Origin of the sequence: Serratia sp. BNK-23 (assembly GCF_047456145.1) — a bacterium.
Lineage (GTDB): Bacteria > Pseudomonadota > Gammaproteobacteria > Enterobacterales > Enterobacteriaceae > Serratia > Serratia nematodiphila.
The window spans coordinates 1-57,671 of sequence record NZ_CP179900.1; the positions used below are offsets into that span (position 1 = coordinate 1).

General features: G+C 60.3%; 43 protein-coding genes, 4 tRNA genes and 3 rRNA genes (1 of these 50 running past the window's edge). 34 read left to right on the forward strand and 16 right to left on the reverse strand.

The window, feature by feature from the left end:
* Positions 1-308 precede the first annotated feature (308 nt).
* The 7 genes from ACMGF9_RS00005 (at position 309) to ACMGF9_RS00035 (ending at position 5,743) form a co-directional block, all read left to right on the forward strand.
* A 16S ribosomal RNA gene (locus ACMGF9_RS00005) occupies positions 309-1,850 on the forward strand.
* A gap of 74 nt (positions 1,851-1,924) precedes the next feature.
* A tRNA-Ile gene (locus tag ACMGF9_RS00010) sits at positions 1,925-2,001 on the forward strand.
* 39 nt (positions 2,002-2,040) lie between these two features.
* Positions 2,041-2,116 (forward strand) — tRNA-Ala (locus ACMGF9_RS00015).
* Positions 2,117-2,323: 207 nt separating this feature from the next.
* A 23S ribosomal RNA gene (locus ACMGF9_RS00020) occupies positions 2,324-5,231 on the forward strand.
* Positions 5,232-5,329: 98 nt separating this feature from the next.
* Positions 5,330-5,445 (forward strand): 5S ribosomal RNA (gene rrf / locus ACMGF9_RS00025).
* The 16S, 23S and 5S rRNA genes sit together here with 4 tRNA genes alongside, the layout of an rRNA operon.
* Positions 5,446-5,539: 94 nt before the next feature.
* A tRNA-Asp gene (locus ACMGF9_RS00030) sits at positions 5,540-5,616 on the forward strand.
* A gap of 51 nt (positions 5,617-5,667) precedes the next feature.
* Positions 5,668-5,743 (forward strand) — tRNA-Trp (locus ACMGF9_RS00035).
* Positions 5,744-6,013: 270 nt separating this feature from the next.
* Here ACMGF9_RS00035 and hdfR read toward each other — a convergent pair.
* The gene (gene hdfR / locus ACMGF9_RS00040) at positions 6,014-6,841 is read right to left on the reverse strand and encodes an HTH-type transcriptional regulator HdfR (RefSeq protein ID WP_414160468.1); all 828 of its coding nucleotides are present in this window, start codon (positions 6,839-6,841) and stop codon (positions 6,014-6,016) included.
* A 119-nt stretch (positions 6,842-6,960) separates the two neighbouring features.
* Here hdfR and ACMGF9_RS00045 point away from each other — a divergent pair, with 119 nt between their 5' ends.
* A complete protein-coding gene (locus ACMGF9_RS00045; protein WP_004929946.1) occupies positions 6,961-7,299 on the forward strand; it encodes a DUF413 domain-containing protein in 339 nt (112 codons plus the stop codon).
* 27 nt (positions 7,300-7,326) lie between these two features.
* On the opposite strand, the gene ACMGF9_RS00050 is transcribed toward ACMGF9_RS00045, so the two are convergent.
* Entirely contained in the window at positions 7,327-8,850 is a 1,524-nt protein-coding gene (locus ACMGF9_RS00050) for a YifB family Mg chelatase-like AAA ATPase (RefSeq protein WP_021505230.1), read from the reverse strand.
* 341 nt (positions 8,851-9,191) lie between these two features.
* Here ACMGF9_RS00050 and ACMGF9_RS00055 point away from each other — a divergent pair, with 341 nt between their 5' ends.
* The 10 genes from ACMGF9_RS00055 to ACMGF9_RS00100 all read left to right on the forward strand — a co-directional run bounded on the left by ACMGF9_RS00055 (position 9,192) and on the right by ACMGF9_RS00100 (position 19,566).
* Positions 9,192-10,424: an MFS transporter gene (locus ACMGF9_RS00055; RefSeq protein WP_004929950.1), complete on the forward strand. Its 1,233-nt coding sequence runs from the start codon at positions 9,192-9,194 to the stop codon at positions 10,422-10,424.
* Between the two features lie 133 nt (positions 10,425-10,557).
* Positions 10,558-10,656, forward strand: a complete 99-nt coding sequence (gene ilvL / locus ACMGF9_RS00060) for an ilv operon leader peptide (protein WP_013814970.1) — start codon at positions 10,558-10,560, stop codon at positions 10,654-10,656.
* Between the two features lie 142 nt (positions 10,657-10,798).
* The gene (gene ilvG, locus ACMGF9_RS00065; protein WP_075685519.1) at positions 10,799-12,445 is read left to right on the forward strand and encodes an acetolactate synthase 2 catalytic subunit; all 1,647 of its coding nucleotides are present in this window, start codon (positions 10,799-10,801) and stop codon (positions 12,443-12,445) included.
* Entirely contained in the window at positions 12,442-12,699 is a 258-nt protein-coding gene (gene ilvM, locus ACMGF9_RS00070; protein WP_004929955.1) for an acetolactate synthase 2 small subunit, read from the forward strand. Before ilvG ends, ilvM begins: the two co-directional genes overlap by 4 nt.
* A gap of 23 nt (positions 12,700-12,722) precedes the next feature.
* Positions 12,723-13,649, forward strand: coding sequence for a branched-chain amino acid transaminase (locus ACMGF9_RS00075; protein WP_004929958.1), 927 nt, complete (start codon positions 12,723-12,725; stop codon positions 13,647-13,649).
* 107 nt (positions 13,650-13,756) lie between these two features.
* Positions 13,757-15,607, forward strand: a complete 1,851-nt coding sequence (gene ilvD, locus ACMGF9_RS00080; RefSeq protein ID WP_015379395.1) for a dihydroxy-acid dehydratase — start codon at positions 13,757-13,759, stop codon at positions 15,605-15,607.
* Between the two features lie 5 nt (positions 15,608-15,612).
* The gene (gene ilvA / locus ACMGF9_RS00085) at positions 15,613-17,157 is read left to right on the forward strand and encodes a threonine ammonia-lyase, biosynthetic (RefSeq protein ID WP_004929963.1); all 1,545 of its coding nucleotides are present in this window, start codon (positions 15,613-15,615) and stop codon (positions 17,155-17,157) included.
* 112 nt (positions 17,158-17,269) lie between these two features.
* Positions 17,270-18,265: a hypothetical protein gene (locus tag ACMGF9_RS00090; protein WP_004929965.1), complete on the forward strand. Its 996-nt coding sequence runs from the start codon at positions 17,270-17,272 to the stop codon at positions 18,263-18,265.
* Complete coding sequence (locus ACMGF9_RS00095) at positions 18,265-18,843, forward strand: hypothetical protein (protein ID WP_118892640.1); 579 nt, start codon at positions 18,265-18,267, stop codon at positions 18,841-18,843. The genes ACMGF9_RS00090 and ACMGF9_RS00095 overlap by 1 nt, the downstream gene beginning before the upstream one ends.
* A 21-nt stretch (positions 18,844-18,864) precedes the next feature.
* Positions 18,865-19,566 (forward strand): DUF2461 domain-containing protein, encoded by a 702-nt coding sequence (locus ACMGF9_RS00100; RefSeq protein ID WP_015379392.1) that lies wholly within the window; start codon positions 18,865-18,867, stop codon positions 19,564-19,566.
* Positions 19,567-19,574: 8 nt separating this feature from the next.
* On the opposite strand, the gene ilvY is transcribed toward ACMGF9_RS00100, so the two are convergent.
* Positions 19,575-20,465 carry an HTH-type transcriptional activator IlvY gene (gene ilvY / locus ACMGF9_RS00105; RefSeq protein WP_004929971.1) on the reverse strand — a complete coding sequence of 297 codons (891 nt, stop codon included), beginning with the start codon at positions 20,463-20,465 and terminating at the stop codon, positions 19,575-19,577.
* A 168-nt stretch (positions 20,466-20,633) separates the two neighbouring features.
* Between ilvY and ilvC the strand changes: the two genes are divergently transcribed.
* A complete protein-coding gene (gene ilvC / locus ACMGF9_RS00110; RefSeq protein WP_004929973.1) occupies positions 20,634-22,109 on the forward strand; it encodes a ketol-acid reductoisomerase in 1,476 nt (491 codons plus the stop codon).
* 46 nt (positions 22,110-22,155) lie between these two features.
* On the opposite strand, the gene ACMGF9_RS00115 is transcribed toward ilvC, so the two are convergent.
* Positions 22,156-22,857: a LuxR family transcriptional regulator gene (locus tag ACMGF9_RS00115; RefSeq protein WP_075685515.1), complete on the reverse strand. Its 702-nt coding sequence runs from the start codon at positions 22,855-22,857 to the stop codon at positions 22,156-22,158.
* Positions 22,858-23,101: 244 nt separating this feature from the next.
* Entirely contained in the window at positions 23,102-24,034 is a 933-nt protein-coding gene (locus tag ACMGF9_RS00120; RefSeq protein ID WP_414160469.1) for a sugar kinase, read from the reverse strand.
* Positions 24,035-24,272: 238 nt separating this feature from the next.
* On the opposite strand from ACMGF9_RS00120, the gene pdeH reads away from it, so the two are divergent.
* Complete coding sequence (gene pdeH / locus ACMGF9_RS00125; RefSeq protein WP_021505226.1) at positions 24,273-25,064, forward strand: cyclic-guanylate-specific phosphodiesterase; 792 nt, start codon at positions 24,273-24,275, stop codon at positions 25,062-25,064.
* 91 nt (positions 25,065-25,155) lie between these two features.
* The gene (locus ACMGF9_RS00130) at positions 25,156-27,195 is read left to right on the forward strand and encodes an AsmA family protein (RefSeq protein WP_414160470.1); all 2,040 of its coding nucleotides are present in this window, start codon (positions 25,156-25,158) and stop codon (positions 27,193-27,195) included.
* Here ACMGF9_RS00130 and ACMGF9_RS00135 read toward each other — a convergent pair whose 3' ends face one another.
* The 3 genes from ACMGF9_RS00135 to yhjD form a co-directional block, all read right to left on the reverse strand.
* Complete coding sequence (locus ACMGF9_RS00135; protein WP_015379387.1) at positions 27,196-27,963, reverse strand: CDP-diacylglycerol diphosphatase; 768 nt, start codon at positions 27,961-27,963, stop codon at positions 27,196-27,198. It abuts the gene before it with no gap.
* A 101-nt stretch (positions 27,964-28,064) separates the two neighbouring features.
* Entirely contained in the window at positions 28,065-29,387 is a 1,323-nt protein-coding gene (locus ACMGF9_RS00140) for an MFS transporter (RefSeq protein ID WP_004929985.1), read from the reverse strand.
* Positions 29,388-29,716: 329 nt separating this feature from the next.
* Positions 29,717-30,736, reverse strand: coding sequence for an inner membrane protein YhjD (yhjD, locus tag ACMGF9_RS00145; RefSeq protein ID WP_015379386.1), 1,020 nt, complete (start codon positions 30,734-30,736; stop codon positions 29,717-29,719).
* A 341-nt stretch (positions 30,737-31,077) separates the two neighbouring features.
* Between yhjD and ACMGF9_RS00150 the strand changes: the two genes are divergently transcribed.
* Positions 31,078-31,944 carry a crotonase/enoyl-CoA hydratase family protein gene (locus ACMGF9_RS00150; protein WP_004929989.1) on the forward strand — a complete coding sequence of 289 codons (867 nt, stop codon included), beginning with the start codon at positions 31,078-31,080 and terminating at the stop codon, positions 31,942-31,944.
* A gap of 16 nt (positions 31,945-31,960) precedes the next feature.
* On the opposite strand, the gene pdeR is transcribed toward ACMGF9_RS00150, so the two are convergent.
* A complete protein-coding gene (gene pdeR / locus ACMGF9_RS00155) occupies positions 31,961-33,955 on the reverse strand; it encodes a cyclic di-GMP phosphodiesterase (RefSeq protein ID WP_021505223.1) in 1,995 nt (664 codons plus the stop codon).
* A 532-nt stretch (positions 33,956-34,487) separates the two neighbouring features.
* Between pdeR and spy the strand changes: the two genes are divergently transcribed.
* Positions 34,488-34,979: an ATP-independent periplasmic protein-refolding chaperone Spy gene (gene spy, locus ACMGF9_RS00160; protein ID WP_044031925.1), complete on the forward strand. Its 492-nt coding sequence runs from the start codon at positions 34,488-34,490 to the stop codon at positions 34,977-34,979.
* 92 nt (positions 34,980-35,071) lie between these two features.
* On the opposite strand, the gene ACMGF9_RS00165 is transcribed toward spy, so the two are convergent.
* Positions 35,072-36,289 carry a Tm-1-like ATP-binding domain-containing protein gene (locus ACMGF9_RS00165; RefSeq protein ID WP_044030077.1) on the reverse strand — a complete coding sequence of 406 codons (1,218 nt, stop codon included), beginning with the start codon at positions 36,287-36,289 and terminating at the stop codon, positions 35,072-35,074.
* Between the two features lie 249 nt (positions 36,290-36,538).
* Between ACMGF9_RS00165 and ACMGF9_RS00170 the strand changes: the two genes are divergently transcribed.
* From ACMGF9_RS00170 to ACMGF9_RS00185, 4 genes are all read left to right on the forward strand, one after another.
* On the forward strand, positions 36,539-37,192 hold the full coding sequence (locus ACMGF9_RS00170) for a TetR/AcrR family transcriptional regulator (protein WP_099982187.1): 654 nt from the start codon (positions 36,539-36,541) through the stop codon (positions 37,190-37,192).
* Between the two features lie 478 nt (positions 37,193-37,670).
* Positions 37,671-40,694, forward strand: a complete 3,024-nt coding sequence (locus tag ACMGF9_RS00175) for an autotransporter outer membrane beta-barrel domain-containing protein (protein WP_414160471.1) — start codon at positions 37,671-37,673, stop codon at positions 40,692-40,694.
* A 196-nt stretch (positions 40,695-40,890) separates the two neighbouring features.
* Positions 40,891-43,917, forward strand: a complete 3,027-nt coding sequence (locus ACMGF9_RS00180) for an autotransporter outer membrane beta-barrel domain-containing protein (protein WP_414160628.1) — start codon at positions 40,891-40,893, stop codon at positions 43,915-43,917.
* Positions 43,918-44,371: 454 nt separating this feature from the next.
* Complete coding sequence (locus tag ACMGF9_RS00185; RefSeq protein ID WP_021505218.1) at positions 44,372-45,223, forward strand: helix-turn-helix domain-containing protein; 852 nt, start codon at positions 44,372-44,374, stop codon at positions 45,221-45,223.
* Here the strand turns inward: ACMGF9_RS00185 and ACMGF9_RS00190 are convergent.
* The 3 genes from ACMGF9_RS00190 to ACMGF9_RS00200 all read right to left on the reverse strand — a co-directional run bounded on the left by ACMGF9_RS00190 (position 45,213) and on the right by ACMGF9_RS00200 (position 49,000).
* A complete protein-coding gene (locus ACMGF9_RS00190; RefSeq protein ID WP_015379378.1) occupies positions 45,213-46,997 on the reverse strand; it encodes a hybrid sensor histidine kinase/response regulator in 1,785 nt (594 codons plus the stop codon). The genes ACMGF9_RS00185 and ACMGF9_RS00190 overlap by 11 nt on opposite strands.
* Positions 46,994-47,488: a molybdopterin-dependent oxidoreductase gene (locus tag ACMGF9_RS00195; RefSeq protein ID WP_004931017.1), complete on the reverse strand. Its 495-nt coding sequence runs from the start codon at positions 47,486-47,488 to the stop codon at positions 46,994-46,996. The genes ACMGF9_RS00190 and ACMGF9_RS00195 overlap by 4 nt, the downstream gene beginning before the upstream one ends.
* A 162-nt stretch (positions 47,489-47,650) precedes the next feature.
* Positions 47,651-49,000 (reverse strand): PLP-dependent aminotransferase family protein, encoded by a 1,350-nt coding sequence (locus ACMGF9_RS00200; RefSeq protein ID WP_099982773.1) that lies wholly within the window; start codon positions 48,998-49,000, stop codon positions 47,651-47,653.
* Between the two features lie 139 nt (positions 49,001-49,139).
* On the opposite strand from ACMGF9_RS00200, the gene ACMGF9_RS00205 reads away from it, so the two are divergent.
* From ACMGF9_RS00205 to ACMGF9_RS00215, 3 genes are all read left to right on the forward strand, one after another.
* Positions 49,140-49,769: a LysE family translocator gene (locus ACMGF9_RS00205; protein ID WP_044030069.1), complete on the forward strand. Its 630-nt coding sequence runs from the start codon at positions 49,140-49,142 to the stop codon at positions 49,767-49,769.
* A gap of 51 nt (positions 49,770-49,820) precedes the next feature.
* Complete coding sequence (locus tag ACMGF9_RS00210) at positions 49,821-50,654, forward strand: PhzF family phenazine biosynthesis protein (RefSeq protein WP_242517254.1); 834 nt, start codon at positions 49,821-49,823, stop codon at positions 50,652-50,654.
* A gap of 67 nt (positions 50,655-50,721) precedes the next feature.
* Positions 50,722-51,240 carry a DinB family protein gene (locus ACMGF9_RS00215; protein ID WP_074469419.1) on the forward strand — a complete coding sequence of 173 codons (519 nt, stop codon included), beginning with the start codon at positions 50,722-50,724 and terminating at the stop codon, positions 51,238-51,240.
* 77 nt (positions 51,241-51,317) lie between these two features.
* Here the strand turns inward: ACMGF9_RS00215 and gorA are convergent, their stop codons facing one another.
* Both gorA and ACMGF9_RS00225 read right to left on the reverse strand, forming a co-directional pair.
* Complete coding sequence (gene gorA, locus ACMGF9_RS00220) at positions 51,318-52,670, reverse strand: glutathione-disulfide reductase (protein ID WP_021505213.1); 1,353 nt, start codon at positions 52,668-52,670, stop codon at positions 51,318-51,320.
* A gap of 130 nt (positions 52,671-52,800) precedes the next feature.
* A complete protein-coding gene (locus ACMGF9_RS00225; RefSeq protein ID WP_004931012.1) occupies positions 52,801-53,643 on the reverse strand; it encodes a 23S rRNA (adenine(2030)-N(6))-methyltransferase RlmJ in 843 nt (280 codons plus the stop codon).
* Positions 53,644-53,778: 135 nt separating this feature from the next.
* Between ACMGF9_RS00225 and ACMGF9_RS00230 the strand changes: the two genes are divergently transcribed.
* The 4 genes from ACMGF9_RS00230 (at position 53,779) to rsmJ (ending at position 57,576) form a co-directional block, all read left to right on the forward strand.
* Positions 53,779-54,183, forward strand: a complete 405-nt coding sequence (locus tag ACMGF9_RS00230; protein ID WP_015379373.1) for an ASCH domain-containing protein — start codon at positions 53,779-53,781, stop codon at positions 54,181-54,183.
* A 16-nt stretch (positions 54,184-54,199) separates the two neighbouring features.
* A complete protein-coding gene (locus ACMGF9_RS00235) occupies positions 54,200-54,661 on the forward strand; it encodes an HIT family protein (RefSeq protein ID WP_015379372.1) in 462 nt (153 codons plus the stop codon).
* A gap of 117 nt (positions 54,662-54,778) precedes the next feature.
* Entirely contained in the window at positions 54,779-56,821 is a 2,043-nt protein-coding gene (gene prlC, locus ACMGF9_RS00240; RefSeq protein WP_076741285.1) for an oligopeptidase A, read from the forward strand.
* An 8-nt stretch (positions 56,822-56,829) separates the two neighbouring features.
* Positions 56,830-57,576: a 16S rRNA (guanine(1516)-N(2))-methyltransferase RsmJ gene (gene rsmJ, locus ACMGF9_RS00245; protein WP_015379370.1), complete on the forward strand. Its 747-nt coding sequence runs from the start codon at positions 56,830-56,832 to the stop codon at positions 57,574-57,576.
* A 28-nt stretch (positions 57,577-57,604) separates the two neighbouring features.
* Here rsmJ and ACMGF9_RS00250 read toward each other — a convergent pair whose 3' ends face one another.
* Positions 57,605-57,671 carry the final stretch of a KpsF/GutQ family sugar-phosphate isomerase gene (locus ACMGF9_RS00250; RefSeq protein ID WP_004931004.1) on the reverse strand. Its footprint extends 533 nt past the window's final position, so the window shows 67 of its 600 coding nt (coding positions 534-600); its start codon lies off the right edge, out of view — the gene reads right to left on this strand; its stop codon occupies positions 57,605-57,607.

The window sequence follows — 57,671 nt, forward strand, 5'->3', positions numbered from 1 at the left end:
GAACTCCCTATAATGCGCCTCCACTGACCGGGAACAACGACTGACAAGCCGCCGGGTCAGCGAGAAGAAGGCGAAATAAACGCTTGACTCTCCGGGCGAAAAGCGTAGTATACGCAGCCCGCGCCGATGAGTTTCTCGGCACTGCTCTTTAACAATTTATCAGACAATCTGTGTGGGCACTCCACAAGACGATATCCAGCATCTTCGGATGCAAAAAAATATCAAGTCTTGAAGAGTGACTAACTGAAGTAAAATTCATGCAGTAAATCTTTGAGCATCGCTTCTCGAGTGGAAGCAAATCAAGCTTTTAATTGAAGAGTTTGATCATGGCTCAGATTGAACGCTGGCGGCAGGCTTAACACATGCAAGTCGAGCGGTAGCACAAGGGAGCTTGCTCCCTGGGTGACGAGCGGCGGACGGGTGAGTAATGTCTGGGAAACTGCCTGATGGAGGGGGATAACTACTGGAAACGGTAGCTAATACCGCATAACGTCGCAAGACCAAAGAGGGGGACCTTCGGGCCTCTTGCCATCAGATGTGCCCAGATGGGATTAGCTAGTAGGTGGGGTAATGGCTCACCTAGGCGACGATCCCTAGCTGGTCTGAGAGGATGACCAGCCACACTGGAACTGAGACACGGTCCAGACTCCTACGGGAGGCAGCAGTGGGGAATATTGCACAATGGGCGCAAGCCTGATGCAGCCATGCCGCGTGTGTGAAGAAGGCCTTCGGGTTGTAAAGCACTTTCAGCGAGGAGGAAGGTGGTGAGCTTAATACGCTCATCAATTGACGTTACTCGCAGAAGAAGCACCGGCTAACTCCGTGCCAGCAGCCGCGGTAATACGGAGGGTGCAAGCGTTAATCGGAATTACTGGGCGTAAAGCGCACGCAGGCGGTTTGTTAAGTCAGATGTGAAATCCCCGGGCTCAACCTGGGAACTGCATTTGAAACTGGCAAGCTAGAGTCTCGTAGAGGGGGGTAGAATTCCAGGTGTAGCGGTGAAATGCGTAGAGATCTGGAGGAATACCGGTGGCGAAGGCGGCCCCCTGGACGAAGACTGACGCTCAGGTGCGAAAGCGTGGGGAGCAAACAGGATTAGATACCCTGGTAGTCCACGCTGTAAACGATGTCGATTTGGAGGTTGTGCCCTTGAGGCGTGGCTTCCGGAGCTAACGCGTTAAATCGACCGCCTGGGGAGTACGGCCGCAAGGTTAAAACTCAAATGAATTGACGGGGGCCCGCACAAGCGGTGGAGCATGTGGTTTAATTCGATGCAACGCGAAGAACCTTACCTACTCTTGACATCCAGAGAACTTTCCAGAGATGGATTGGTGCCTTCGGGAACTCTGAGACAGGTGCTGCATGGCTGTCGTCAGCTCGTGTTGTGAAATGTTGGGTTAAGTCCCGCAACGAGCGCAACCCTTATCCTTTGTTGCCAGCGGTTCGGCCGGGAACTCAAAGGAGACTGCCAGTGATAAACTGGAGGAAGGTGGGGATGACGTCAAGTCATCATGGCCCTTACGAGTAGGGCTACACACGTGCTACAATGGCGTATACAAAGAGAAGCGACCTCGCGAGAGCAAGCGGACCTCATAAAGTACGTCGTAGTCCGGATTGGAGTCTGCAACTCGACTCCATGAAGTCGGAATCGCTAGTAATCGTAGATCAGAATGCTACGGTGAATACGTTCCCGGGCCTTGTACACACCGCCCGTCACACCATGGGAGTGGGTTGCAAAAGAAGTAGGTAGCTTAACCTTCGGGAGGGCGCTTACCACTTTGTGATTCATGACTGGGGTGAAGTCGTAACAAGGTAACCGTAGGGGAACCTGCGGTTGGATCACCTCCTTACCTAAAGATATTAGTTCGAGTGGCGTGCTCACACAGATTGTCTGATAGAAAGTAACGAGCAGAAATACCTTTATAGGCTTGTAGCTCAGGTGGTTAGAGCGCACCCCTGATAAGGGTGAGGTCGGTGGTTCAAGTCCACTCAGGCCTACCACTTCTCATGAAGTGGAAAAGGTACTGCGCGTGACTGTATGGGGCTATAGCTCAGCTGGGAGAGCGCCTGCCTTGCACGCAGGAGGTCAGCGGTTCGATCCCGCTTAGCTCCACCATATAGTCCGGTATTTCAATACTTCAGAGTATATTGGCGACAGTATGCTGCGAAGTATTTTGCTCTTTAACAATCTGGAACAAGCTGAAAATTGAAACATGACGGCTGAAATTTATCCCTCCGTAGAAGTATTGGGATAAAGAGTAACCTGTCATAGAGTCTCTCAAATGTTTGCAGCGCGAACGATGGAAACATCTTCGGGTTGTGAGGTTAAGTGACTAAGCGTACACGGTGGATGCCTAGGCAGTCAGAGGCGATGAAGGGCGTGCTAATCTGCGAAAAGCGCCGGTAAGGTGATATGAACCGTTATAACCGGCGATACCCGAATGGGGAAACCCAGTGTGTTTCGACACACTATCATGTCATGAATACATAGTGGCATGAGGCGAACCGGGGGAACTGAAACATCTAAGTACCCCGAGGAAAAGAAATCAACCGAGATTCCCCCAGTAGCGGCGAGCGAACGGGGAGGAGCCCAGAACCTGAATCGGCTTGTGTGTTAGTGGAAGCGTCTGGAAAGTCGCGCAGCAAAGGGTGATAGCCCCGTACACTAAAATGCACAGGTCGTGAGTTCGATGAGTAGGGCGGGACACGTGACATCCTGTCTGAATATGGGGGGACCATCCTCCAAGGCTAAATACTCCTGACTGACCGATAGTGAACCAGTACCGTGAGGGAAAGGCGAAAAGAACCCCGGCGAGGGGAGTGAAATAGAACCTGAAACCGTGTACGTACAAGCAGTGGGAGCACCTTCGTGGTGTGACTGCGTACCTTTTGTATAATGGGTCAGCGACTTATATTTTGTAGCAAGGTTAACCGTATAGGGGAGCCGTAGGGAAACCGAGTCTTAACTGGGCGATTAGTTGCAAGGTATAGACCCGAAACCCGGTGATCTAGCCATGGGCAGGTTGAAGGTTGGGTAACACTAACTGGAGGACCGAACCGACTAATGTTGAAAAATTAGCGGATGACTTGTGGCTGGGGGTGAAAGGCCAATCAAACCGGGAGATAGCTGGTTCTCCCCGAAAGCTATTTAGGTAGCGCCTCGTGAACTCATCTTCGGGGGTAGAGCACTGTTTCGGCTAGGGGGCCATCCCGGCTTACCAAACCGATGCAAACTCCGAATACCGAAGAATGTTATCACGGGAGACACACGGCGGGTGCTAACGTCCGTCGTGAAGAGGGAAACAACCCAGACCGCCAGCTAAGGTCCCAAAGTCATGGTTAAGTGGGAAACGATGTGGGAAGGCATAGACAGCCAGGATGTTGGCTTAGAAGCAGCCATCATTTAAAGAAAGCGTAATAGCTCACTGGTCGAGTCGGCCTGCGCGGAAGATGTAACGGGGCTAAACCATGCACCGAAGCTGCGGCAGCGACGCTTAGGCGTTGTTGGGTAGGGGAGCGTTCTGTAAGCCGTTGAAGGTGGCCTGTGAGGGTTGCTGGAGGTATCAGAAGTGCGAATGCTGACATAAGTAACGATAAAGCGGGTGAAAAGCCCGCTCGCCGGAAGACCAAGGGTTCCTGTCCAACGTTAATCGGGGCAGGGTGAGTCGACCCCTAAGGCGAGGCTGAAAAGCGTAGTCGATGGGAAACAGGTTAATATTCCTGTACTTGGTGTTACTGCGAAGGGGGGACGGAGAAGGCTAGGCTAGCCGGGCGACGGTTGTCCCGGTTTAAGCGTGTAGGGGGTGTGACCTGGTAAATCCGGTTGCATACTAACCCTGAGGCGTGATGACGATGCACTACGGTGCAGAAGTAGTTGATGCCCTGCTTCCAGGAAAATCCTCTAAGCTCCAGGTAACATTAAATCGTACCCCAAACCGACACAGGTGGTCAGGTAGAGAATACCAAGGCGCTTGAGAGAACTCGGGTGAAGGAACTAGGCAAAATGGTGCCGTAACTTCGGGAGAAGGCACGCTGGCATGTAGGTGAAGTCCCTCGCGGATGGAGCTGAAGCCAGTCGAAGATACCAGCTGGCTGCAACTGTTTAATAAAAACACAGCACTGTGCAAACACGAAAGTGGACGTATACGGTGTGACGCCTGCCCGGTGCTGGAAGGTTAATTGATGGGGTCAGCCGCAAGGCGAAGCTCTTGATCGAAGCCCCAGTAAACGGCGGCCGTAACTATAACGGTCCTAAGGTAGCGAAATTCCTTGTCGGGTAAGTTCCGACCTGCACGAATGGCGTAATGATGGCCAGGCTGTCTCCACCCGAGACTCAGTGAAATTGAACTCGCTGTGAAGATGCAGTGTACCCGCGGCAAGACGGAAAGACCCCGTGAACCTTTACTATAGCTTGACACTGAACATTGAGCCTTGATGTGTAGGATAGGTGGGAGGCTTTGAAGCGTGGACGCCAGTCTGCGTGGAGCCATCCTTGAAATACCACCCTTTAATGTTTGATGTTCTAACTCGGCCCCGTGATCCGGGGTGAGGACAGTGTCTGGTGGGTAGTTTGACTGGGGCGGTCTCCTCCCAAAGAGTAACGGAGGAGCACGAAGGTTAGCTAATCACGGTCGGACATCGTGAGGTTAGTGCAAAGGCATAAGCTAGCTTGACTGCGAGAGTGACGGCTCGAGCAGGTACGAAAGTAGGTCTTAGTGATCCGGTGGTTCTGAATGGAAGGGCCATCGCTCAACGGATAAAAGGTACTCCGGGGATAACAGGCTGATACCGCCCAAGAGTTCATATCGACGGCGGTGTTTGGCACCTCGATGTCGGCTCATCACATCCTGGGGCTGAAGTAGGTCCCAAGGGTATGGCTGTTCGCCATTTAAAGTGGTACGCGAGCTGGGTTTAGAACGTCGTGAGACAGTTCGGTCCCTATCTGCCGTGGGCGTTGGAAGATTGAGAGGGGTTGCTCCTAGTACGAGAGGACCGGAGTGAACGCACCACTGGTGTTCGGGTTGTCATGCCAATGGCATTGCCCGGTAGCTAAGTGCGGAAAAGATAAGCGCTGAAAGCATCTAAGCGCGAAACTTGCCTCAAGATGAGTCTTCCCTGGGCCTTCAAGGCCCCTGAAGGAACGTTTAAGACTAAGACGTTGATAGGCTGGGTGTGTAAGTGCAGCGATGCATTGAGCTAACCAGTACTAATGATCCGTGAGGCTTAACCTTACAACACCGAAGGTGTTTTTAGAGAGATTTTCAGCGAAGTTCCGAGATTGGTTCTGATGGCGACACGAGAGTGAAGCGGTTGGAATAAAACGAATTTGCCTGGCGGCAATAGCGCGGTGGTCCCACCTGACCCCATGCCGAACTCAGAAGTGAAACGCCGTAGCGCCGATGGTAGTGTGGGGTCTCCCCATGCGAGAGTAGGACACTGCCAGGCATCAAATAAACGTTATCAGTGTGACGACTGGTAATGCGCAAGTCGCAGAGCGCGATATTGCCGGTATCGAAAGATACAACGTAAAAGAATCGGTGGAGCGGTAGTTCAGTTGGTTAGAATACCTGCCTGTCACGCAGGGGGTCGCGGGTTCGAGCCCCGTCCGTTCCGCCACTTATTTAATTATGCCTGCTTTATTAGCAGGCATAATGTTAAGCGAGATTTAGGGGCGTAGCTCAGTTGGTAGAGCACCGGTCTCCAAAACCGGGTGTCGCGAGTTCGAGTCTCTCCGCCCCTGCCATATTAAGAACCCTTTGCGAAAGCAAAGGGTTTTTTTTTTACCTATTATCCCTTTCCTTAGCGCGTTATCGTTTTGGAAAAGAGCGCATCGGCTGTTCTATGCTGATGTTTATCTGATCCGAGTTGCTCCATAACCTTTCGATCTTTACCTCCGCAGAGCTCCTGATTCTCCCGCTATTTTGCATTTTCTTCTCTCAGAAGGCGATGGGCGGCTTTTGGCATGATAGACAGCCAAGACCACGGTGGCGGCTTTTAAGGCCGCCATAGCGCTTTAGGCTGCGATATTTAAAGGTATTTTAAGTAATTGTCGAATCAAAGGCTGTTGATCGCTGTTTTGCAACCAGACGGCATACAGTGGGCGGATAATCGGCGGGATCTCGCTGGCGGCCACCAGCTGTGGGTACTCTTTTTCCCAATGGCTGGGCAGGAAAGCGCATCCGCCCGTGGTTTCCAACAGCTGACGCGTCAGGTGAGCGGAGGTGGTGGTAAGCACCGGTACGTTATCACCTTCCAACATGCGGTTTTCCTGTTGGTGGAAGTCGGCTCCCCATTCCAGCTTGATGTAGGGCATTGGGGCCTGTTTGTCACGATAAGCGGATGAGAACAGGCGTAATGAGAAATTGCTCAGCTGCTGGCTGGCCAATTCATCCATCTTCGGCGGTTCAGTGGTGATCAGTAAATCGAGCTGCCTTTCATGCAGTTGTTTTACCAAAGAGTGCCTTAATGCCACCCTGGCTTCTAGCTGCAGCGCCTCGCGTTGTTGATAGAGTGCTTGCAACCAGGGAGTCAGATAGGCCTCCCACAACGAAGCGGTAGCGCCGATCGATAACTCGGTGTGTTGCAGCGAACGCACGACTTCCTTCTTCGCCAACTGCCAGGTGTTCATCAGGCTCTCGGCATAGGGCAGAAGCCGCTCGCCGGCAGGCGTCAGGCGGATGTTATTGCGATGACGGGTAAATAAATTTGCGCCCAACTGGTTTTCTAACTGACGGATGCGGAAACTGACCGCGGACTGCGTTAAGTACAAAGATTCTGCGGCTCTGCCAAAGTGACGCGTTCTACTGACCTCCAAAAAGGTTTTCAGTAATTCGGTATCCACACCTATCTCCAAAAAAATTTGTCGTTAAGATTTAAATGTTTTGTTTTACACGCTGTCAAGCCTATCTAATACTCCGCGCCATAAACAGCACGGCCATAAGAGAATTAGGAGCGTGTCAGATGGCGGATAGCTTCACCACGACCAATCGTTTTTTTGATAATAAACATTACCCTCGCGGGTTCTCCCGTCACGGCGATTTCACCATTAAAGAGGCGCAATTGCTAGAGCGCTTCGGCTACGCGTTTAACGAGTTGGACTCGGGTAAACGCCAGCCGGCCACTGAAGAAGAACAGCTGTTCGTCGCAGTGTGCCGCGGTGAGCGCGAAGCGGCTACCGAGCAGGAAAAAGTATGGGCTAAATATCTGGCGCGCACACGTCGCCCGAAGAAATTCCATACTCTGTCCGGCGGTAAACCGCAGGCTGACGCAGTAGAAGATTACAGCGACAGCGAAGACTAAAGACGATGGGGCCTGCGGGCCCCATTTTCATTCCAGACTGCGATGCAGTTGTAACAGCAGACGGTCCATACTGCGATAGCTCAGCGCTTCGCTGAGGTGGTGCCTGTCGAGTTCAGCATCTCCCGCCAAATCCGCCAGCGTGCGCGCCACTTTCAAGATGCGCTGCCAGGCGCGAACCGATAATCCCAGCGTGTTTAATGTTGCTTCCAAAAACTCGGCGTCAGCCGCCTGCAAAACGCAATCTCGTTCCACTTCGCGGTTGCTCAACAGCGCGTTGACTTTACCGGCGCGTTCGAGCTGCCGGGCGCGTGCCTGCTGCACCCTTTTCCGTACTTGTTCGCTGCTTTCTCCCTGGGGTTTCCGATGACTGAGCGTACCCGGCGGCAACAGCGGTACTTCGATAGACAGATCGAAACGGTCGAGAAAAGGCCCTGACAGCCGGGCCAGATAGCGCAACACCTGCTGCGGTGAGGCGCGATTGTGCAATCCCTGATAATGCCCTGTCGGGCTGGGGTTCATTGCCGCGATCAGTTGCACCCTGGCGGGGAAACAGACCTTGGCGTTGGCACGTGAAATCACGATCTCGCCGGATTCCAACGGCTCACGCAGCGCATCCAGTACCTTACGCTCGAATTCCGGCAGTTCATCCAGAAACAGCACGCCGTTATGCGCCATCGAGATCTCGCCCGGTCGCGGCAGTGAGCCGCCGCCGACCAATGCCGCCATCGAGGCGCTGTGGTGCGGTGCGCGGAACGGCCTCTGACGCCATGGTAGAGCGGCGGGAATATGATGCTGCAAGCTGGCGACCGCCAGGCTTTCCAGCGCCTCAGTCTCCGTCAGCGGCGGCAGTAAGCCCGTGAGACGGCTGGCCAGCATGGTTTTACCGGTGCCCGGTGGCCCAATCAACAGTAGGTTATGCCCGCCGGCGGCGGCGATCTCTAATGCCCGCTTGGCCTGTTCCTGGCCGATGATGTCGCGCAGGTCGGCGTTTTCGCACGCGTTGTCTGCATCGGGGGGCGCGGCCGCCACCGGCAGTTCGCCTTGGCCGAGCAGAAAAGCGCAGACTTCCAGCAGGTGTTGGGCAGTATGGGAGTGCGACTGCGCGATCAGGCCGACTTCGGCGGCGTTGTCCGTCGAGAGGATCAGTTGCCGCCCGGCATCAGCCGCCGCCAGCGCCGCCGGGATCGCTCCCCTGACCGCGCGCAGTGAGCCGGACAGCGCGAGCTCGCCAAGAAACTCGTAGCGTGCCAACGGTGCGAGGGGTAACTGCTCGGAGGCGGCGAGGATCGCCAGCGCTATCGGCAGATCGTAACGCCCGCCTTCTTTCGGCAGATCGGCGGGGGCCAAATTGACGGTGATGCGCCGGGCGGGAAAGGTGAAACCGTTGTTGATCAGGGCGCTGCGCACCCGATCGCGCGCCTCTTTTACCGTGGTTTCCGGCAGGCCGACCAGCGTCAGGCCGGGCAGGCCATTGCTGATATGCACCTCCACCGTCACGGAAGGGGCCTGAACGCCGATGATGGCGCGGCTATAGATTAACGCCAGTGACATATCGCTCTCCTTGCTGAGGACGACATGATGCGTGATTCATCCTGGCATTGCGCGGCGTTATTGGGGGTTTTTCTAGGGGTTTCGCAGCGTAATTGCTCATTTTCATCGAAGTAAATGAGATTGTGCGAGCCGCCTCGCATCCTGCGGCAATACCCATTAACAATTCGCTGAAGGCTGCAACACATTAGCGGCCCATACACATTGCAATCATAGGGTTAACGGGTGTATTTAACAATTGATTAAAAGAAAAATCACTTCTTTAACAAGCCCCGACCGCCGCCGCATTCTGCCCGGCAGCCGCTAAACCTCCTGACTTCGTACTCTACGGTAGGGATAACACTATGTTTGGTTGGACCCCGCTGCAACGCAACGCGGCAATCGCCAGCTTTTCAAGCTGGACGCTCGACGCTTTCGATTTTTTCGTGCTGGTATTCTTACTCAGCGACATCGCGCAGTCCTTTCACGTCGGTCTGGAACAGGTCACGTTGGCGATTCTGCTCACGCTGGCGGTGCGCCCGATTGGCGCGCTGATCTTCGGGCGTGCGGCGGAAAAATATGGCCGCAAGCCGATCCTGATGTTGAATATCGTCTTTTTCTCGGTGTTTGAGCTGCTCTCTGCCGCCGCGCCCTCGCTGACGGTCTTCTTGCTGTTGCGGGTGTTGTACGGTGTTGCGATGGGCGGCATTTGGGGCGTGGCGTCATCGTTGGCGATGGAAACCATACCGGACCGCTCACGCGGCCTGATGTCGGGTATTTTCCAGGCCGGCTATCCGTTTGGTTATCTGCTGGCGGCGGTGGTGTACGGCCTGCTGTTCGAAACGGTCGGCTGGCGCGGCATGTTCGTCATCGGCGCGGCGCCGATCCTGCTGCTGCCGTTTATTTATTATTGCGTGCAGGAGTCGCCGGTATGGCTGGCGGCGCGTGAACGCAAAGAGAGCACCGCCTTGCTGCCGGTGTTGAAGAGCCACTGGAAGCTGTGCTGCTATCTGGTGCTGCTGATGGCGGCGTTCAATTTCTTCTCCCACGGTACGCAGGATCTGTATCCGGTGTTTCTGAAAGTTCAGCACGGTTTCGACCCTAAAACCGTCAGTATCATCGCCATTAGCTACAATATCGCGTCAATTATCGGCGGTGTTTTCTTCGGTTCGTTGTCAGAAAAGATCGGCCGCAAAAAAGCGATCATCATTGCCGCGCTGTTGGCGCTGCCGGTGATCCCGCTGTGGGCGTTTTCCAGCGGTTCGCTGATGTTGGGGATCGGCGCTTTCCTGATGCAGTTCATGGTGCAGGGCGCCTGGGGCGTGGTGCCGACCTATCTGACCGAGCTGGTGCCGGCCAACACCCGAGCGGTGCTGCCGGGGTTCGTGTACCAGCTGGGTAACCTGATCGCCTCGGTCAACGCCACGCTGCAAGCCACCATCGCCGAGCATCATGGGCATAATTACGGTCTGGCGATGGCGATCGTCGCCGGTACGGTGGCGGTGGCGATCGCCCTGTTGGTGTTCTTCGGCAAGGATACGCGCGGCAAGGCGATCACCGACGCGGTAGAAAATCCGGGTATGCGCGCCAACGTGTGAAAGAGGGGCGATTCGCGTGAGGTATGACCAGATTGCGCCGAATAATAACGCAAAAAAAGTGTTGTCATGTCGCGCGCGGCTGTGGTACCTCTGTAAGCATTAGTTCTGAATGAGCACAGTGAACAAACCCATTATGAAAGCCTTTGCCCAAGTGATTAGCCTAGTCGTGATTAGCGTGGTGGTGATTATTATCCCACCGTGCGGGGCTGCACTTGGACGAAGAAAGGCTTAGCAAACAAGCCGGAATCGCAAGAGAACCCCCGCACCGTCAGGTCCGGGGGTTTTTTATTGGCAAGAGAAAAGTGGAGCAAGGGGCAGAGCATGAAAAACAGAACAAAATCCTGCAGTTGTCGAAGAAAGGCGGGGAAATAACCATGAATGGCGCTCAGTGGGTAGTTCAAGCGTTGCGTGCGCAGGGTGTGGATACCGTATTCGGCTATCCGGGCGGGGCAATCATGCCGGTGTACGATGCGTTGTATGACGGCGGCGTGGAACACCTGCTGTGCCGCCATGAACAGGGCGCCGCCATGGCCGCCATCGGCTACGCCCGCGCCACCGGCAAGGTCGGCGTTTGCATCGCCACTTCCGGCCCCGGCGCCACCAACCTGATCACTGGCCTGGCTGATGCGCTGCTCGATTCTGTTCCCGTTGTTGCCATCACCGGCCAGGTGGGTTCCGCGCTGATCGGCACCGATGCCTTTCAGGAGATCGATGTTCTCGGCCTGTCTCTGGCCTGCACCAAGCACAGCTTCCTGGTGGAGTCGCTGGACGCCTTGCCGGGCATCATGGCGGAAGCGTTCGCCATCGCCGCAGGCGGCCGCCCCGGCCCGGTGCTGATCGATATCCCGAAAGACATCCAGCTGGCGCAGGGGGACCTGCACCCGCATCTGATGCCGGTTGACGAAGCGCCGGCGTTCCCGGCGGCGGCGTTGGCAGAGGCGGCCGCGCTGCTGGCGCAGGCGCACAAACCGATGTTGTACGTCGGCGGCGGCGTGGGCATGGCGCAGGCGGTGCCGGCGCTGCGTGAATTTATCGCGGTGACCCGCATGCCGAACGTCGCCACCCTGAAGGGGCTGGGCGCGCCGGACGCGCAAGACCCGCTGTATCTCGGCATGTTGGGCATGCATGGCGCCAAGGCTGCCAACCTGGCGGTGCAGGAGTGCGATCTGCTCATCGCCGTCGGCGCGCGTTTCGATGATCGCGTGACCGGCAAGCTGAACGCCTTCGCGCCGCACGCCAAAGTGATCCACATGGATATCGACCCGGCGGAAATGAGCAAGCTGCGCCAGGCGCATGTGGCCCTGCAGGGTGATTTGAAAACGTTGCTGCCGGCGTTGCAGCGCCCGCTGGACATCGCCGCCTGGCAGCAGCAGGTGACGGCGCTGAAAGCCGAGCACGCCTGCCGCTATGATCACCCTGGCCAGCCGATCTACGCGCCGCTGTTCTTGCGCCAGCTGTCTGACCGCAAGCCTGCCAACAGCGTGGTGACCACCGACGTCGGTCAGCACCAGATGTGGAGCGCGCAGCACATGACGTTCGAGCGTCCGGAGAATTTCATCACCTCCAGCGGCCTCGGCACCATGGGATTCGGCGTGCCGGCCGCGGTAGGCGCTCAGATTGCCCGCCCGCAAGATACGGTGATCTGCGTCTCGGGCGATGGCTCCTTCATGATGAACGTGCAGGAACTGGGCACCATCAAGCGCAAGCAGCTGCCGCTCAAAATCGTGCTGCTGGACAACCAGCGCCTTGGGATGGTGCGTCAATGGCAGCAGCTGTTCTTCGACGGCCGCTACAGCGAAACCAACCTGTCCGATAACCCCGACTTCCTGATGTTGGCCGCCGCCTTCGGCATTCCCGGCCAACGCATCAGCCGCAAGGATCAGGTGGAGGGCGCCCTCGAGGCGCTGTTCAACACCGAAGGCCCGTATCTGCTGCAGGTCTCTATCGACGAACTCGAAAACGTCTGGCCGCTGGTGCCGCCGGGCGCCGGCAACGAAACCATGTTGGAGGAAATATCATGATGCAGCATCAACTCTCGATCCAGGCGCGTTTTCGCCCCGAAATGTTAGAGCGCGTATTGCGGGTCGTGCGTCATCGCGGCTTTCAGGTTTGTGCTATGAATATGGTTTCCCCGGCCAACGCCGACAGCATCAATATCGAATTGACCGTTGCCAGCCCGCGCCCGGTTGCCCTGTTGTCATCTCAATTAAGTAAACTGATGGACGTCTCCTGCGTCGAGATCCAGCAGCCAACATCACAACAAATACGCGCCTGAGGCGCCGAGAAGGATAAATAACAATGACAAAGAAAGCCGATTACATTTGGTTCAATGGTGAGATGGTTCCTTGGGCCGAGGCCAAAGTGCACGTGATGTCGCACGCGCTGCATTACGGTACGTCGGTATTTGAAGGCGTGCGCTGCTACGACTCGCACTTGGGGCCGGTGGTGTTCCGCCATCGCGAGCATATGCAGCGCCTGCATGACTCGGCGAAAATCTACCGCATGCCGGTTTCGCAAAGCGTCGACGAACTGATGGAAGCCTGCCGCGCCACGCTGCGCAAGAACAATCTGGTCAGCGCCTACATTCGCCCGCTGGTGTTCGTCGGTGATGTCGGCATGGGCGTCAACCCGCCGGCCGGTTATAAAACGGACGTGATTATCGCGGCGTTTCCTTGGGGCGCTTACCTGGGTGAAGAGGCGCTGGAGCAAGGCATCGATGCGATGGTCTCCTCCTGGCACCGCGCCGCGCCGAACACCATCCCGACCGCGGCCAAAGCCGGCGGCAACTATCTTTCCTCTCTGCTGGTGGGCAGCGAAGCGCGCCGCCACGGCTATCAGGAAGGCATCGCGCTCGACGTGCACGGCTACATTTCCGAAGGGGCGGGCGAGAACCTGTTCCAGGTGAAAGACGGCGTGATTTACACCCCGCCGTTCACCTCTTCGGCACTGCCGGGCATCACCCGCGACGCGATCATCAAGCTGGCGAAAGACATGGGCTTCGAGGTGCGCGAGCAGGTGCTGTCGCGCGAATCGCTGTACCTGGCCGACGAAGTGTTCATGTCCGGCACCGCGGCGGAGATCACGCCGGTGCGCAGCGTGGACGGCATTCAGGTCGGTATCGGTAAACGTGGCCCGGTGACCAAACAGATCCAACAGGCGTTCTTCGGCCTGTTCACCGGCAAGACCGAAGACAAGTACGGTTGGCTGGATCCGGTAAACCCGTAACGACAAGGCTCGCCGCGCAGCGTGGCGGACGACAAGACAGACAAGATAAGAAATATCCAGGCGGTTCGTTCGCCGCCTGCCATAAATACATTTGGAGTGAAAAGAGCATGCCTAAGTACCGTTCCGCCACCACCACCCACGGCCGCAATATGGCGGGTGCCCGCGCATTGTGGCGCGCGACCGGGATGACCGACGCCGATTTCGGCAAGCCGATCATCGCCGTGGTCAACTCCTTTACCCAGTTCGTGCCTGGTCATGTGCATCTGCGCGATCTGGGCAAACTGGTCGCCGAACAGATCGAAGCCTCCGGCGGCGTGGCCAAAGAGTTCAACACCATCGCGGTGGATGACGGCATCGCCATGGGCCACGGCGGCATGCTCTATTCCCTGCCGTCGCGCGAGCTGATCGCCGACTCGGTCGAATACATGGTGAACGCCCACTGCGCCGACGCGATGGTGTGCATCTCCAACTGCGACAAGATCACCCCGGGCATGCTGATGGCGGCGTTGCGCCTGAACATTCCGGTGATCTTCGTCTCCGGCGGCCCGATGGAAGCCGGCAAGACCAAACTCTCCAACCAGATCATCAAGCTGGATCTGGTGGACGCGATGATCCAGGGCGCGAACCCGAACGTCAGCGACGCCGACAGCGAGCAGATCGAGCGTTCCGCCTGCCCGACCTGCGGCTCTTGCTCCGGCATGTTCACCGCCAACTCGATGAACTGCCTGACCGAAGCGCTGGGCCTGTCGCAGCCGGGCAACGGTTCGCTGCTGGCCACCCACGCCGATCGTAAGGAACTGTTCCTCAACGCCGGCAAGCGCATCGTCGAGCTGACCAAACGCTATTACGAGCAGGACGACGAGAGCGCGCTGCCGCGCAATATCGCCAACAAGGCGGCATTTGAAAATGCCATGACGCTGGACATCGCCATGGGCGGCTCGACCAACACCGTGCTGCACCTGCTGGCTTCGGCGCAGGAAGGCGAGGTGGACTTCACCATGGAGGACATCGATCGCCTGTCGCGCAAAGTGCCGCACCTGTGCAAGGTGGCGCCGAGCACGCAGAAATATCACATGGAAGACGTGCACCGCGCCGGTGGCGTGATCGGCATCCTCGGCGAGCTGGATCGCGCCGGCTTGCTGAACCGCGAGGTGAACAACGTATTGGGGCTGACCCTGCCGCAGACGCTGGAGGCCTACGACGTGATGCTGACCCGCGACGAAAGCGTCAAGAAAATGTACTCCGCCGGGCCGGCCGGTATCCGCACCACGCAGGCATTCTCTCAGGACTGCCGCTGGGATTCGCTGGACACCGACCGCAAGGAAGGCTGCATCCGCACCCGTGAGCACGCCTACAGTCAGGACGGCGGGTTGGCGGTGCTGTACGGCAACCTGGCGGAAAACGGCTGCATCGTCAAAACCGCCGGCGTCGACAAGGAAATCCTCACCTTCCGCGGCCCGGCCAAAGTGTATGAAAGCCAGGACGACGCGGTAGAAGCGATCCTCGGCGGCAAAGTGGTGGCGGGCGACGTAGTGGTGATTCGCTACGAAGGGCCGAAAGGCGGCCCGGGCATGCAGGAAATGCTTTACCCAACCACCTACCTGAAATCGATGGGGCTGGGCAAGGCGTGCGCGCTGATCACCGACGGGCGTTTCTCCGGCGGCACCTCCGGGTTGTCCATCGGCCACGCTTCGCCGGAAGCGGCCAACGGCGGCCTGATCGCCCTGGTGCAGGACGGCGACATGATCGCGATCGACATTCCTCATCGCGGCATCCAGCTGGATGTCAGCGAGCAGGAGCTGGCGGCGCGGCATGAGGCGGAACTGGCGCGCGGCGACGCGGCCTGGACGCCGAAAAATCGTGAGCGTCAGGTGTCCTTCGCGCTGCGCGCCTACGCCTCGTTGGCCACCAGCGCCGACAAAGGCGCGGTGCGCGACAAGAGCAAACTGGGGGGATAAGCAGCATGGCGGTCTCTCAACCCCTACCCAGCGCCCCCTGCGGCGCGGAATATCTGCGAGCGGTACTGCGCTCGCCGGTTTACGAGGTGGCGCAAGTCACCCCGTTGCAGGCCATGAGCAAAATCTCTTCGCGCCTCGGCAACACCATTTTGGTGAAGCGCGAAGATCGCCAGCCGGTGCACAGCTTCAAGCTGCGCGGGGCCTATGCGATGATCGCCGGGCTGGACGAAGAGCAGAAGGCGCGCGGCGTCGTGACGGCTTCGGCCGGCAACCACGCGCAGGGCGTCGCCTTCTCCGGTAAACGGCTGGGCATCAAAACGCTGATCGTGATGCCGGTGTCCACCGCGGACATCAAGGTGGATGCGGTGCGCGGCTTTGGCGGCGAAGTGTTGCTGCACGGCGCCAATTTCGACGAGGCCAAGGCGAAGGCGATTGAACTTTCCCAACAGCAGGGCATGACCTTCGTGCCGCCGTTCGATCACCCGACGGTGATCGCCGGGCAGGGCACGCTGGCGATGGAGCTGCTGCAGCAAGACGCGCATCTGGATCGGGTTTTCGTGCCGGTCGGCGGCGGCGGCCTGGCCGCCGGGGTGGCGGTGCTGATCAAACAGCTGATGCCGCAGATCAAAGTGATCGGCGTCGAAGCGGAAGACTCCGCCTGTCTGCGCGCGGCGCTGGATGCCGGCCATCCGGTGGATCTGGCGCGCGTCGGGCTGTTCGCCGAAGGCGTGGCGGTGAAACGCATCGGCGACGAAACGTTCCGCCTGTGCCGTGAGTATCTGGACGACGTGATCACCGTGGACAGCGACGCCATCTGCGCGGCGGTCAAAGATCTGTTCGAGGACGTGCGTGCCATCGCCGAACCTTCCGGCGCGCTGGCGCTGGCGGGGCTGAAAAAGTACGTCCAGCAGCACAACATTCAGGGCGAGCGTCTGGCGCACGTGCTGTCCGGCGCCAACCTCAACTTCCACGGGCTGCGTTACGTTTCCGAGCGCTGCGAACTGGGCGAACAGCGCGAAGCGCTGCTGGCGGTGACCATTCCGGAACAGCAGGGCAGCTTCCTCAAGTTCTGCCAGCTGCTGGGCGGCCGCTCGGTGACCGAATTCAACTACCGCTACGCCGATGCCGACAACGCCTGCATTTTCGTCGGCGTGCGGCTGACGCGCGGTCACGCCGAACGGCGGGAGATCATCGACGAACTCAACGCCGGCGGTTATCAGGTGGTGGATCTGTCGGACGACGAGATGGCCAAGCTGCACGTGCGCTACATGGTGGGCGGGCGTCCGTCGAAGCCGCTGCGCGAACGGCTGTTCAGCTTTGAGTTTCCGGAATCGCCGGGCGCGCTGCTGAAGTTCCTGCAGACGCTGGGCACGCACTGGAACATCTCGCTGTTCCACTATCGCAGCCACGGCACCGACTTCGGCCGGGTGCTGGCGGCCTTCGAGCTGGCGCAAAGCGAGCCGGAATTCGAGCGGCACCTGCAGGCGCTGGGCTACGATTGCCACGACGAAACCGACAACCCGGCGTTCCGCTTCTTTTTGCAGGGATGAGCCGGATTGATAAGCAACCGTGACGCGTTAGTCAGTTTATGGGTTGCATGGTTGTGATTTTGTCGTGCATTTTTATACTGCCAAGACTTCTGACGTATAGGGATGCACGACAATGAAAACCGCTTTTTCTACGCCGTTCGGTTCTCCCGAAGACGATTTGACCAACGCCGAATTTGCCCGCCTGTTGGGCAATGCCGGGGTACAAGAATTCTATCGCGATATTAATCTGCAAGCCTTGCAGGACTCGCTGGACTGCAGCCTCGCGTTTCATGGCGTGGGAATTATTTTTTCCGACGGGCAAAACTCATTTTTAGTCCGCCCGACGCAGCACACCGGTTATTCGAACGCTTCGCAGGTCACCCACGTGGTCATCAGCAAAACGGTGGCTCATACCTCGCGCGTTGCCGCGACCAATACGCTGTCGGAAGCGTTGAGCAAACCCAGCGTCAGCAAAGAGTTGGCCTCGGCCGCGCTGTCGTGCGGAACGCTGCTGGTATCGGTATTTTTACTGGCGTCGGGCAGCGTCGCCGTGCCGTTCACCGGCGGCACCAGCTCTGCGGTGGCTTATCTGGGCTATGCCGGCATGGCCGCCAGCGCGCTGCAGTGCGGCAATGGGCTATACCGCGTCAACAAGCTTTATGACGGGAAAGGCGATGAATTGGCGCAGCTCGACTCTGAGCAGTGGTATATCGCCACCAGCACCGTACTCGATGTGATCTCGCTGGCCAGCGCGGGGGCCGCCCTGAAGGAAGCGACGATGACCTACCGCGCCATGCGCCGCATTTCGGCGCGCAAGGCGACGGAATGGCTGAAAAGCATGCCCCGCAGCGAAAGGAAACGGCTGACCGAAAACATCATTCGGGCGGAAAATCCGGGGATTTCCAATAACGTCTTGAAAGAAATGGTGAAGAACGGCTTATACCCGAAGCGTTACCCGACGGAAGCGATCCAAAACGGGCTGCGTCAGCAATTGCATTCGGCGCTCAATAACGCGTTGACGTTCGTGGGCAGCGGCATCAGCGGCACCCTGTCTGCGCCGGTCAATGTGAAAACCACCGGGCAGTATTTTGTGGGCATTATGCAGAAATTGCCGCAGATGGTGAGGTAATGGCGGACTGGATGATTAAACGCCTGATCGCGCAGGGCCGGGAGATGGAAAGCCAAATCGCGGCGCGCGATCGCGCGCTTTTCGCCGGCGTGGATGCGCAGCTTGAGCAGCATTTCCTGACGCCGGGTCAGCGGCTGTCACCGCCGGGCGTCGGCAATGTCATGTTGCTGATGGTATGCCTGACGCTGGGGCTGGCGGGCGTGATGGGCCTGGCCACGGACGTGGCGGCCGCCTGGAGCGGCAGGACTTCCGCCGCCGTTCTCATGGGCAGCGGCGCGATCGTGGCGGTGTGGATGACGCTGATCCTGTTCCAACTGGTGCAGGGGAAAAACAGCGGGGTGGTATTGCTGCAATACTATCTTGGCATGCTCGGTCTGTGTTGCCTTGGCGCTGCAGTAGCGTGGGCGACGGGCGTGACCGGCATCGCCACCGTTGCCATGTTGCTGGGGGGCGCGGTGGGTGGTGCGCTATTCAGCAATCGGGCGGCGTTCTACCTCTATGTCGCTTATTTTCGCACGCGTCGGCGCGTGTTTATCAAACGCCGTTGGCAGAGGGAAGATCTGCGCAACACCCGATAAATCGTCAGAACGGAAAAGCTTATGACGCAACCTTTCTCCGGCTTTAGTCAGCAGGGCCTGAATTTCCTGCAGCAGGTGCGGATCGAGAATGATAAGGCGTGGTTCGACGGCAACCGCGACATCTACGATCGCGAGCTGCTGGCGCCGTTTCGCGCGCTGGTGGAGCAGCTGGCTCCCGGCATGCTGGCGATCGATCCGCAGTTCGAGACTCGCCCGGCGATCGGCAAAACGCTGTCGCGCATTCATCGCGATACGCGCTTTTCTCATGATAAATCGCGCTACCGCAGCCGCATGTGGCTGACGTTCAAGCGCCCGAGCAAAGACTGGAAAGATGCGCCGGTGTATTTTTTTGAACTAGGGCCGGACATGTTGCGCTATGGGCTCGGCTACTACAGCGCCAACAAGCCGACCATGGATCTGTTCCGCCATACGCTGAGGCAGCGGCCGCAGCCTTTCCTTGAGGTGGCCGCCTGCTGCCGGCCGCCGTTCGAGCTGGTGGGCGAAAGCTACAAGCGCCCGCTGGTGAAGGAGCAGGCGGCGGAGATCGCCACCTGGTATAACCGCAAGTCGTTTGCGGTGATGGTGACCGACAGCGAAGTGGAAAAGCTGTTCAGCGCCGATCTGGCGCCGCAGCTGGCCGGGGCATTTTTGCAGCTTGAGCCGCTCTACCACTGGCTGATGCAGGTAGAGACGATGAAGCAGATCGATCCGGCGGATCTGTAAACCTCGCGTCAGCGGGGATGCAGCAACCGCCAAAAGGCGTCGATCAGCGGATCGCTGAGGCGCTTTTTCTGGACGCAGACCCCCAGCTCGAAGGGTTCGACCATCGAGATGTTATCCAGCTGCGAGATGCGGTTGCGCACCGGCTCCGGGCTGTTATCCACCACCACGCTCGGGATCAGCGCGATGCCGCAGCCCAAAGCGACCATCGACACGATCGCTTCGTGGCCGCCGACGGTGGCGTAAATCAGCGGATTGCTGATGCGGTGGCGGCGGAACCACAGCTCGATGCGTTTTCGCGAAGGGCCGTGTTCCGGCAGGATGAACGGGATCTCGGCCCAGTCGGGCTTGTCGGCAAACGCCTGGCTGCGTACCGCGCAGGGCAGCGCCGGTGCGATCAGCACCAGCGGGATTTCACCGATTTTGGTGAACGCCACGCTGGCGGGCAGCGTTTCCGGCCGGCCGGCGATGCCGAGATCGGCCTCGTTGGACTGCACCTTGTCGACCGCGTCGGCGGCGTCGCCGGTGGTCAGCTTAATTTCTACCAGCGGGTGCTGCGCGCGGAAGCGATCGAGGATCGGCGGCAGGTGGCTGTACGCCGCGGTCACCGAGCAGAACAGCCGCAGTTCGCCGCTCAGCGAAGGGCCGTGCTGGCCGAGCGAGTGCTTCAGCTGCTGATATTGCAGCAGCGTTTGCTGGGCGAATTCTTTCAGCTGTTCGCCGGCGTCGGTGAGCTGCACGGTGCGGTTATCGCGCAGGAACAGCGGCTGCCCGAGGATCTCTTCCAGCCGCTGGATCTGGCGGGAGAGCGTCGACGGGCTGACGTGCATCGCCTTGGCGGTGCGCCCGAAGTGATGGCTTTCGGCCAGATGCAGGAACAGCTTTAAATCACGTAAATCCATATCGATACGCTCGCAGTGAGAGTGTTGCAAAAATTGCAATATCACGTTCTCAATATATCAATTTAAGCAACGCATTTCCTGTTATACATTGAGTTTAACGAATCTCCGCACAGACAGGGCGGGGAATGAAAATAACAATGCAAGACAACATCAAACCGGAGTACCACCATGGCTAACTATTTCAACACATTGAACCTGCGTCAGCAGCTGGCGCAATTGGGTAAATGCCGCTTTATGGCGCGCGACGAATTTGCTGACGAAGCCGGCTACCTGAAAGGTAAAAAAGTGGTGATTGTCGGCTGTGGCGCCCAGGGCCTGAACCAGGGGCTGAACATGCGTGACTCCGGCCTGGATGTCGCCTATGCCCTGCGCAAAGAAGCGATCGACGAAAAGCGCGCTTCCTGGCGCAAGGCGACCGAAAACGGCTTTAAGGTCGGCACCTACGAAGATTTGATCCCGCAGGCGGATCTGGTGGTTAACCTGACCCCGGACAAGCAGCACTCTTCCGTGGTGCGTGCGGTGCAGCCGCTGATGAAAGACGGCGCGGCGCTGGGGTATTCCCACGGCTTCAACATCGTTGAAGTGGGCGAGCAGGTGCGCAAAGACATCACCGTGGTGATGGTCGCGCCGAAGTGCCCGGGTACCGAAGTGCGCGAAGAGTACAAGCGCGGCTTCGGCGTGCCGACCCTGATTGCGGTTCACCCGGAAAACGATCCGAAAGGCGAAGGCATGGCGATCGCCAAAGCCTGGGCGGCGGCGACCGGCGGCCACCGCGCCGGCGTGCTGGAATCCTCCTTCGTCGCTGAAGTGAAATCTGACCTGATGGGTGAGCAGACCATTCTGTGCGGCATGCTGCAGGCGGGGTCTCTGCTGTGCTTCGACAAGCTGGTTGCTGAAGGCGCCGATCCGGCTTACGCCGAGAAACTGATTCAGTTCGGCTGGGAAACCATCACCGAAGCGCTGAAGCAGGGTGGCATCACCCTGATGATGGATCGCCTGTCCAACCCGGCCAAGCTGCGTGCCTATGCGCTGTCCGAACAGCTGAAAACCATCATGGCGCCGCTGTTCCAGAAGCACATGGACGACATCATTTCCGGCGCCTTCTCCAGCGGCATGATGGCCGACTGGGCGGAAGACGACGTGAAACTGCTGACCTGGCGCGAAGAGACCGGCAAAACCGCGTTCGAGAATGCGCCGCAGTTTGAAGGCAAGATCAGCGAGCAAGAGTACTTCGATCATGGCGTGCTGATGGTGGCGATGGTGAAAGCGGGCGTTGAGCTGGCGTTCGAAACCATGGTCGATGCCGGCATCATTGAAGAGTCGGCTTACTACGAGTCGCTGCACGAGCTGCCGTTGATCGCCAACACCATTGCGCGTAAGCGTCTGTATGAAATGAACGTGGTCATCTCCGATACCGCGGAGTACGGCAACTACCTGTTCGCCAACGCAGCGGTGCCGTTGCTGAAGGACTTCATGACCACCCTGCAGGCGGGCGATTTGGGCAAAGCCGTGGCGGGTACGGCGGTGGACAACGCGCAGCTGCGCGACGTGAACGAAGCGGTGCGCAGCCACCCAATCGAAACCGTCGGCCGCAAACTGCGTGGCTACATGACCGACATGAAACGTATCGCCGTTGCGGGCTGATTTTCCGTAAGATAAAAAACAAAAGCCGGCTGCAATGCCGGCTTTTTTATGCCTGCGGCGGCGCGATCAGTTGCCGTTCAAGGCCGCGCCGGATCGCGTGTTTGGCGTTGGCGACCCCCAGCTTACGCACCGCATTGCCGATGTGAAACTTCACCGTGCCGGTTTTGATCCCCAGGATCAGCGCGATCTCGTTATAGGTTTTGCCCTGGCTGGCCCAATAGAGGATTTCCCCTTCGCGTGGCGAGAGCCGATCCTTTCGGCCAGCCTCGGCGCTGGCCAACGCAAACGCGTGCTGGTGGGTATCGACCAAGACCATCTGCAGGCTGGCCCTTTCTTCCTCCATTAGCTGCCGCAGTTCGGCGTCATCGGCCGCCGTCGCGCTGATCGACAAGATCGCCAGGTTGTTGTCGTGATCGTGCAAAACAAAGCTGCAACCGTGCACGATGTCGTACTCCCGCGCCTGGCTGAAGATCTTCCGGTAATGCCGATCCTCGGTGGTGAGGGCGGTGTCGTGCCACATAAAGGGCGCACAGCGGCTATGGGCGGCGCGCACGACGGGATCGATGCGCTGATAGCGATTGGCACTGTAGATGTCCAGCCATTCTTGCGGGTAGTTCGATACCAGCAGATGGCGATCGGGATGGTGTTTGTTGAAGGTCAGGTAAGCGTATTTGAATTGGCTGAAGGCCTGTAGCCGGCCGTCAAGATGCAGTCTTGCGGCGACGGCGTTGGCGAATGTGGCGGCCATCGGTAACCTCCCTGTCGTTCGGCGGCTCAGCCCGACCTGCACCAAAGTCCAGCTAGTCAGTGCGGCGGATTGAAATTTATACTCGGCTAATAAATTCAAAAAGACGGCAATGCCAAGACCCGAGCTTAGCAGCTCTGGGCGGAAATAAGCCAACGCCAGGGAAATTCTTTCAATCATCCTCTGATCAATGCTTCTGGGATCCATTGCGTGGGCGGCGGGGGTGACTTCGCCGCCGCCTTATTGATTATGCGGGCATCGCCGCTGCGGGAATGATGGCGCCGCGATGTTGGATCACCGTTGCAGCAAGCTGGTGGCCGCGCTGCGCCGCCTGCTGGGCACCGCCACCGTTCAGGCGCACCGCCAGGTAGCCGGCGCTGAAAGAGTCGCCCGCCGCGGTGGTATCCACCACGTGCTCCGGCGGCAGCGCGATCGCCGGCACCTCAAGCTTCTCCCCTGCCATACTGAACACCAGACAGGCGTGCGCGCCGCGTTTGATGACGATCTCGCCGACGCCGAGCGCCTGCGTGCGCGTCACTATCTGTTCAACCGGCTGCGCTCCCCACAGCAATTCTTCGTCATCCAGCGTCAAAAAGGCGATGTCGGTGCAGGCCAGCACCTCGCGGTAGGCCTGCTGCGTTTCCTCACGGCTTGGCCACAGGCGCGGGCGGTAGTTGTTGTCGAAGATCACCTTGCCGCCGTTGGCGCGACAGCGGCGCAGCAACGCCAGCAGCTTCGTGCGGTCGGCAGGCGCGAGGATCGCCAGGCTAATGCCGCTGAGGTACAGGTAATCGAACTGCGCCAGCCGCGCGCACAGTGCGTCGGCCTGCGGTCCGGCAAGCCAATAGCGGGCGGCGGCGTCATTGCGCCAATAGTAGAAAGTGCGTTCGCCGGCGGCGTCGGTTTCGATCACGTACAGGCCCGGCAGCTTGTTGTCGAATTGCTGAATCAACCCGGTCTCGATCTTCTCCTGCCGCCAGGCCTGCAGCATCTCGCCGCTGAAGCTGTCGGTGCCGAGCGCAGTGACGTAATGCACCTGCAACGTCTGTTTCGGCATTTGGCGGGCGAGGTAGACGGCGGTGTTGAGGGTATCGCCGCCAAAGCCGCGCGTCAGCTGTGCGCCCTGCTGCGACAGCTCGATCATGCATTCGCCGATCACGGCGAGGTTTCGGATAGTCATCGTCAATAAGCCCCGGCTAAAGAAGAAGCAACAGCCACCAGTCTCCACGCAAGGCGATAAGGGAGTCAATAAATTAAAACAGTGTTTTAATTTTTTATGATCGCGATCGGCCAACGCCAACAGGGTGAAGAGGAGAGCGTGCGGCAATTCGTGCTTAAAGTTTTACGCGGCGTGGCCGATAAGTTGGGTAAAGAAACAGCGGCAGCGCTCTCACTTCCCCGCCACGGCGATAGTACCGATGATAACCAATCTGATCTCGGGTCTGCTGGCGCCCTGTTTTGCCCTCTATGCCTGCGCCAAATCGCGGCGCTACTGGCGGCAATGCCGGCGCTTGTATACCTTCCAGCCGATTTATCGCACCAGCGGCGCGCTGTTGGCGGTGGAACTGCTGACGGCGGTATATCACCCGAATGAGCCGGACAAGCGGCAATCCCCGGAACACTATTTTGCCTCGCTCGGCGTCGCCCAGCGTTTGCGGGTGGTTCAGGAACAGCTGGCGCTGTTGCAGCGCTGGCAGGCGTTGTTCACCCGCCATGCGGTGATGGTGTCGGTCAATATCGACGGCATCGCGCTGCAAGCATTACAGCGTCATAGCGCCTTGCAACGGCAGATCGCCGAGATGCCCTATCTGCGCTTCGAGCTGGTGGAGCACGCCGCAACGGCATCAAGCCGCCCGCTGCAGCAGATTGTCGGCGGCGAGCGGCTGTGGCTGGACGATTTCGGCAGCGGGCTGGCCAACTTCTCCGCTGTCGGCGCCTGGCGTTATCAATACATCAAGGTGGCGCGTGAATTGTTCACCTTGCTCAAACAGTCGGAAGAGGGCGTCCAGCTGCTCGGCACCCTGATCAAGATGATGAATCAACACAGCGACGGGGTGATCGTCGAGGGCGTGGAAACCGAACAAGAGTGGCGGCTGGTGCAGCGCTCCGGCGCGTTGGCCGCCCAGGGCTACTACCTGTCCCGTCCGGCGTGCTTTGAAACGCTGCACAGCGTGCCGACGCTGTTCGCCGCGCCCGGCGCGCCGGCGTGAACTCCGGCCCATCCTCAGCTAGGCTTAAACGGGGCTGCTAACTCCTTTTCCTTTCATTCGGCAGCCCGATTTATGCGCTGAGGGAGCCGCTATGACAAGAACAGGAAAGGTTTTCAGCTGGCTGGGCGGCATTGTGCTGCTGCTGATCGTCGCGCTGGCGATCTTCATCGCGACCTTCGACTGGAATCGACTCAAGCCCGCCATCAACGACAAAGTGTCGGCCGAACTGCGGCGACCGTTTGCCATTCGCGGCGATCTGGGCGTCGACTGGTCGCGCAATCCGGATGAGGGCGGCTGGCGCGCCTGGGTGCCCTGGCCGCATATTCACGCCGAAGACGTGTGGCTGGGTAACCCGAAAAACATGCCCGGCGACAGCATGGTGACGCTGCAGCGCGTCGACGCCAGCATTGCGCCGCTGGCGCTGCTGGGTAAAGAGCTGCTGATCCCGCGCATCTGGCTGAAGCAGCCGAATGCGTCGTTGCAACGCCTGGCCAACGGCGACAACAACTGGACGTTTGACCTGGCCGCCGGCCAGGATCCCAAGCAGCCGCCTTCCGACTGGTCGTTCACCGTTCACGACATCGTATTCGACAAGGGGCAGATCGCCTTTAAGGACGCCACGCTGAAGGCGGATTTTCGCGCCGTCATCGATCCGCTCGGCAAACCGTTGCCGTTCAGCGAAGTGACCGGCAAACAGGGCGGCGACAAGGCCGCCACCCCCGATTACGTTTTCGGCTGGCAGGTGAAAGGCAAATATAACGGCGAGCCGTTGAGCGGCAGCGGCAAGATTGGCGGCATGCTGTCGCTGCAGAACGCCGATTTGCCCTTCCCGCTGCAGGCAGACGTGCGCTCCGGCAGCACCCGGGTGGTGGTCGCGGGCACCTTGTCCGATCCGCTGAACCTCGGCGGCCTGGATGTACAGCTGAAATTTTCCGGTGAAAGCCTGAGCAACCTCTATGGCCTGACCGGCGTGTTGTTGCCGAATACCCCGCCGTATGCGACCGATGGCCATCTGACCGCCCGCCTGCATCAGCCGGGCGGCGCGGTGTTTGAGTACCAGAAATTCGACGGAAAAATCGGCGACAGCGACATTCACGGCAGCTTGAAGTACGTTGCCGGTAAACCGCGGCCCACGCTGAGCGGGGCGGTGAACTCCCGGCAGCTGAGGTTGGCGGATCTGGCGCCGCTGATCGGCGCGGACTCCAACGCCGCCAAAGCCGGGCGCGGCGAGAAAAGCCGTCAGCCGGCGGATAAGGTGCTGCCGGTCGAACAGTTCGATACGCAAAGCTGGAGCAAGATGGATGCGGACGTGAAGTTTGCCGCCGCGCGCATTGAACGCGGCAGCGATTTGCCGCTGAGCGATCTGGCCACGCACCTGAAGCTGAACAATGGCGAACTGCGCCTGGATCCGCTGCGCTTCGGCATGGCGGGCGGCAGCCTGAACGCTGTCGTGCGCCTCGACGGCGGCAAAAAGCCGATGCGCGGGCAGGTGGATATGCATGCACGCAAACTTCAGCTTAAACAGCTGTTGCCGAACGTGGAGGCGATGAAGCGCAGCCTTGGGCAGATGAACGGCGACGCCAGGCTGACGGGCAGCGGCAATTCGGTGGCCGAACTGCTGGCGACCAGCAATGGCGACCTGCGCCTGCTGATCAATAACGGGGTGATCAGCCGCAGCCTGATGGAGATCCTCGGTCTGAACGTCGGTAACTATCTGGTGGCGCAGCTGTTCGGTGACGACGTGGTGGGCATCAACTGCGCGGCGGCGGACGTCGGCATCCGCAGCGGCGTCGCCGCGCCGCGACTGTTTGTGTTCGACACCGAAAACGCGGTGATCAACATCACTGGCAACACCAACCTCGCCACCGAACGGCTGGATTTGTCCATCGATCCGGAAAGCAAGGGCATGCGCGTGCTGACCCTGCGATCGCCGCTGTACGTGAAAGGCACCTTCAAGCACCCCGACGCCGGGGTCAAAGCCGGGCCGCTGATCGCGCGCGGCGCGGCGGCGGTGGCGTTAGGGGCAGTGCTGACGCCGGCGGCGGCGCTGCTGGCGCTGGTCTCGCCCAGTGAAGGCGGCGAGGAGAACCAGTGCGGGCAGATCCTGCGGGAGATGAAAGGCAAAAAATAATCAGGCGCGCGGCGGCGGCGTGAGCAGCCGGCAGTCGTGATCCTGGATCTCTTCCGCCGAGGCCAGGGTGAACGGCAGCAGGCTGCGCTCGGTTGCCAGCAGCAGGAAATCGCCGTCCGGCAGCGCGGTCATCGCCAGGCCGAAGCTGCCCATGCGCCCGTCGGCGCGCGGCAGGCCGGAGGCCAGCAGGCGGAAGGCGCCCTGTTGTTCCAGTTCAGCGGCGGTCACCCGCCGCCCCAGATAGTCATGCCCCAACAGGCCGCCGGGCAGCGGTTGCCATTGCTTGATGAAATGGGGACCGATCTGCGCCAGCCGCTGTTTTACCGCCGGCAGCAGGCAGGAGATATGAATGTGCAGCTGGTTTTGCGTGCGGCCATATTCCGAATTGATCGCCAGGGAAATATCGCCGTCGTCGATCGGCTTGCCATAGCGTTCCGCCATCACGTGGCGCGCGCGCCAGGCCTGGGCGAAGAAATTCGGCGTGGCGGCGTCCAGCACCGCCGGGCTTTCGATACCGGTGATTTTGGCGCTGGGCATCAGCAGGTATTGCAGCGGCCCGTTGCGATCTTTAAACACCACGAAACCGGCCTGCACATCCACCTGCGCGCAGGGCGCCGGGTTGTCGTGCGCCTGCTGATTGGGCAGACATTGCTGGCTGACGATGCGCCACAGCGCATCGGGATGGTCGGGTTTCAACCCGTAAAAGAGCGCGATGGCGATAGCCGCCAGCAGCGCCACGCAGACAAATACCCCACGACGCAGAGACATCGGCCGATCCTGTTACCGAGAGAAACATTCAGCATAGCCCGGTTTTATGACAGGAAACGAACACCGCGTGCGGCCCCCCGCAGTGAGGGGGCCGTAGGGGATCACAGCGACTGATGGCGGGTTTCTTTCATCAGCAGCAGGGCCAGCAGCGTCAGCCCGGCCATCGCCGCCAGGTACATGCCGACGTAGAACAGTCCGTAGTGGGCCGCCAGCCAGGTGGCGATATAAGGCGCCACGGACGCGCCGAGGATCGACGCGACGTTGTAGGAGAACGATGCGCCGGTATAGCGCACTTCGGTAGGGAACAGCTCCGGCAGCAGCGCGCCCATCGGGCCAAAGGTCAGCCCCATGATGCTCAGGCCGCACAGCAGGAAGCCCATCACCAGCGCCTGGTTGCCGGAACCCAGCAGGGTCGGGAACAGGAACGCGAAGCCGATCATCAGCAGGGTAATGGCGATCATGGTCTTGCGGCGGCCGAACGCGTCCGCCAGCAGACCGGCGATCGGCACCATCACGCCGAAACCGATCACCGCCACCATCAGCATCCACAGGAAGCTGTTGCGGGAGTAACCGAGCCCGAGCGGCTGCGGCGCGGTGCCGTAGGTCATCGAATACACCGTCATCAGATAAAACAGCGTGTAGGTCGCCAGCATGATGAAGGTGCCGAGGATGGTGGCTTTCAGATGCTTGCTCAGCAGTGTGCCGAGCGGCACTTTCACCTGTTTGCCGGCCTTGGCCACTTTGGCGAACACCGGCGTTTCATGCAGCGATACCCGCACGTACAGGCCAATCAGCACCAATGCGGCGGAGAGGATGAACGGCACGCGCCAGCCCCATTCCATAAACTGCTGGTCGCTCAGCAGCCACGAGAGCAGCAGGAAGGTGCCGTTGGCGAAGAAGAAACCGATAGGCGCCCCTAACTGGGGGAAGGAGCCGTACAGCGCGCGCTTTTTGGCCGGCGCGTTCTCCGTCGCCAGCAGGGCTGCGCCGCCCCATTCGCCGCCCAGCCCCAGCCCCTGCCCAAAGCGCGCCAGCGCCAGCAGGATCGGGGCGAAGATGCCGATGGTTTCATAGCTCGGCAGCAGGCCGATCAGCACGGTGGAAATCCCCATGGTCAGCAGCGAGGCGACCAGCGTCACCTTGCGCCCCACGCGATCGCCGAAGTGGCCGAACAGCGCAGAGCCGATAGGGCGCGCGACAAAGGCGACGGCGAAGGTGGCCAGCGACTGCAGCGTCGCGGTGGTCGGGTCGCCCTGCGGGAAGAAGATGTGCGGGAACACGATCACCGCGGCGGTGGCGTAGATGTAGAAGTCGAAAAACTCGATGGCGGTGCCGACCAGCGAGGCGACGATGACTTTCCCGCGGGAGTTCACCGGTGTGGACGCGTCGTCGGCGTCGAGTGGGGGTGCGATGGTGGCTTGCATATCTATTTCTTATTGTTGGAGGGGGTAAAAATCCATCTTAGTGACAGCATTCGGCCTTTTCAACGCGGGAACTTTGGGCAATGACCCGGCTAACCGGTTAAAAAGACTAATGTTTTATCTGACTTGTTTTCTGCAGCGTTAAACGTTGAGAAAGGGCTTTCGTACAGAGGGAATGGCTGTAAAAGCGGCAAAGAAAAGTGATTGGGTAGTCTGTTATGCTGGTTTTTCGGATCGCGTGCCGCGTTATTTAGACGTATTGACTGGTTTTCTGGCTGATATCCAGAGGAAAGTGCCGGTGTGTGCGATAACACCGGCACGATCGCATGGCTTCAGCGCGCCGGCGGCTCGCGTTCCGGCACGGCTTTGTCGCCTTTGTAGTCGGCGGTGGCGATCCAGGCGGCGCAAAACAGCGTCAGGCGGGCGAAGAAGTAGAAGAACGCCATCAGCCCGATCACCGAGCCGAAGGCCGCGCCGGAAGGCGATTTCGCCACCTGCGGCAGCGTCATCGTCATCACGAACTTGATCACCTCAAAGCCGATAGCCGCAAGCAAGGTGCCGCGCAGCAGCGCTTTTTTCTTCGGTTTGTGGCGCGGCAGCATCCAGAAAATCCACAGGAACAGCAGATAGTTGGCGAAGATCGAGATCGACAGTGCGATCGTCGTCAGCGCCGGCCGCAGCCATTCGATGCCGTCCAGCCCCAGCGCGTTGACGATCGCCGCCTGCGCCGACCCGGCGACCGAGGTCAGCGACAGCGTGATGATCAGCGCGACCACCAGGCCGGTCAGCGAGATGAAGTCGCGGGTGTACTTGAAATAGATTTTCTCCTGATCCTGCGGATTGCGCTCCCAGACGTCACGCGACTGCGCGCGGATCGCTTCGCGCAGGTTGCCCATCCAACTGATGCCGGAATAGAGCGCCAGCGCCAGACCAGTCAACCCCACGGTGGTGCGCTGCTGAATGGCGGTATTGACGGTGTTCTTCAGCGTGCTGGCCAGCGTCGGATCGCTAATGCTGCCGACGATCCGGTTGATCAAGCGGGCCAGCAGATCCGGGTTGGAAGCCAGCACGAAACCGGCGGCGGCGAACGACACCATCAGGATTGGGATCAGCGAGAGGAATGAAAAATAGGTGATGGCGGCGCCGAACTGGCTGCCCAGCCGATCGTTAAAGCGTTCGGCGGCGCGCAGCAGGTGCGCCACGCTCGGCCAGGCTTTGATGCGTTCAATCAGACGTGAAAAACCGCTGATGCGGCGGTCGAGCGTCTCATGGCCGGTCTTGATGGCGATAAGCGGCTTCGGCGGCGTGTCTTGTGCGGGCTGGCGGCGTTCCTGGTCTGGTCCTGTAGGCATTACTTCACGATTTCCTTAACGTTAAACGGCATGTATCAGCGTTGATTATAGCCAAAGCCCTGCGGCGTTTTGAGCGCCGGGGCGGCAAACGGTCAATTTCCGAGCTTAACGCGTTAGCGCCCGGCATGAAATGCCGGGGATGGCGCGATAGGTAAAATTCCTATGAAAACCCCGTGGCGCCTCGGTTTTTTTCACTTCTCTACCTCCAATTTTTATCTGTTTCGTCGGCGAGAAAGCGTTTACTCATGATGTGGCGTCGCGCTTTGCCGCTCGCCGCTCCGCTGCAGCCGTAGGGGCTGGAACGGTCTCATCCGTCATCAACAGAAAAACTGGAAGGTCTTATGAAATTGCTTAATCACCCCACCTGTCGTCCGTTTACCGAAGCGGGCAATCTGTCGCAGATCTCCGCCTACTATGAAGAGGGGCGGCACATCATGTGGATGCTGCTGCGCGCTGCGCCACGCCCCTGCTTCAACCAGGCATTGATTGAAGACATCATGACGCTGGCGCAGGCGGCGAAGGAGTCTTCGCTGCGGTTCGACTTCTGGGTCACCGGCTCGCTGGTGCCGAACATGTTCAACGTCGGCGGCGATCTGCAGTTCTTCGCCGAAGCGATCAAAAACCGCAAGCGCGAGGCGATGATGGCCTACGCGCGCGCCTGCATCGACTGCGTGCATGCGGCGGCGCGCGGTTTCGACACCGGCGCGGTCAGCATTGCGATGGTTGAAGGCAGTGCGCTGGGGGGCGGTTTTGAAGCGGCGCTGGCGCACCATTTCGTATTGGCGCAAAACAATGCGCGCATGGGGTTCCCGGAGATTGCGTTCAACCTGTTTCCCGGCATGGGGGGGTACTCGCTGGTGGCGCGCAAGGCGGGCATGCGCTTGGCTGAGGAGCTGATTTGGGGCGGCGAGTCGCACACCGCAGAGTGGTTCGAGAGCCGCGGGCTGGTAGACCAGCTGTTCCAGCCCGGCGACGCTTACCTGGCGACGCGCACCTTTATCGATACCATCCGGCCGAAGCTCAACGGCATGCGCGCCATGCTGCGGGCGCGTCAGCGCGTGTTGCAGCTGACGCGTTCCGAGCTGATGGACATTACCGAAGATTGGGTGCACTCGGCCTTTACCATTGAGGAAAAAGACCGTGCCTACATCGAGCGACTGGTGATGTTGCAGGATCGCCATACCCTGAACCTGCGTCGTGCCGGCTAACGTTAACGCGCCCGCCTCATGCGGAGGGTGAGCGCGGGCGATAGGACTGCAGCCAATGCTCCAGCTGTTCCGGGAGCATTGGCCGCGCGAACAGAAAGCCCTGTTTTTCGTCCACGCCGACTTCGTCGAGGAAGTGGTTTTCGCTCTCGGTCTCCACCCCTTCGGCGATCACGCGGAAGGCCAACGCCTCCGCCGCCGCGACGATCGCGCGTACCAGCGATTGCGATACCGGATTGAAATTCACCCCGCGCACGAAGCTTTTATCCAGCTTGATGGCGTCCAGAGGAATGCGTGCCAGCTGCGCCAACGACGAATAGCCGGTGCCAAAGTCGTCAAGATGCACCTGCGCGCCCAGTTCGCGCAGCCGGGTGATCAGCGCGCGCGCGCGATTCTCGTCTTCAATCAGGCTGCTTTCGGTCAACTCGAAGTCCAGCAGACAGGGGGCCATGCGGTGACGGTGCAGCACCCCGAGCAGGTCGTTGACGATGCTGTCATCGGCCAGCTGACGGGCAGAGAGGTTGACCGCCACCCGCAGATTCAATCCCCGCTCTTGCCACTGCGCCGCCTGCCCGGCGGCGGTTTGCAGCACCCATTGGCCCAACGGGCCGATCAGACCGGACTCCTCGGCGTAGGAGATGAACTGCAGCGGCGGGATCAGGCCGCGCTCCGGCGAATCCCAGCGCACCAACGCTTCCACGCTGTGCACTTCACCGCTGTGCGCGTCGATTTTAGGCTGGTAATACAGCACCAGCTGATTTTGCTCCAACCCTTTGCGCAGATTGGTGTCCAGCCACATGTACTCGGCGACGCGTTTGTTCATCTCCGGCGAGAAGACGGTATAGGTGCGTTTTCCGTGCTCCTTGGCGACGTACATGGCGGTATCGGCGCTGCGGATCAGGCTGTCGAGATCGTTGCCGTGCTCAGGGCAGAGTGCGATGCCGATCGAACAGCCGGTATACACCTCAATCAGGCCGATGCGAAAAGGGGTCTTCAGCCTGTCGATAATGCGCTGCGCCAGCGTTTGCAGGCGCTCGCGATCGCTTTGTGGCGCCAGCACCAAGAATTCGTCGCCGCCGAGGCGGGCGAGCACTTGATCCGGGCTCAGGCAGCCGAGGATCGCCAGAGCGACCTCGACCAGGAGCCGATCGCCGAACATATGGCCGTAGGCGTCGTTGACCTTTTTGAAGTTGTCGAGATCGAGGTACACCAGGCCGAAACTCTCTTCACCGCGCGTGGCGATGGCGTGATTGATCTTGTCCTGTATGGCGTTACGGTTCGGCAGGCCGGTGATGAGATCGGTGTTGGCCAGCACCCGTAGCCGCTCTTGCGCGCGGCGTTCTTCGGTGATGTCGGTACCGGAGCAGATCAGAAAGACTTCGTTTTTTCCGCTGCCGCTGTGCACGAATTTGTTGCGAAACAGGAACAGCCGTTCACCCTTGACCGTCTTTACCCAGCGTTCCACCTCATAGGACGAACCGTTGCGGAAGAAGCCGGCGATGTTGCGCCGCGAAGCGGCGGCTTCTTCCGGGCTCATAAACAGTTGGAAAACGTTTTTGCCGATCACCTCGTGTTCGTGCAGCCCGGTGTACTCCTCGCTCAGCCGGTTGAAGCGCTGGATGCGGCCGTGCTGATCGACGATCACGATCACCGAGTTGGCTTCGGACACCACCTGTTCGGCGAAGGAGAGGCCGTGCACCAGGTCGCGCGCCACGGATTGGGTGTCGCTGAAGGCGGAAGCGGTGCCCGCCCATTCGAGGTTGTTGACGCGGCGCCCGACCAGATGCAGATGCAGCGGTTCACCGGCTAGCGTAATGGTCAGCTCAAGGCTGGCGGTCACGCCGGTCAGACGGCGGATTTTCGCCGCTTCCATGGCGCTGAGCGCCACCGCGACATGAGCTTTGCCCTTAATAGCGGACAGCTCCAGGGCATTGCTGTCAAACGCCAGCCGCCAGTGGGGGCTTTGGGTGCCGAAGTGAGCGCTAAGAAGCTCAGGGCCTTGGTCTGCGGGCATGACGATTCCTCAAAAGAGCACGGGCGGGCGGCCGGCACAGCGCCGGGCAGCCTGTTGGCCCGAAAGCGATCGCCGTACGCATCTGTGCATCATATAACAGGTTTTCACAGGCGGGGCGGGTGATGGAAACTATTATATAAGCAATGATTAGTTTTGCGGTGTAAACGTCGCCCGGCGGCCGCTTGCCTTAAAGTGTAGGAGAACATCGGATCGTGTGATGCTTAGTGATTTTCCCTGCTATCGGAAAACGGTTGATACAAGGTTGCCGTGCAGGTGAGTAAATTATAGCGGTGAGGGGAAAGCGGAAAAATAACTCCACCGGGGGGATTTTTGCCGAGAAATTAAAATTTCCATCAAATAAACGCCATCTTCATAGTTTTCTCATAATTGGTGAATAAATCCGAGACGGGTTTTAAAAAGTTTACACACCCTCGCATTACTTGAAATTTATCAGCCTATTATTATCTCCGACAACGAATGAGCCTGTTAACGTACAGCGCTCCTGATGAAGAAAATTTTTAAGGAAATGATTATGCGTAAATTGACGGCTTTATTTATTGCTTCCACGCTGGCTCTGGGTTCTGCTTCCGCGGCGTTCGCCGCCGATACGGCGACGGCCCCGGCGGCGGATGCGGCGCCGATGAAAATGATGCATCACAAGGGTGAAGGCAAAGGCGGCCCGTTCGCCGGGCTGAACCTGACCGAGCAGCAGCGCCAGCAGATGCGCGATATCATGAAAGAGTCGCACCAGAAGCGCGGGCCGGGCATGAAAGAGGAGCGCCAGGCGTTGCACAATCTGGTCGCTTCCGACAGCTTTGACGAAGCGAAGGCGAAGGCACAAATTGACGCGATCGGCAAAGCGCAATCCGAACGCATGCTGGCACGCGCCAAAGCGGAAAATAAAATGTATAACCTGCTGACGCCTGAGCAGAAAAAACAATACAATGAGAATTATCAGAAACGCGAGCAAAAGATGATGGACCACATGAATAAAATGAAGGAGCAGATGCCCTCCGGTCAGTAATATCCGCTCGCGGTGAATAATAAAGGGCCAGACTATTTGTCTGGCCCTTTTTATTTGGCGTTATCACCGGCAGGTTCTGCAGTGAGTGATAATCATTCCCCGCCGACAATGCGCCGGAACTGTTCGGCAACGGCCTGTGCAAAGCGCGGGTCGTTAATATGATAAGGCGTTTTTATCAGCCGGCGTTTGTCGGTGGCGTATACCGTCTCCTCCAGCGCTTGCGTAAAGGCAGCCAGCGCCGCCGGATCCCAGAACGGTTGACCGGGCGCATCCAAAGCCGATACGCCGCCCGCCGGGATAACGAAACGCACTTCGCCCGCGCAGGCGTTGATCTTTTCACCCATCCAACGCCCCATTAACGCATTCTCCCGCGCGCTGGTGCGCACCAGCGTCACTTGCGGGTTGTGATGGTGACGCAGACGGTTGGCATAGCGAGCCGGCACCGTATTCGGCGCGCCGAAGTTGATCATGTCTATCGCGCCGCAGGAGAGCACGCACGGGATGCCGGTACGCGCAATGGCACCAAAACGATCCGTATTGCAGGGCAGCACACCGCCAAACAGGTAATCGGCCACTTCGGTAGTGGTTAAATCGATGGCGCCGTGCAGTTGGCGGTTATCGATCAGTTTTTCCAACGATCTGCCGCCGCTGCCGGTCGCATGAAACGTCAGACAATCCCATTGTGTTCCCAGTTCGGCAACCAACGCCTGAACGCAGGGCGTGGTGACGCCAAACGTCGTCAGGCCGATCGCGGGTTTGTTATCGTGATAGTCGACGGCGGCGAAGTGCACTGCGCCGGCTATCTGGCGCGCTGCGTTGCTCAGCACCCGTCGCGAGATGCGGTTCAGGCCGGCGAGATCGGTGACCGAATACAGCATGTTGATATCGCTGGCGCCGACATAGGCGGAAACGTCTCCCGCCGCCATGCTCGAGACCATCACTTTCGGCAGGCCGATCGGCAGCTGCTGCATGGCCGGCGTGATGATGGCGGTGCCGCCGGAGCCGCCCAGGCCAAGCAAGGCGGCGATATCGCGGCGCGTCAGGATAAAACGTTCGAAAGCGGTCGCCATGGCGGCGATCGCCTGGCCGCGACTGGCGCAGAAGACCGCGTCGGCGCCCGCCGGATGGTGGCGTGCGACGTCCTCTGGACCGATATCGGCCGGGGAGTCAAACGGCAAGCGACGAGTGGAAAGATCGACGGTTCGCGTGGGTAAATTCAGGGCAGCGATCAGCCGGCGTACATACTCCAGCTCTTGTCCTTTCGTATCTGCTGTGGTAGCAATATAGACAAAATTTGAAGTGTCTTTCATGTATCTTCCTGGGGTGTTTCTAATTTTTATTTAAAAATCATTTTATTATATTTTTTAGGGTGCCCTGGTGTTGGCGTTTAAATTAAATTGATTAATGTATTTATATAATGAGACGGCAGTATCATTTTTGCAAGGGCAGCTCAGTGCAAAATGGGACTCCTGTCTCATTTTTGAGCTTTTCAACGTGGCCGGCGCTTTGCCGGCAGCCAGTCGACAGAGGCGCATCCTCTGTTGCGCAAGCGTGTGCAGATGCATGAGGTTTATGTGCCGATAGATGCTTTTCCCACCCCGTTTGATCCTTCACTGACTTCCACCCGGGCAAAAACCTACCGTTTGTTGCTGGCCAGCGCGATGACGCTGTATGACGAAGGGGCGTTTCCTTCGATCACCGAACTGGCGGCGCATGCGCAGGTATCGCGTGCGACGGCCTACCGCTATTTTCCGACCCAGAGTGCGCTGATTAGCGCCGTGGTGGCGGAAAGCCTGGGGCCTATTCTGGAATGGCGCCCGCAAGACGATGACGCTCTGAAACGCATCCAGCAGTTGCTGACTTTCGCCTATCCTCAGATGGAGCGGCACGAGGGAGCATTGCGTGCGGCGCTGCAGCTCTCTTTGCAACAGTGGGCGCACGCCACGCCGGGCGAGAAATTCGTGCGCGGCAACCGCAAGCGGCTGTTGGCGCTGGCGGTAGAACCGCTGCAGGGCAAACTGCCGCCGGGCTCTCTGCAGAGAGTGATTCATGCTTTCTCGCTGATTTACGGCTCGGAGGTGTTTCTGGTGCTGAAAGATATCTGGGGGCTGGAGCTTGAGAGCATTCAGGACGTCACGCAATGGATGGCCAAAGCCATTCTGCGTCAGGCGGAAGAGGACGCGACGAACTGCAAAAAAACATCAGCAGGATAATCCAATTTTTGCCGATGGCCGAGTGAAAAACCAGCATAATTCACTGAGTGAATATTGGCAAAATTTATAATTAAAAGTGATAAAAGACGCCTGTTAAGCACTTTTCAGGCGACCGCACTCTTCATGTTTTCCTGAATTATATTTTTATTTATCAGTAAATTATAATTTATCCCTTCACTTATTATCGCCGTTTCGATACCGGTAAACGTCATTGTCATTTCTTATCGGCACTGGCCTGATTCACCCCTGAAACATTCTCTCCTCCCGTCGAACTGCCGGATGACACATTAAGCGCACTTGAGATTGTTGTGCTTTATTTATTTGGTGTTACCAAACTGTTACACAAAAAATCTTATAAAACATTTGCAAACAACAACGGACGGTATCTGGGATGGAGAAGAAACGTAGAGGAGTCAAATCCGCTCGGGCGGCCTTCGGCTGGCCTGAAATCGGAGTTCATCGCGCACAATGGAGCGCGATGCTGATCTGCCTGACGGCGATTGGCGGGGCGCAGGCCTCCAGCTATATAGAGAACGGCCAGGCGGGCGATCCGGCCAGCTGGCGCAGCAGTGAGTTCAATGCAGAATGGGGGCTGGGGGCGATCCACGCTGACCAGGCCTACGCCGCCGGTTATACCGGAAAAGGCATCAAACTTGGCATTTTCGATCAACCGGTTTACGCCAAGCACCCGGAATTCGCCGGTGAGAATAAGGTGATCAATCTGGTTACCGAAGGCATCCGCGAATACACCGATCCCTATATTCCGGTGAAAAAAGGCGACGCTTTTCGCTATGACGGCACGCCGAGCGTGGATTCCGATGGCACGCTCGGTTCGCACGGCACCCACGTGGGCGGCATCGCCGCCGGCAGCCGAGACGGCGGCGCCATGCACGGCGTGGCGTTCAACGCGCAGATCATCAGCGCGGAAAACGGCGATCCCGGCCCGGAGGACGGCATCATCCTCGGCAACGACGGCGCGGTGTATAAGGCCGGTTGGGATGCGCTGGTGGCCAGCGGCGCGCGCATCATCAACAACAGCTGGGGCATCGGCATTACCGAAAAGTTTGATGAGGGCGGTTATGACCCGGCTTATCCGCATTTCACAGTAAACGATGCGCAAAAGCAGTTCGATCAGATCAAACAGATCCTCGGTACCAAGCCTGGCGGCGCCTATCAGGGCGCGATCGACGCGGCCCGCAGCGGCGTGGTCACCATCTTCGCCGCCGGTAACGACGGCAATCTGAATAACCCCGATGCCATGGCCGGCCTGGCTTATTTTGTGCCGGAGATTGCACCGAACTGGCTGTCGGTCGCCAGCTTGCAGGATCCGACCAATACCGGCGATTACAGCATCAGCACCTTCTCCTCTCGCTGCGGTTATACCGCCAGCTTCTGCGTCTCGGCGCCGGGCACCCGGGTATACAGCTCGGTGATTGAAGGTACCAGCGTGGAGAATCTGACGACCGGCTACGCCAAATACAGCGGCACCTCGATGGCGGCGCCGCACGTGGCCGGCGCAGTGGCGGTGCTGATGGAGCGTTTCCCGTATCTGAGCGGCGCACAGGTGGCGGAAGTGCTGAAAACCACCGCCACCGACATGGGCGCGCCGGGCATCGACGCGCTCTACGGTTGGGGGATGATCAACCTGGGCAAAGCCATCAACGGCCCGGGCATGTTGGTGACTGCCGAAGATATTCCTGCGGAGTTCCGTATTCCGGATCCGACAGGCGTGGCCTACGGCCCGACCCAGTTTGTGGTGGATCTGCCGGGCGTTGGCGCGGTGCTGGACAAGGGTAAACCGACCGAGCGCGTCTGCAGCGATGTGTTGTGCGGCCTGGATTTCTGGAGCAACGACATCTCCGGCCATGGCGGCCTGACCAAACAGGGTATCGGCACGTTGGTACTGACCGGTAACAACACCTATGCCGGCCCGACGCTGGTCAATCAGGGGCGGCTGGCGATCAACGGCTCGGTCACCTCGGATGTCAGCGTGCAGAACGGCGGCATCGTCGGCGGCAGCGGCACGGTCGGTTCGCTGACCGCCCGCCGTGGCGGCACCGTGGCACCGGGCAACTCGATCGGCACCCTGAACGTGGCCGGCAACGTCAGTTTCGAGCCGGGTTCGCGCTACGCGGTGGAAGTGGGCCCGAACGGCCAGAGCGATCGGATCCAGAGCAGCGGCTCGGCGACGATCGGCGGCGGCGAGGTGGCGGTCACGCTGGAAAACAGCAGCAACCTGCTGACGCAAAGCGAGGTGCGCAGCCTGCTGGGCCAGCAGTACAACATCCTGACGGCGCAGCAGGGGGTGAGCGGGCAGTTTGACGCGGTGGCGCCGAACTACCTGTTCCTCGGCACCGGGCTGAGCTACCAGCCGAATGGGGTGACGCTGAGCGTCGGGCGCAACGGCACAAGCTTCGCCAGCGTGGCGCAGACGGCGAACGAGCGGGCGGTAGCGGCGGCGGCGGATGCGCTGGCGGCGGGCAACCCGGTCTACGAGAGCATTCTCAACAGCGGCACGGCGGGCGAGGCGCGGCAGGCGTTCCGTCAGCTGTCGGGGCAAATCCATGCGGACATCGCGTCGGCGCTGGTGAACGACAGCCGCTACCTGCGTGAGGCGCTGAACGGGCGTCTGCGTCAGGCGGAAGGGCTGGCGAGTTCGTCGGCCATCAAGGCGGACGAGGGTGGCGCCTGGGCGCAGCTGCTGGGGGCGTGGGACCATGCGTCGGGCGACGCCAACGCCACGGGCTATCAGGCCTCGACCTATGGGGTGCTGGTGGGGCTGGACTCGGCGGCGGCGGCCGACTGGCGGCTGGGGGTGGCGACCGGCTACACCCGCACCTCGCTGCACGGCGGGTACGGGTCGAAGGCGGACAGCGACAACTACCACCTGGCGGCGTACGGCGACAAGCAGTTTGGCGCGCTGGCGCTGCGCGGCGGGGCGGGCTACACCTGGCACCGCATCGACACCAAACGGTCGGTGAACTACGGGATGCAGTCGGACCGCGACACGGCGAAGTACAGCGCGCGCACCGAGCAGCTGTTCGCGGAAGCGGGTTACAGCGTGCAGGGTGAGTGGCTGAACCTGGAGCCGTTCGTCAACCTGGCGTACGTGAACTTTGAAAACAACGGCATCGCGGAAAGCGGCGGCGCAGCGGCGCTGCGCGGCGACAAGCAGCATACCGACGCGACGGTGTCGACGCTGGGGCTGCGCGCGGACACCGCGTGGCAGGTGAGCCCGGGCACGACGGTGGCGCTGCGCAGCGAGCTGGGGTGGCAACACCAGTACGGCGGGCTGGAGCGTGGCACCGGGCTGCGGTTCAACGGCGGCAACGCGCCGTTCGTGGTGGACAGCGTGCCGGTGTCGCGCGACGGCATGGTGCTGAAGGTGGGGGCGGAAGTGGCGGTGAACGAGAACGCCTCGCTGTCGCTGGGCTACGGCGGGCTGCTGTCGCAGAACCATCAGGACAACAGCGTCAACGCCGGTTTCACCTGGCGCTTCTAAGCAACATCGACTCAATCCTTGTACGGGAACCGTCTGCGGGCGGTTCCTTTTTCACATCCTGCTAATGAGAACCCGGCGCACCTGGGGCGTCGGCCAATAACAAGCAAAAGGTAAGGAAATGACAACAACAATGGGTTTTGACAGCAAAGGAAACGCTCGTCGCTCGCCGTGGCGGCTGAACGCGCTGGTCTGCTGCATGGCGCTGGCGGGGTATGCGCAGGCGGCGCCGCACGAGGTGAATGGCCAAGCCGGCGATCCGGCCAGCTGGCGCAGCGCCGAATTCAACGCCAACTGGGGGCTGGGGGCGATCCACGCCGATGAGGCCTACGCCGCCGGCTACACCGGCAAAGGGCAAAAGGTGGGCATTTTCGACACCCCGGTTAACCGCCATCCCGAGTTCGCCGGCGACGGCAAACTGATCAACGTCGTCACCGAAGGCTATCGCGCCTATACCGATCCGCACCGGCCGGGGATTAACGCCGGCGATCGCTTTTACTTCGACGGCACCTTCCACTTCTACAGCGGTTCACAGGGCATGCTGAGCAATCACGGGGTGCACGTCGCGGGCATCAGCGCGGCCAACCGCGACGGCGTCGGCATGCACGGCGTGGCCTTCGATTCGCAGGTGATCAGCGTCGATAACGACAACGACGGCCCGGCCTACGGCGAATTCCTCGGCCTGGACGGCGCCGTCACCAATGCCGGCTGGCAGGCGATGATCAAGAGCGGCGCGCGGGTGATCAACAACAGCTGGGGCGTCAGCATTCCCGACTTTCTGTCCGATGGCGGCCGCGATCCTAATGCGTTGCACTTTGAGCTGAAGGATGCGCAGGAACAGTTCGATCAGGTCAAACCGCTGCTCGGCAGCCTGGCTGGCGCAGGTTATCAGGGCGCTATCGACGCCGCGCGCAAGAATATTCTGGTGCTGTTCGCCGCCGGCAACGACGGCAACTACAACCAGCCGGATGTGATCAGCGGGCTGGCCTATTTCGTGCCGGACATCGCGCCGAACTGGCTGTCGGTCGCCAGCGTGGCGCAGGATGCGGCATCGACCAACAGCGTGCCTTACACCATCAGCAGCTTCTCTTCCCGCTGCGGCTATACCGCCAGCTTCTGTGTCTCGTCGCCGGGCAGCAAAATCTACAGCACCGTGGCCAATGGCTCCGATCCGGCCAACCTGGTGTCGGACTACGGCAATAAAAACGGCACCTCAATGGCGACACCGCACGTCACCGGCGCGGTGGCGGTGTTGCTGCAGCGCTTCCCGTACATGAGCTCGGCGCAGATTGCCGACGTGCTGAAAACCACCGCCACCGATATGGGCGCGCCGGGCATCGACGCGCTCTACGGCTGGGGGATGATCAACCTGGGCAAAGCTATCAACGGCCCGGGCATGTTCTATACCGTCGAAGATATTCCTGCGGAGTTCCGCATTCCGGATCCGACGGGCGTGGCCTACGGCCCGACCCAGTTTGTCGCCAATATTCCGGGTCTGGGCGCCGAGGTGGATGCCGGCACGCTGCACGCCAGAAAGTGTGACGACATCAGTTGCGAGCTGGAAGTCTACTCCAACAACATCTCCGGCCATGGCGGCCTGACCAAAGAAGGGATGGGCACGCTGGTCATGACCGGCGCCAACACCTATGCCGGCCCGACGCTGGTCAATCAGGGGCGGCTGGCGATCAACGGCTCGGTCACCTCGGCCGTCAGCGTGCAGAACGGCGGCATCGTCGGCGGCAGCGGCACGGTCGGTTCGCTGACCGCCCGCCGCGGCGGCACCGTGGCGCCGGGCAACTCGATCGGCACCCTGAACGTGGCCGGCAACGTCAGTTTCGAGCCGGGTTCGCGCTACGCGGTGGAAGTGGGGCCGAACGGCCAGAGCGATCGGATCCAGAGCAGCGGAGCGGCGACGATCGGCGGCGGCGAGGTGGCGGTGACGCTGGAGAACAGCAGCAACCTGCTGACGCAAAGCGAGGTGCGCAGCCTGCTGGGCCAGCAGTACACCATCCTGAGTGCGCAGCAGGGGGTGAGCGGGCAGTTTGACGCGGTGGCGCCGAACTACCTGTTCCTCGGCACCGGGCTGAGCTACCAGCCGACCGGGGTGACGCTGAGCGTCGGGCGTAACGGCACGAGCTTCGCCAGCGTGGCGCAGACGCCGAACGAGCGGGCGGTGGCGGCGGCGGCGGATGCGCTGGCGGCGGGCAACCCGGTGTACGAGAGCATTCTCAACAGCGGCACGGCGGGCGAGGCGCGGCAGGCGTTCCGCCAGCTGTCGGGGCAAATCCATGCGGACATCGCGTCGGCGCTGGTGAACGACAGCCGCTACCTGCGTGAGGCGCTGAACGGGCGTCTGCGTCAGGCGGAAGGGCTGGCGAGTTCGTCGGCCATCAAGGCGGACGAGGACGGCGCCTGGGCGCAGCTGCTGGGGGCGTGGGACCATGCGTCGGGCGACGCCAACGCCACGGGCTATCAGGCCTCGACCTACGGGGTGCTGGTGGGGCTGGACTCGGCGGCGGCGGCCGACTGGCGGCTGGGGGTGGCGACCGGCTACACCCGCACCTCGCTGCACGGCGGGTACGGGTCGAAGGCGGACAGCGACAACTACCACCTGGCGGCGTACGGCGACAAGCAGTTCGGGGCGCTGGCGCTGCGCGGCGGGGCGGGCTATACCTGGCACCGCATCGACACCAAACGGTCGGTGAACTACGGGATGCAGTCGGACCGCGACACGGCGAAGTACAGCGCGCGCACCGAGCAGCTGTTCGCGGAAGCGGGTTACAGCGTGAAGGGTGAGTGGCTGAACCTGGAGCCGTTCGTCAACCTGGCGTACGTGAACTTTGAAAACAACGGCATCGCGGAAAGCGGCGGCGCAGCGGCGCTGCGCGGCGACAAGCAGCACACCGACGCGACGGTGTCGACGCTGGGACTGCGCGCGGACACTGCGTGGCAGGTGAGCCCGGGCACGACGGTGGCGCTGCGCAGCGAGCTGGGGTGGCAACACCAGTACGGCGGGCTGGAGCGTGGCACCGGGCTGCGGTTCAACGGCGGCAACGCGCCGTTCGTGGTGGACAGCGTGCCGGTGTCGCGCGACGGTATGGTGCTGAAGGCGGGGGCGGAAGTGGCGGTGAACGAGAACGCCTCGCTGTCGCTGGGCTACGGCGGGCTGCTGTCGCAGAACCATCAGGACAACAGCGTCAACGCCGGTTTCACCTGGCGCTTCTAAGCCAAGCGGTCATTACAAGGGTCAACGGAGCCGGCATGCCGGCTCCGTTTTTATTTGCGGCTGTGGGGTGAGAACGTATGATGGCCGGCTCCAGGGCAATAAAAAACCGGGACCCTGACGGATCCCGGCTTAAAAGTGGGTAAAACAGATTAGCGCTAAAGGCTCAAGCCCCGTTTTGCTTATGCAGTCCAAGCGATGTGAGCATCGTCTCAGTAGCGGCAACGGAACAAATTTTCCCTGGTGTTACTATGGTTATTATTAAAAATCGTGCTGGTGTTATTTTTTATAGTGTATTGCTGTATGTCTCTTTTGATACCATGTTTGACGATACAACATGGTATGTCAAGCAACGTTTTTAACGCATAATTGCATGGGATGCTAGTTTTAGGTGTGGCTTTTTCAGCAGAAATAATCAAAACGACTGATAAATCAGCAAAAAAAATCGAAGGAACAAATGGATAACAATCATCAAAAATTCGATTCACAGTCGATTGCCAATCGGGTCAGGGAGCTGTTTTTACATTACGGGATTGGAAAACGTCAGCATGCCCGCGAACTCAGCCGCATCTTGGATCTGAGTTTTTCACATGCGCACCGCAAATTGAAAGGGCAAAGCCCCTGGACGCTGGAACAGATCAACAGCGTCGCGGCCGCGTTGGGAGAAACGCCGGCGGCGATCGCCGATTTGAGCGCCGAACACGAGACGACCGAGCCAAACATGGCGCGTGATGCCATCTTTTTCGTGGCGGGGGTGGCGATGCCTTGCGTCGGGCACATTGGCGATGAACTTTCTGCCGGGCGGCCGGCGGAGTTTGTGGCGCTGCGTGTGGAGGGGCAATGGCATATCTATCGCGCCGAAGAGGCGCCGGCAGGTCTGCGTTACGGCGTCGAACTGATAGAAATCCGGCCCGGCTACGGCGATGACGAGCGGTTGAGCATCGCGGTATTGGACGATTCGCATCAGGCGGCCGATGAGCTGGCCAAGTACCTCGGCGGCTGCGGTTTCAACGCAGTGGCGTTTTACGATGTCGACAGCTTCTGCCAGGCGTTGCAGCAAAGCCTGTTCGACGGTTACGTGGTGGACTGGCTGATCGGTGAGGAAACGGCGGATCGCTGTATCGCCACCATCCGCGCCTCCGACAACCCGGACGCGCCGGTACTGGTGCTGACCGGCGAACTGGGCACCGACCGACGCGAGTCGGAGATCGCTCAGGCGATGCGCGAGTACGATGTGCTCGGTCCTTATGAAAAACCGGTGCGGCTCCATGTGATCGAAGCCGCACTGCAACGCTGTTTTAATCTTTAGCGGGGAACACCTCGGCCAGTGCGCTCGACAGCGCATCCAGCCGAACCGGTTTCATCAGGTAGTTATCGAACAGGGCGCGCTGATCCGCCGTCAGCTGCTCCGGCGTATAGGCGCTGATGCCGATGATTGGCACATGGCGGTTGGGGCCGCGACGATTGCGCAGCTGCCTGGCCAGGGCGGCGCCGTCGATGCCCGGCATCTGCAGATCCAGCAACAGCGCGTCGTAAGGGCGTCTGAGCAGCTTCTGCAACGCGCGCTCCGGCGAGTCGCACAGTTCGTGCTGGTAGCCCAGTTTGTCCAGCAACGCCGCAAAGGCGTCACCCACCGACTTGTTGTCATCCACCACCAGCACCTGCTGCGGCTTTTGCTGCAGGGGGGCATTGGCGGCGGCGGGCTCGTCGGCGCGCTCTTCTTCACTGATCTGCACCGGAATGCTGACGATAAAGGTGCTGCCCTTCTTGATTTCGCTGTACACCGTGATGGTGCCGTTGAGCAGCGTCACCAGGCCGTGTACGATCGCCAACCCCATCCCCACGCCGGCATATTGCTTGGTATGCGACTGATCCAACTGGGTAAAGGGTTTGAAGATCTGATCGAGCTGGTCTTTTTCGATACCGATGCCGGTGTCGGTCACTTCGATAATCAGCGAACTGCCGCCGGGTTGACGGCGCAGGCAGCTGTGCAGCGTAATGCTGCCGCTTTCGGTGTATTTGTAGGCGTTGGTCAGCAGGTTAACGATAATCTGCCGGATGCGCAGCGGATCGGAGTGCACCAACAGGTGGCTGCACTCCACTTCGCAGCTCAGTTTGACCTGCTCTTTGCGGGTCAGGGTGGCGATTTCATTAGCGGTTTCCGCGATCAGCTTCTGCGCGTCGAACGGCACGATGCGCAATTCCATCATGCCGCTGTCGAGGTGCGCGTAGTCGGTCAGATCCTTCATCTGGCTTTCGATTTGCTGCGCGGCGGTCTCCAGCCGCTGGAAAGTGTCCGCATGCTCCGCCGACACCCGGGTGTTCACCAGCACGTCGATGGCCGACATCACGCTCTGCAATGAGGTGCGCAGCTCGTGGCCGATGGCGCCGAGGAAGGCGTTTTTGGTGCGTGTCGCTTTCTCCGCCTCAATGGCCTTGGCCTGCTGGCGAATGGTCAGCCGCTGCTGGCGGAACACGATCAGGGTGATGGCGATCAGCGCGATCACCGAGAACATGACGATCACCAGCCCATAGAAAATGATGTGCCGTTTCTCGATGTAGTCCTCATAGGCGGCGGTGCGCTGCTTCACCTCGGCGTGGTCGGTCAGGTTGGCCATTTCGATGGCGTAAGGCTTGATGGCCTTCATGGCCGCGAAAACCTGGCTGAAGTCGATTTTCGGGTTATCCAGTAGTTTATCGATGCGATCCATCTGCAGGCGCATCTGCTTGACCACTTCCGGGTAGCCCGGCTCGGCGTACAGCGGTTGCGTGGATTCGGAGACGGTTTCCAGCACGTAAAAGCGCGAATAGAGGATTTCGAACCGCAGCCGCAGGTTGTCGCTGTCCACCTGCGCGGCATGGCTTTGCTGCTCGACGAACGTGTCGAATTCCGCCAGCTTGATGGAGAACTTGGCGATCGACCAGGAGTAGTTCTCCTGCGTGCCGGCGATGGCATACAGCCCTTTCTTCGACAGGGTGGCGCTGTAGTAATAGAGCGTGACGGTCGAAGCCACTAAAAACAGCGCGGCAAAGATGGCCGGGATCGCCAGCCTGCTGCCGTTCTTAAAGGTCGTCAGCTTCATTTGATCACGATCCTGTCGACTTGCCAGATAAAGCGTGAATTGTACAACGGCGAGTTCAGTTCAGGCCCGGCGGCGTCGCGCGGGTAAACCAGGAACAGCGGGCCGAAGTTTCTGAGCTTCAGCATTTCCCCGTCCATCCTGTAGGCCAGGATCATGTTGTACTTCTTGACGTCGGACAGCGGCACGTCGATGTAATAATCGTTCAGCGCGTAGAAAGTCAGCGTCTCGCCCTTGGCGCCGACGCGCTCCAGGATATCGGCCACCGAAATCCCTTCAAATTTTCTCTGCGGCGTCCAGGAGGTGGAGGTGGTGATGCTGCGCACCGGCATCGCCAACAGCTGCTTATCGGTGAACAGATAGCTTTTTTTGACCGGGTCGGTCACGTTGTCGATCTTGCCCGCCACTTCCAGGGTAAAGCTGAGCGCGCTGCTCTGGGCGATAATCAGGGCCACGCAGGCCATCGCAAGGGTTTTGCATAGTTTGAACAGCATCGGCGTTCTCCAGAGGCGCGGGGAGGTTTGTATCAGTCCCGCTAATTTATCAGGCAGAATAATGGCAGAAAAAGCAGGCGGGTGCGAAGGGAATAGTAAACCGCACAAAAAGAACAGTCCTGGGCCGGTCGGCCTGTACACGTAACCTTTCTCTTCCGTTTGTCAGCCGTTTCGATGCGCTTTCAACAGCTGCGCCAGCTGCGTCAGGCCTGCCGTTAGCTCGTCCGGCGAGGGGGAACCCAGGCACAGGCGAATGCCCGTCGCACGTTCGTCGTGGTCTACCATCACGGTGTCCGGCGGCGTCACCTTTACGTTGGCCAATGCGGCGGCGGCGGCCACAGACTCGGCGGTTTCGCGCGGCATCGGCAGCCAGACATGATAAGCGTCGGGATGCGATACGCATTCGTCGGCATCGAATATCGAGGTGGCCAGATGTACTCTTCGCTGAGCCTCATGGCGCAACGCTTGCGGTATCGTCTCGATCGCGCTGCTGGCCAGCCACTCCTCCACCACAGCGCAAGACAGTGGCGAAGGTGCGAAAGGAAGATCTTGCAAGGCTTCTTCCGCCGCAGCTTGCATGCCGGGCGGCAGAGTCAGCATGCCGATCCGCAATCCCGGGCCGAGCGTTTTCGACAGGCCATTGACATGGAACACCCGCTCGGGCGCCAGAGCCGCGAGCGCAGGCGCCGCTGAATGCCCCAGCGCATACACGCCATCCTCGATGATCCAGACATTCGCCCGCCGGCATATCTCGACGATAGCCTGCCTGCGCTCGGCGCTCATGGTGGCGGTTGTCGGATTATGCAGTGTCGGCGTCAGATAGACCGCGGTATGGCCGGAGGAGACTCGCTCGAGCGCGCTCGCCAGCGCCTGCGGCACTATGCCTTGCGCATCGATCTCCACGCCGATCAGGCGATGGCCTTTACGTCGGGCCAGCGCGATCGCGCCGGGGTAGGTGAGTCTCTCGGTCAGTATCGTGCCGCGTGGCCCGCAGGCCAGGTCAAACGCCAGCGAAATCGCCTGACGGGCATTGCTGGTCAGCGCCAGGTGCGACGGATCGATCGTGACGCCGGCGTTTTCCAGCCAGCGGGCCAACAAACGCCGGTGCTCCAGATGCCCGGTCGGAGGGGAATAGAAGTTCAGATGGTCCACATCCATTTTCCGCGCAATGCCGGCCAGCGTGCGCGCCAGCAAACGATCGGTAAGCATCGCCGGCGGCGCATTGGATGAAAGATCGATTTCGCGTTTTTCACGGGCGCGGCGGATCGCCACGAACATCCCGCGGCCTTTCACGCTGCGCACCAACCCACGCCGCTCCAGGATGGCATAGGCTTTGGTCACCGTGCCCAGACCGATCGCCAATTGCCAGGCGAGCGTACGGTGGGCCGGCAAACGATCGCCCCCTTGCAGCTTGCCCTCGATAATGTCGTCAGCCAACGCCAACACCAGCCGTTCGACGGTAGTGGCTTCCACATTGGCCAGGCGGGGCTGCCAGGGGGATTGAAGCCGCATATTCGCTCTCCGGAGAAAGAATATAGTGTCACGTGACACTATTTAAATAGGCGAAAAGTGTAACACATACTATGTTGGTGAGGAGTCCCGGCGTTTTCAACTACGGCTCGGCCGTAAGGCGGGTCAGCGGAGTTTTTCCATGATGGTCAGTCAGCTTGCGTTGGTTTACGGCGCCTATCTCCTCGCAACTGCCAGCCCCGGCCCCAGCAACATGGCGATCATGGGCGTGGCGATGCGTGACGGCCGCAGGCCCGCGTTGGTGCTGGCCGCCGGGGTGGTGACCGGATCGCTGTGCTGGGCGATGTTGGCCGCGACCGGCCTTTCCGCCGTGTTGGCCACGTATGCGCAGGCGCTGTGGACCATCAAGATCGTTGGCGGCGTGTATATGCTGTATCTGGCGCTGCGCGCCGGCCGATCCGCATTACGGGCGTCTCCCGTTACGACAGGCATAGCGGCAGGGGATAGCGCGCGATCTTATCAGAGGTTGTATCGGCAGGGCGTGCTGATGCATCTCGGCAATCCCAAGGCCATCATGTCCTGGATGGCGATCATGTCGCTGGGATTGCGGCAAGGCGCGCCTGAGCAGGTTTTACCGGCAATTATTGGCGGTTGCGCGCTGCTCGGCGTGACGATTTTCGGGGGGTATGCCCTGCTGTTCTCAACGTCGCCGATGATCGCGTTTTACACCCGGGTGAGGCGCTGGATTGAAGGAACGCTTGCGCTGCTGTTCGCTTTGGCGGGCCTGGAGCTGTTGATATCGCGGGGGTAATGAACGCCCGGCGTTAACCTGAGGAGAGAAGCGATGGTTTTTGGCATGCAGATGGTGGATGTCTTTGGCGCCGGGCCACTCGCCGGCAATCCGTTGGCGGTGATTACGGGCGCCGGAGTGTTGTCTACGGAGGACATGCAGCGCTTGACGCGTTGGTTCAACCTGTCGGAAACGGCCTTTTTACTGCCGCCTATGCACTCACAGGCGGATTACCGGGTGCGAATATTCACGCTGGATCGTGAAATGCCGTTTGCCGGGCACCCGACGCTCGGCAGTTGCCATGCCTGGCTCACTGCGGGCGGTACGCCGCGTAATGACGCGGAGATCATCCAGGAGTGCGGGGCGGGCTTGGTGAGCATTCGCCGCGAGGGCGGACGGCTGTGTTTTGCCGCGCCGCCGTTGATTCGCTCCGGGGCGCCGTCAGAAGCGGCGTTGGCCGACGCGCTGCGGTTTTTGGGGATCGCGCCTGAGGAGGCGCTCGATGCCGCCTGGATCGATAACGGTCCGGGGTGGCTGGGGATCCGGCTGGCCAGCGCCGAGCGGGTGCTTTCCCTGACGCCGGCGAGAAGCTGGCCGCGCAGAGTGGACATTGGCGTCGTCGGCCCACATGCCGATGGTGACGCAGCCTTCGAGGTGCGCGCTTTTTTGAGCGATCACCTTGGCGCTATCGTCGAAGATCCGGTCACCGGCAGCCTCAATGCCTCGCTGGCTCAGTGGCTGTTTGCAAGCGGCGTGGTCAGCGGCGGCTATATCGCCGCTCAGGGCCGCTGCCGTGGGCGCAACGGGCGCGTGCATGTCACCCGCGACGAGAGCGGCCGGATTTGGGTGGGGGGCAATACGCGCACTCAGGTCGAAGGTCGGCTGCATGGGATTGGCACGGCGTAGAACGCGCCGCTGCACCCGCGTGCGGCTGAACGGAATATCGATTTTCATCCGATAAGGAGTGAACAGTATGTCTGCAACGGCCATCGATACCTTGAAAATGTTGGTGCGTTACAAAGCCTGGGCGAATGCCTTGACCTTTGACTGCGTGGCGGCCTTGCCGGAGGGCGAAGCGCTGCGGCCGCGCCCGACCCGTTTCGGCAATATGGTGCATACCTTGAATCACGTGTACGTGGTGGACGATATCTTCAGGCACCATCTGCAAGGCCGCAAGCATGGCTACCTCGCGCGCAACACCGAGCAAACGCCTGCTCTTGACTCTCTGCGGTGTGCGGTGGAGGAAATGGACCGCTGGTATATCGAACAGGTGGACAACTGGTCGCCCGAGGCGCTGGCGCAGGTGGTGCATTTCGAGTTCGTCGGCGGGGGGGAAGGCCGCATGACGCGCCAGGAAATCGTGCTGCATGTCGTCAACCACGCGACCTATCATCGCGGTTTTGTCGGCGATATGCTCTATCAGGTGCCCTTTGCTGCACCGGCGAACGATTTGCCGGTGTTTCTTCGCGATCATTACCGCCGGGCGCCGTGAGGCGAGCGGGATAAATAAAAAAGCCAGACGCTTTCGCGCCTGGCCTGTTACGCGCCGGAACCCGGCGAAGTTGCGCCTCAGCGCATGGTGACGAACTCTTCCGCCGCAGTCGGGTGGATAGCCACGGTGTTGTCGAAGTCCTTCTTGGTGGCGCCCATCTTCACCGCCACCGCGAAGCCCTGCAGGATCTCGTCCATGCCGAAGCCGATGCCGTGCAGGCCGACGATTTTCTCTTCTTTACCCGCGCACACCAGCTTCATGCGGCACGGCTGGCGGTGCTGCGTCACGGCGCTGTACATGGCGGTGAAGGAGGATTTGTACACCTTCACGTTGTCCGCACCGAACTTCTCGATGGCTTCCGGCTCGGTCAGGCCGACGGTGCCGATCGGCGGGTGGCTGAACACCACGGTGGCGATGTTGCTGTAGTCCAGGTGTTCGTCCGGCTTGTTGTTGAACAGGCGCTCGGACAGACGGCGGCCGGCGGCCACGGCGACCGGGGTCAGCTCTACCGCGCCGGTGTTGTCACCCACCGCGTAGATGCCTTTGACGTTGGTGTTCTGGAACTTATCGACGTCGATATAGCCTTTCTCATTGGTTTTCACCCCGGTCACGCCGAGGTTCAGGTTGTCGGTCGCCGGTTCGCGGCCGATGGCCCAGATCAGGCAGTCGACGGTGAATGCTTTGCCGTTTTCCAGCTGCAGCGTCAGGCTGCCGTCGGCGTTCTTGACGATCGCTTTCGGCACCGATTCGGTGTGCAGGCTCGGCCCTTCGGTGTTCATCACTTCCACCAGGGTTTCGACGATCATCGGATCGAAGCTGCGCAGCGGCGCGTGCTTGCGCACGAACAGGTGCGTTTCCGCGCCCAGCGCGTTCAGCACGCCGGCGATTTCCACGGCGATATAGCCGGCGCCCACCACGGCGACGCGTTTCGGCATGGCGTCCAACTCAAAGAAGCCGTCGGAGTCGATGCCGTATTCGGCGCCCGGAATAGCCGGATGGCTCGGGCGGCCGCCGGTGGCGATCAGGATGTGATCGGCGGTGATGGTTTCGCCGTTCACTTCCACGGTGTGCGCATCCACGAAGCGCGCGAACCCTTTAATCACGTCGACCTTGTTCTTGCCCAGCACGTTATCGTAGGAATTGTGGATGCGGTCGATATAGGCGGTGCGGTTGGCGACCAGCTTTTTCCAGTCGAAGGCGTTGACGGTAGTGTCGAAGCCGTAGTCCGGGCCGTACTGATGGATGGCCTCGGCGATCTGCGCCGCGTGCCACATGACTTTTTTCGGTACACAACCCACGTTTACACAGGTGCCGCCCAGCTCTTTGGCTTCAATCAGCGCACACTTTTGGCCGTACATGGCTGCCCGGTTGATCGATGCGATACCGCCGCTGCCGCCGCCAATTGCTAGATAATCGTAATGTTTCGTCATCTGGGATTTCCATGAGTTGTGAATTTGAAGAGGGTAAGAGTTTAACGCCTGACCGGGGTTTGTCGCAAAGATTGCGTCGATGGCTGCGATAGGTGGACGCAGGGCGCGGCAAACCGCGCCCTGATGGGGTTTATTCCGGTACCACCCAGTTCACCAGATGGTGACCGATGCCCGACGGCACCAGCACCTTGTGCAGCCACGGCAGCACGTTCTTCATCTGCTGTTCCAGCTTCCACGGCGGGTTGATGACGATCATGCCGGAGGCGGTCATGCCGCGCTGATCGCTGTCGGGTTTCACCGCCAGCTCGATCTGCAGGATGCGGCGAATGCCGGTGGCTTCCAGATCGCGCAGCATGCGTTTGATCTGCTGGCGCATGACCACCGGGTACCACAGCGCGTAGGTGCCGGTGGCGAAACGCTTGTAGCCTTCCTGAATGCCTTTGACCACGTCCTGGTAATCGGTCTTCATTTCATACGGCGGATCCATCAGGATCAGGCCGCGGCGCGACAGGGGCGGCAGCTGGGATTTCAGCTGCTGATAGCCGTCGGCGCGCTGCACTTTGGCGCGCTCGTCTTTCTGGAATTCGCTGCGCAGCAGCGGGTAGTCGCTCGGGTGCAGCTCGGTCAGGTGGATTTTGTCCTGCGGGCGCAGCAGCTGGCGGGCGATCAGCGGCGAGCCGGGATAATAGCGCAGCGTGCCGGAACGGTTGAAGTTGTGCACCACGCTCATGTAGGCCGCCAGCTCTTCCGGCAGATCGTCGCGTTGCCACAGCAAACCGATGCCTTCCAGGTATTCGCCGGTGCGCTCGGCGTGTTCGCCGCTGAGCTGATAACGGCCCGCGCCCGAGTGGGTATCCAGATACAGGAACGGCTTCTCTTTTTCCTTCAGCGACTCGATGATCAGGCTCTGAACGGTGTGCTTGAGCACGTCGGCGTGGTTGCCGGCGTGGAAACTGTGGCGATAACTTAACATGACGGGTGGCGGTTCCTTGTGCTCCGCAGGCGGAGCATTCAATGCAATAAGGCTTATAATCTGCACAGTATAAACTGTCTGGCCGGGAAAAACCGGACTCCGTTGCCGCAGACGTTAACAGAAAGGGACAGGACGATGAGCAAACAGGCGATTTTGGCGAATTACCCCGACGCGGCGCGCTGGGCATTCGGCGACGGCCCCGCGTTAGCCGACGAACTGCTGGGATTGGTGCTGAGCGGGGATAAAACCGCCACCTGCAGTTCCTATGCGAGCTATCGTCGGGAACAAACCCCGCGGATCGGCGATTACAGCATCGTTCTCGATGGCCGCGGCGAACCGGCCTGCGTGATCAGAACCCTGGCGCTGCGCCTGGTGCGCTACGATCGGGTGACCGCCGAGATGGCGGCCAAAGAGGGTGAAGGCGACAAAAGCCTGGCGTTTTGGCGCCAGGGGCATCAAGAGTTCTTTACCCGCGAGGGCACTTTTGCGCCGGACATGTGGCTGGTGTTCGAAGAGTTCGAATGGGTTGAAACGCTGTGAATCACAAGGAGAAAGGATGAGCTGCATTTTTTGCGACATCGTGGCGGGCAAGGCGCCGTGCCATAAAATCTGGGAAGACGACGACCATCTGGCGTTCCTGTCCATCTTTCCCAATACCGACGGTTTCAGCGTGGTGATCCCCAAGGCGCACCACCCGAGCTACGCGTTTGATCTGCCGGACGAGGTGCTGAGCGCGTTGATGCTGGCGACCAAGCGGGTGGCGAAGCAGCTGGATCGCGCGTTCGACGACGTCGGCCGCTGCGGCATGGTGTTCGAGGGCTACGGCGTCGACCACGTGCACGCCAAACTGATCCCGCTGCACGGCACCGCATCGCTGGAACAGTGGCGGCCGATCGAATCGACCTCGCCGAAGTTTTTCGAACGTTATGAGGGCTATATCTCCTCCCACGACGCCGCGCGCGCCGACGACGAACAGCTGGCGGCGCTGGCCGCCCGCATCCGCCAAAGCGCCGTTTAAGGCACGAACGATCAACGCCGGGCATTGATTTTCCTGTTGTCTGGCTCCATGTTAGAGATTCATACGCATTTTAAGGCTCGCCCGTGCGGCGGGCCCAACGCTAATCAGGACTGCCCTATGACAAATCCGTTGCTGACCCCGTTTTCCCTGCCGCCTTTCTCGGCGATCCGCCCTGAAGATATCGTGCCAGCGGTGCAATCCGCGCTGGCGGACTGCCGCGCTGCGGTAGAGCGCGTGGTCGCGCAGCCGGGCCCGTTCACCTGGGACAATCTGTGTCAGCCGTTGGCGGAGTCGGACGATCGCCTGTCGCGCATCTGGTCGCCGATCGGGCACCTGAACTCGGTGAAAAACAGCCCGGAGCTGCGCGCCGCCTATGAGCAGGCGCTGCCGCTGCTGTCCGAGTACGGCACCTGGGTCGGCCAGCACGAAGGGCTGTACCAGGCTTACCGCAGCCTGAAAGAGGGCGCGGCGTTCGAGGCGCTGAGCGTGCCGCAGCGCAAGGCGGTGGATAACGCGCTGCGCGATTTCGAACTGTCGGGCATCGGCCTGTCGGTGGACAAACAGCAGCGCTACGGCGAGATCGTCGCGCGCCTGTCCGAACTGGGTTCCACCTACAGCAATAACGTGCTCGACGCCACCATGGGCTGGAGCAAACTGATTACCGACGAAGCCGAGCTGAGCGGCCTGCCGGAAAGCGCTCTGGCGCAGGCGCAGGCGATGGCGCAGGCCAAAGAGCAAGACGGCTGGTTGCTGACGCTGGACATGCCGAGCTACCTGCCGGTGCTGACCTACGCCGACAACCGCGCGCTGCGCGAAGAGATGTACCGCGCCTTCGCCACTCGCGCCTCCGATCAGGGGCCGAACGCCGGCAAATGGGACAACAGCGAAGTGATGGCGGAAACGCTGGCGCTGCGCCACGAGCTGGCTCAGCTGCTGGGCTTCGATACCTACGCCGACAAGTCGCTGGCGACCAAAATGGCGGAGAGCCCGGAGCAGGTGATCGGCTTCCTGAGCGATCTGGCCAAGCGCGCCCGCCCGCAGGCCGAGCAAGAGCTGGCGCAGCTGCGCGCCTTCGCCAAACAGCACTATGGCGTGGACGAGCTCGAAGCCTGGGACATCACCTATTACGGCGAAAAACAGAAACAGCACCTGTTCTCCATCAGCGACGAGCAGCTGCGCCCGTACTTCCCGGAGCAGCGGGTGGTGGAAGGGCTGTTCGAAGTGGTGAAACGCATCTACGGCATCACCGCCAAAGAACGTAAAGACGTGGAAACCTGGCATCCGGACGTGCGCTTCTTCGATCTGTTCGCCGCCGACGGCGAGCTGCGCGGCAGTTTCTACCTCGATCTGTACGCCCGCGAAAACAAACGCGGCGGCGCCTGGATGGACGACTGTGTCGGCAGCCTGCGCAAGGCCGACGGCACGTTGCAAAAACCGGTCGCTTACCTGACCTGCAACTTCAACCGCCCGTTGGGCGACCAGCCGGCGCTGTTCACCCATAACGAAGTGACCACGCTGTTCCACGAATTCGGCCACGGTCTGCATCACATGCTGACGCAGATCGATACCGCCGGCGTCTCCGGCATCAACGGGGTGCCGTGGGATGCGGTCGAGCTGCCGAGCCAGTTTATGGAAAACTGGTGCTGGGAGCCGGAAGCGCTGGCGTTTATCTCCGGCCACTACCAGAGCGGCGAGCCGCTGCCGAAGGAAATGCTCGACAAGCTGCTGGCGGCCAAGAATTACCAGGCGGCGCTGTTTATCCTGCGCCAGCTGGAGTTCGGCCTGTTCGATTTCCGCATGCACTTCGAATACAGCCCGGAAAAAGGGGCGCAGATCCTGCCGACGCTGGCGGAAGTGAAGAAAATGGTGGCGGTGGTGCCTTCACCGAGCTGGGGCCGCTTCCCGCACGCCTTCAGCCACATCTTTGCCGGCGGCTACGCGGCGGGTTACTACAGCTACCTGTGGGCGGAAGTGCTGTCGGCCGACGCCTACTCGCGCTTCGAAGAAGAGGGGATATTCAACGCCGAGACCGGCAAATCCTTCCTCGACAACATCCTGTCGCGCGGCGGTTCGGAAGAGCCGATGGCGCTGTTCAAACGCTTCCGTGGCCGCGAGCCGCAGCTGGATGCTATGCTGCGCCATTACGGCATTAAAGGATAACCCGACACGTGAGCGTGTGTTTATTGTGTGAAGCAGGCGCCGATCCCGGCGCCTTGTCTGTTTTGGCGCAGCGCTGGCGGCTGACGTCCGACGATGACGCGCCGATGGCGCTGGTACTGACCCCAGAACGGCTGGAGCTGCGCAAGCGCGACGAGCCGAAGCTCGGCGGGATCTACGTCGATTTCGTCTCCGGCGCCATGGCGCACCGGCGCCGCTTCGGCGGCGGCCGCGGCGAGGCGGTGGCCAAGGCGGTCGGCATCAAGGGCAGCTACCTGCCGGACGTGGTGGACGCCACCGCCGGGCTGGGGCGCGACGCCTTCGTGCTGGCGGCGCTGGGCTGCCGGGTGCGGATGCTGGAGCGCAATCCGGTGGTGGCGGCGTTGCTGGACGACGGCCTGCAGCGCGGCTATCAGGATGCGGAAATCGGCCCGTGGCTGCGCGAGCGCCTGACGCTGCTGCACGCCTCCAGCCTGACGGCGCTGGCGGATCTCAGCCCGCGTCCCGAGGTGGTGTATCTCGATCCGATGTTCCCGCACAAGCAGAAAAGCGCGCTGGTGAAGAAAGAGATGCGGGTGTTTCAATCGCTGGTGGGCAGTGACGATGACGCCGACGGCCTGCTGGAACCGGCGCGCCGTTTGGCCACCAAGCGCGTGGTGGTGAAACGCCCGGACTACGCGCCGCCGCTGGCCGACGTGCCGGCGCACGCCGCCACGCTGACCAAAAGCCACCGCTTCGATATCTACATGCCGCTGTAATGTCTGCCGGGCCCGCCGTGTCGGGCCCTCAGTTTTCCTCTCGTAAACTTTTCCCCACGCCGCCGCCCGGATGCACCGCCAGCAAGGCGCTCTTG

Coding starts and splice junctions, on each gene's coding strand:
- ACMGF9_RS00045 (WP_004929946.1), top strand. CDS start 6,961: ATGGCGGATAGCTTCACCACGACCAATCGTTTTTTTGATAATAAACAT.
- ACMGF9_RS00050 (WP_021505230.1), bottom strand. CDS start 8,850: ATGTCACTGGCGTTAATCTATAGCCGCGCCATCATCGGCGTTCAGGCC.
- ACMGF9_RS00055 (WP_004929950.1), top strand. CDS start 9,192: ATGTTTGGTTGGACCCCGCTGCAACGCAACGCGGCAATCGCCAGCTTT.
- ilvL (WP_013814970.1), top strand. CDS start 10,558: ATGAAAGCCTTTGCCCAAGTGATTAGCCTAGTCGTGATTAGCGTGGTG.
- ilvG (WP_075685519.1), top strand. CDS start 10,799: ATGAATGGCGCTCAGTGGGTAGTTCAAGCGTTGCGTGCGCAGGGTGTG.
- ilvM (WP_004929955.1), top strand. CDS start 12,442: ATGATGCAGCATCAACTCTCGATCCAGGCGCGTTTTCGCCCCGAAATG.
- ACMGF9_RS00075 (WP_004929958.1), top strand. CDS start 12,723: ATGACAAAGAAAGCCGATTACATTTGGTTCAATGGTGAGATGGTTCCT.
- ilvD (WP_015379395.1), top strand. CDS start 13,757: ATGCCTAAGTACCGTTCCGCCACCACCACCCACGGCCGCAATATGGCG.
- ilvA (WP_004929963.1), top strand. CDS start 15,613: ATGGCGGTCTCTCAACCCCTACCCAGCGCCCCCTGCGGCGCGGAATAT.
- ACMGF9_RS00090 (WP_004929965.1), top strand. CDS start 17,270: ATGAAAACCGCTTTTTCTACGCCGTTCGGTTCTCCCGAAGACGATTTG.
- ACMGF9_RS00095 (WP_118892640.1), top strand. CDS start 18,265: ATGGCGGACTGGATGATTAAACGCCTGATCGCGCAGGGCCGGGAGATG.
- ACMGF9_RS00100 (WP_015379392.1), top strand. CDS start 18,865: ATGACGCAACCTTTCTCCGGCTTTAGTCAGCAGGGCCTGAATTTCCTG.
- ilvY (WP_004929971.1), bottom strand. CDS start 20,465: ATGGATTTACGTGATTTAAAGCTGTTCCTGCATCTGGCCGAAAGCCAT.
- ilvC (WP_004929973.1), top strand. CDS start 20,634: ATGGCTAACTATTTCAACACATTGAACCTGCGTCAGCAGCTGGCGCAA.
- ACMGF9_RS00115 (WP_075685515.1), bottom strand. CDS start 22,857: ATGGCCGCCACATTCGCCAACGCCGTCGCCGCAAGACTGCATCTTGAC.
- ACMGF9_RS00120 (WP_414160469.1), bottom strand. CDS start 24,034: ATGACTATCCGAAACCTCGCCGTGATCGGCGAATGCATGATCGAGCTG.
- pdeH (WP_021505226.1), top strand. CDS start 24,273: ATGATAACCAATCTGATCTCGGGTCTGCTGGCGCCCTGTTTTGCCCTC.
- ACMGF9_RS00130 (WP_414160470.1), top strand. CDS start 25,156: ATGACAAGAACAGGAAAGGTTTTCAGCTGGCTGGGCGGCATTGTGCTG.
- ACMGF9_RS00135 (WP_015379387.1), bottom strand. CDS start 27,963: ATGTCTCTGCGTCGTGGGGTATTTGTCTGCGTGGCGCTGCTGGCGGCT.
- ACMGF9_RS00140 (WP_004929985.1), bottom strand. CDS start 29,387: ATGCAAGCCACCATCGCACCCCCACTCGACGCCGACGACGCGTCCACA.
- yhjD (WP_015379386.1), bottom strand. CDS start 30,736: ATGCCTACAGGACCAGACCAGGAACGCCGCCAGCCCGCACAAGACACG.
- ACMGF9_RS00150 (WP_004929989.1), top strand. CDS start 31,078: ATGAAATTGCTTAATCACCCCACCTGTCGTCCGTTTACCGAAGCGGGC.
- pdeR (WP_021505223.1), bottom strand. CDS start 33,955: ATGCCCGCAGACCAAGGCCCTGAGCTTCTTAGCGCTCACTTCGGCACC.
- spy (WP_044031925.1), top strand. CDS start 34,488: ATGCGTAAATTGACGGCTTTATTTATTGCTTCCACGCTGGCTCTGGGT.
- ACMGF9_RS00165 (WP_044030077.1), bottom strand. CDS start 36,289: ATGAAAGACACTTCAAATTTTGTCTATATTGCTACCACAGCAGATACG.
- ACMGF9_RS00170 (WP_099982187.1), top strand. CDS start 36,539: ATGCATGAGGTTTATGTGCCGATAGATGCTTTTCCCACCCCGTTTGAT.
- ACMGF9_RS00175 (WP_414160471.1), top strand. CDS start 37,671: ATGCTGATCTGCCTGACGGCGATTGGCGGGGCGCAGGCCTCCAGCTAT.
- ACMGF9_RS00180 (WP_414160628.1), top strand. CDS start 40,891: ATGGCGCTGGCGGGGTATGCGCAGGCGGCGCCGCACGAGGTGAATGGC.
- ACMGF9_RS00185 (WP_021505218.1), top strand. CDS start 44,372: ATGGATAACAATCATCAAAAATTCGATTCACAGTCGATTGCCAATCGG.
- ACMGF9_RS00190 (WP_015379378.1), bottom strand. CDS start 46,997: ATGAAGCTGACGACCTTTAAGAACGGCAGCAGGCTGGCGATCCCGGCC.
- ACMGF9_RS00195 (WP_004931017.1), bottom strand. CDS start 47,488: ATGCTGTTCAAACTATGCAAAACCCTTGCGATGGCCTGCGTGGCCCTG.
- ACMGF9_RS00200 (WP_099982773.1), bottom strand. CDS start 49,000: ATGCGGCTTCAATCCCCCTGGCAGCCCCGCCTGGCCAATGTGGAAGCC.
- ACMGF9_RS00205 (WP_044030069.1), top strand. CDS start 49,140: ATGATGGTCAGTCAGCTTGCGTTGGTTTACGGCGCCTATCTCCTCGCA.
- ACMGF9_RS00210 (WP_242517254.1), top strand. CDS start 49,821: ATGGTGGATGTCTTTGGCGCCGGGCCACTCGCCGGCAATCCGTTGGCG.
- ACMGF9_RS00215 (WP_074469419.1), top strand. CDS start 50,722: ATGTCTGCAACGGCCATCGATACCTTGAAAATGTTGGTGCGTTACAAA.
- gorA (WP_021505213.1), bottom strand. CDS start 52,670: ATGACGAAACATTACGATTATCTAGCAATTGGCGGCGGCAGCGGCGGT.
- ACMGF9_RS00225 (WP_004931012.1), bottom strand. CDS start 53,643: ATGTTAAGTTATCGCCACAGTTTCCACGCCGGCAACCACGCCGACGTG.
- ACMGF9_RS00230 (WP_015379373.1), top strand. CDS start 53,779: ATGAGCAAACAGGCGATTTTGGCGAATTACCCCGACGCGGCGCGCTGG.
- ACMGF9_RS00235 (WP_015379372.1), top strand. CDS start 54,200: ATGAGCTGCATTTTTTGCGACATCGTGGCGGGCAAGGCGCCGTGCCAT.
- prlC (WP_076741285.1), top strand. CDS start 54,779: ATGACAAATCCGTTGCTGACCCCGTTTTCCCTGCCGCCTTTCTCGGCG.